Here is a 56558-nt window from a genome sequence, read left to right as displayed (position 1 = left end):
GGGATGACCAGCGCCATGCCCCCGGCGAGCATGTAGAGCGGCACCTCCGCGGGCGGCTCCGCGGCCTCGACGAAGTAGCCGGCGACGCCGCCGCCCACCGCGCCGAGCCCGCCGAACACCAGGTACGGCCAGGCGCGCTCGACCCCGATCGCCCCCATGGTCAGCATCACGACCTCGCCGCCGAGCAACGCGCCGCCGACGATCCCCTTGCCGTCGACGCTCACCGTGTCTCCCCCGCTCGCCTGCTGAGCGCTCGCGCGCCCGGCGGCGCCGGCGAGCACCGCCGCTGCCACGGACGCCCCTGCCAGACAATGCGCTGCCTTACGATTCAAGCGGTTCATCGGCATCGTGTTTTCCCCGTGTCGACTGTCGCGAAGCCTGCGAGGGCTCGAGCCATGGATCACCGCCTGCCTCATCCGAGGCTGGCGTCCGGGCCGGTCGGCTGGCGATCCCGTCTGGGCCGTCGAGCCGTTCTTGATTTGTGAACCGCTGGCGGAGCGAGCGGGTGCTCACGCGCCTGGTCTCTCCTCCAGCGAAGCCGGTGCGCGAGCCTAGCACGGGTCTCCGCGCTTCGAACCGCTGCGTTGCCGGTGCGGAGGATGGGTGGTATGGGTCCACTCGAACCGGGCTGTGGACCGCCGCCACCTGCCGCAGAGAGCGTGGCAGCCTTCAAGGGATCAACGCTATGGGCCGCATCGGACCGCTTGAAATCGCCCTCCTCGTAGGCCTCGCACTGCTCCTCTTCGGCGCGGGGAGGATCGCCGACGTCGGGAAGGGGATCGGCGAGGGCATCCGGAATTTCAAGAAGGGGCTCCGCGACGACGACGAGGAGGCGGCCAAGCAACTCCCGGCGAAGCCCGAAGAAAAGCAAGAGGATACGCACAAGCCCGTGTAGCGCCCGCGCTGGAACGCGGTGCTCGGGCCAGCGAGCATCGACGTCGGTCGACGCTCGCTGGAGCGCGTCTATACTCGATCGCCGTATGCCTCACCGACCCATGGAGCGCATCGCCAAGGCGCTCGTCGTGTCCGCCGCGTTCCCGCTGGCAGCGTACTTCGTCCTTCAGTTCGGCCCTGGCGGGCTTTGGCGCGGGTTCGAGCCCGCGCTCGCGGTCACCGGGCAGGTGGCCAAGGCGCCGTACGACCTCACCCGCCTCGAGGCCGTCAACGAGACGCTCAAGATGATCCGGGACAAGTACGTCGAGCCGGATCGCGTCAAGCCGAAGGAGATGCTGCTCTCGGCGCTCAACGCCGTCCAGCGCGACGTCGCGCAGGTGATCGTCCTCAACGAGGATCCCAACGAGGTCACCGTCCGCGTCGAGACCAGCGAGAAGAAGTTCCGGATCGACAACATCCAGGGCCCCTGGGACGTCTCCGCGCGCCTCCGCGAGGTCTTCACCTTCCTCCAGAAGAACCTCCGCGGCACCGAGGTCGATCTGCGGGACGTCGAGTACGCCGCGTGCAACGGCATGCTGCACACGCTCGACCCGCACTCGACGTTCCTGAGCCCCGAGGCGTACAAGGAGATGAACCTCTCCACGTCGGGCGCGTTCGGCGGGCTCGGCGTCGTGATCTCGATCCGCGACCAGATGCTCACGGTCCTGAACCCGATGCCCGACACGCCCGCGGGCAGGGCGGGCCTCAAGCGGCTCGATCGGATCGTGAAGATCAACAACGAGTCGACGCTCAACATGCCGCTCGACGACGCTGTGCGGAGGCTCCGCGGCGATCCGGGCACCCCGGTCACCGTGTGGCTGACCCGCGAGGGCGAGGGAGGGTGGCAGGGGCCGAAGGCCTTCGAGCTGACCCGCGAGGTGATCAAGGTGAGGTCCGTCGAGTCGCGCGCCCTGGAGGGCGGCGTCGGCTACGTCCGGCTCAAGACGTTCCAGGCCACCTCGACCGCGGAGCTCGACGCGGCGCTCGACGGGCTGCGCAGCAAGGGTCCGCTGAAGGGGCTCGTGCTCGATCTGCGCGGCAACCCGGGCGGCCTGCTCGATCAGGCCGCGCGCATCGCCGACAAGTTCCTCGCCGACGGCGTCATCGTGTCCACGGTCGGCGCCTCCGAGGGGCGCGAGGAGAAGCGCGCCAAGGGGCCGGGGACCGAGCCGCTGTACCCGATCGTGGTGCTCGTGAGCGGCAACAGCGCGAGCGCGAGCGAGATCGTGGCCGGCGCGCTGAAGAACAACGATCGCGCCGTCATCGTCGGCTCGCAGACGTTCGGCAAGGGCAGCGTGCAGCTCGTCTTCCCCGACGTCACGGCCGAGAAGGCGGCCCTCAAGCTCACGATCGCGCAGTACCTGACGCCGGGCGACATCTCGATCCAGGGCGTCGGCGTCACGCCGGACATCGAGCTCGATCCGATGACGGTCGACGAGCTCGAGATGGATCTCACCGTGCAGAAGGATGGGCTCCGGGAGCGCGATCTCTCGGCGCACCTCTCGAACGCGCGCGCGGCGGCCGCGGGCAAGCCGTCCGAGGTCGTCCGTTACCAGCTCACGAGCGCCGAGCGCGAGCAGATGCGGGAGCGCGGCGGCGACATCGACGAGGACTTCTCCGTCGACTTCCCCATCCGCTTCGCGCGGGATCTCGCCGCGCGGATGCCGCCCTCCACGCCGAGGCTCCAGCAGCTCCGGGCGATGCACGACTACATCGATCAGGTCGGCAAGGAGGAGCTTGGCAAGGTCGCGGCCGAGCTGACGAAGCTCGGCGTCGACTGGTCCGACGCGCCCGAGGGGGCCACGCCGGCGGCGAAGTCCGAGCTCGACGTGAAGGTCGAGACCGATCGCCCCAACGCCGAGGTGACCGCGGGCCAGCCGATGGAGCTCCGGGTCACGGTCAAGAACAACGGAAAGCAGCCGGTCTACCGGCTCCGTGGGACGACGGAGAGCGACAACCCGTACTTCGACAGCAAGGAGCTCATCTTCGGCAAGATCGGCCCCGGCCAGACGAAGAGCGCGAAGGCGCCGCTCGGCTGGTGCGAGGTCGAGGGGCGGAAGATCGGCTCGACGAAGCCGAGGAAGGCGAACGAGAAGCGCGTCTGCACGATCCCGATGGACGCCCTCTCCCGGAGCGACGGCCTCAAGGTGAAGTTCGAGGTCGCCGCCGCGGCGGAGCCGCCGGCGGTCGAGATCCGGCCCACGGTGCGCGCGCTCGACCGGCCGCTCTTCCAGTACGCCTATCAGATCGCGGATGACCGCGAGGGCAACGGCGACGGGCTCATCCAGAAGGGAGAGCGGGTCAGCATGTACCTGACCGTCAAGAACGTCGGCAAGGGGCCGTCGTACGAGACGCAGGCGAACATCGCGAACCTCTCGGGCGACGGGCTCATGCTGCACGCGGGGCGCTTCGACATCTCGAACATCAAGCCGGGCGACGTGCGCAAGGTGGTCTTCAGCTTCGACGTGGAGCAGCAGCTGTCGGAGCCCGAGGCGACCCTCACGCTCTCGGTCGGCGATCGCGATCTCCGCGAGTTCGCCAGCGAGAAGGTGAAGATCCCGATCTCGCCGCGCATCCAGCTCAACGGCGGCGGCTCCACCATGAAGGCCGGGGCGGAAGGGGCGACCCTGCTCCCGTCGCCGGAGGCGAGCGCGCGCGGCTTCGGCCGGCTCGCGGCGGGCGCCGTGGTCAAGGTGCTCGGCGAGGCGCCAGGCGGGTTCGTCAAGGTCGACCTCGGCGCCGGGCGCTTCGCGTTCGTCGCCGCGCGCGAGGTGACCCCTGGCGGCGGGCCGGCCCCGGCGGCGGTCGCGTTCGAGGACCTCTACTCGCACGCGCCGCCGACGCTGGACATCGCCGCAGCGGCGCTGGCGACGAGCGCCGGCACCATGAAGATCACGGGGACGGCGTCGGACAGCGAGCGGCTGCTCGACACCTTCATCTTCGTCGGGTCGCGGAAGCTCTACTACAAGTCGAACCGCGACGGCGCCGACCCGAAGAAGGCCGAGTTCTCGTTCGAGGCGCCGCTCCGGCCGGGGGTCAACGTGATCACCGTGGTCGCGCGCGAGACGCCCGACACCACGACGCGGCGCACGCTCGTCGTGCGCAAGGACGGGCCTGACGGCTCGATCCTGAAGACCCCGAAGTCCGACAACCCCGTGGACGATTGGATTGCGGACCGCGGCGGCGAGGAGTAGGCCGCTGGGGAATGGACCAAGGCGACGGCGACATGGACGACCGCGGTGACGGGCGTAAAGGGCGGGTCTCCGCCGGGCTGCCCTGCCCGGCGAGGATCTGGTAGCCTCATCACGTGGGACTCCTCGCCTGGCTCGGCCTGAAGCAGGGGGGCTCGTTCCCTAACCTCGACGCCCTCCTGACGGAGCTCCGCGCGGCGCTCCCGGACGACGAGGCGGTCGTCCTCCGCTACATCGCCACCGTCATCGTCCTGCTCGGCAAGGTCGCGTGCGTCGACGGCCGCTTCTCCGACAAGGAAGACGAGCTGCTCCGTGAGCTGCTCACGCACGTCGATGGGCTCGCGCCGAGCGGCGTCGAGGCGGTGTTCAACGCCCTGCAGGGCAAGCTGCCCGCGCTCCAGGAGGGCGAGGTCGACCGCTGCTACCGCGAGCTCAAGGCGCTCTGCAACGCGAGCGAGCGGGTGGAGGTCGTGCGCCTCTTGATCCGGCTCGCGGCCGCGGATGGCGCGCCCACGCCGGCCGAGCGGGCCGAGATCGAGCGCATCGCCGAGGAGCTCGGCGTCTCGCTCGCTGACATCGAGCCGGACCTCTCCGTCGAGGCCGGCCCTCAGGCCGGCTCTCCGGCGCTGCCGGACGACCGGAGCGATCCCGGCAGCGAGCCCCCAGCGTGACCCGGGCGCGAGCGCCGCTCGGCTGATCCGTCGCGTGTGTCGCGCCGCTGCTGGGCGCCAGCGCCGCTCGGCTGATCTGTTCTGTCGCGCGCGTCGCGCCGCTGCCGGGCGCCGCCGCCGCTCGGCCGATCAGTCGCGCGCGTCGCGCTGCTCGGCGCTGCCCTCGGGGCTCGGAGCGCGGCTCGCGAGGCCGAGCGCCCGTCGCTGCTTCAGCGCCGTGAGCGCCACGAACAGGACGAACAGGACGGCCCCGAGCACCGCCACGAGCACGCCGAAGTTGAAGAGGTAGTGCGCGCCCTGCGCGCCCCCCACCCCCATCAAGAAGATGCCGAGCAGCGCGATGCCCGCGCCGATGACGGGATCGGGGCCGACGTCGTTCTCCGACGTCGCACGCGAGAGCCCGCTCCCCTGGACCCCGGAAGCCTCGTTGCTCATCGGATGGCTCACACGAGGAGCTTAGCAAACTGGTCAACCGCCCGAAACCCGCCAGCGCTGGACCCGGGCTATGCTGCGCGGGTGAGCACGCCCACCCACCCACGAAACGACCGTCCCTCTCCGCCCGCGCCGTCTGACTTCGCCGGGCGCCGCGTCATCTGCTTCGAGAGCCGCCGCGCCTCCGAGATGGCCTCGCTGATCCAGCGGTATGGCGGTGTGCCCGTCACGGCGCCCACGCTCCGCGAGGTGCCCATCGAGAGGAACGAGCGCGCTCTCGACTTCGCGCGGCGCCTCGCGGGCGCCGAGTTCGACGTCGTGATCCTGATGACCGGCGTCGGGACCCGGGCGCTCGTGGCCGAGGCGGCGCCTGCGCTCGAGCCGAGCCAGGGCGGCGGGGCGTCCGACGGTGACGCTGGTGCGGACGCCCAGGGCGTATCTCTCCTGGCGGCGGCGCTCTCGTCCGTGCAGATCGTCGCGCGCGGCCCCAAGCCGGCCTCGGCGCTGCGCGAGCTGGGCCTGACCCGCTTCATCACCGTCCGCGAGCCGAACACCTGGCGGGAGATCGTCGAGGCCGTCAGCGCGCTCGGCGACCTGAGCGGAAAGCGCATCGCCGTCCAGGAGCACGGCGCGCCGAGCCACGAGCTTTACGCGAGCCTCTCGGCGTCCGGCGCGCACGTCACGCCGGTGCCTGTGTACCGCTGGGCGCTCCCGGAGGACACCGCGCCGCTCCGGCAGGCGCTCCGCCTCATGGCGGACGGCGGCGCGGCGATCACGCTCTTCACGAGCCGCGCGCAGGTCGAGCACGCGCTCCTCGTGGCGGCCGAGGAGGGGCTCGTCGAGCGGCTGCGCGCCGCGCTCGCGCGGGGCGTGGTGGCGTCCATCGGGCCGGTCTGCACGGAGGCGCTGCGCGCCGAGGGGATCGAGCCGGATTTCGAGCCCGAGCACCCGAAGATGGGCCACCTGGTCAAAACGGCGGCCGCGCGCGCGCTCGAGATCCTCGTCGCGAAGGGAAATCGGGGCGACGCGCCCCTGCAGACTCAGTCTTCGTAGTCGTCGTACGCCTCGTCTTCGTCGGCGGAGCGCGCCACGGTCGCCGGTCGGGGCGCGGGGCTGGGCTCTGCGCCGGCGGCCGCGCGCTCATCCATGTCCGCGTGGCCCCTGTCGATCAGCTCGGCGCGGTAGAGCACGCGCCCGTCCTCGGCGGTGATCTCACCGCCCACGTCGCCCCAGGCGAAGTCGTCGCTCTGGAGCGTGCGCATCGTCGCCTTCGCCTTGCCGATGCGCACGCGGAAGCTGGTCCGCTGGCACGGGATGGAGGAGCCGCCGACCTCGACGTTCACCGCCTCGCTGCCGAGCACGTCCTCGTTCTCGTCGGCGGCGAGCGCGGTCTTGGCCATCATCGCGTCGTAGGCCGAGAGGGTCGCCGGCCGCTCCGCGCCGTCGTCGATCCACGCCGCGCCGAGGATCTCACCGCGCCTGCTGGGCTCGTCGCTCATGCGGACCCGCAGGGCCTCGGTCTTCTTGCCGTCCTCGAGGGTCACGTCGACCACGAGGACGTCCCCCTCGCGCGCCACGACCCGCTGCGTGAGGAGCAGCGGCGTCTTCCTGAAGCTGCCCGAGAACCGGTAGGCCACATAATCGCCGGGCTTGCGCGCGCCGGACGCCTCGTCGGCGATCGGGCCGCGCTCGTCGAGCGAGCCCTTCGCCCCCTGCGGGACCTCGCGCCGCGCTTGCGCCGCCACCTTGGCGGAGGCGTCCTGCGGGCGACCGGATCGAGCGTTCGTCTCGATCCCGGCGCCGCAGCCGGCAGCCAGGACCGAGGTGAGGGCGGCGAAGAGGAGCGGTCGGTTCATGCCCCTCCGGTACCGGAGAGCGCCCGCCGTGGCCCAATTTCTGTCGTTTCCAGGGCGCACCCGCGCGGCCGCGCGCGCGATGCGTTCAGGGCAGCTTGCCGCTCGGGAGCATATCGTCGAAGGCGGCGTCGAACTCGTCCGCGATCATCTCGGCGCCGACGGCGCGCGCGGCCGGCTTCGGGACGTCGATGCGGCGCAGCCGCTCCGCCACGCTGCCGCGCGGGTCGCTGTAGCTCGGGCTCATCCGGGCGACGCGCTGGAAGTAGTAGAGCGCCTGCTCGGGGACGCCGCGCATCTCGTAGGCGTTCGCGATCTCGTAGGTCAGCGCGAGCTCCTGCTCGACCGTCTTGTGCGAGGCGTGCAGCCCGCGGATGAGCGCGTCGATGCCCGCCTCGATGTTGCCCATCTGGAGGTGGGTGACGCCGATCATGGATTGGCAGACGCACTCTCGCCCGGGGTCGCGGGCGGCGAGTTCGAACTCGCCGATCGCGTCGGCGTAGAGCCCCATCTCCTTGTAGGCGACGCCGAGATCGTAGTGCGTCGACGCGTCGGACTCGGAGATCTGCGCCGCGACGCCCGCCTTGAACTGCTCGAAGACGCTCTCGACGCTGATCTGCCGAGGATCGTCCTGGACGCCCGTCACCGAGCTCGGAACGACCTCGAGCTCGTCGATCATCTTGAGCGACTCGGCGATGTCGAACGCGCGATCCTCGTCCGGCCGCTCGCTGCCGCGCGGGACGGCCCGCGTGCCGCTCTCGTTGTCGGTCGCCGCCCGCACCACCCCCCGCGCGTCCGAGGCCAGCTCCGTGACCTCGCGCAGCCGCTCCATCAGGAGCGGGTGGTTCGGCAGCCGCGCGAGCTGCTCCTCGAGGATGTTCCGCGCCTCGTCGAACATCCCGTGCTGCGCGAAGAACTCGACCTCCTCGAGCGCGTCCTCGTCGAGCGCGTCCGCGCGCCGCAAGGACCCCGGCGGCACGGAGCGGCCCGACGCCGGCCGGACCGACGCCGGTCGGCCCGACACCGGGCTGTACAGGGCAGGCGGCGGCGCCGCGAGCACGGGAGGGGGAGGTATCGAGGACGCCGGGGGCGGAGCCTGGGACGCGGCGACGGCCAGGGGGTGCTCGGGCACACGGCTCGGGTTGACCGAGGCCGTCTCCTCCTCCTCGTCGTCGATGGCCTCGAGCTCCTCGACGTCCTCGACCTCTTCGACGTCCTCGATCGGGAAGCTCGGCAGCGGCGGCTCGTTCGCGAACGGGTCGTCGAGGTGCGTGACGAGCTCGGGCCGCCGGGGGAGCGCCTCGACGACGCCGTCTTCGTCGAGGGTGTACGCGGGCAGCGGCGCGTCGGGGTCGTAGAGGTCCTGGCTCGGCACCTCGGACGCGTACGCGTCGTTCTCGCCGGCCGTCGGCGAGGCTTCCGGCTCGGCGTGCTCCTCGTCGGCGAGCTCGTCCTCCTGCGGGACGGCGTAGCCGAGCAGGTTGAGCATCTCCGTGGCCTGCGCGTTGCCGGGATCGAGCAGCAGCACCTCGTCGAGGAGCCTCGCCGCGTCGTCGACGGCGTCCTCGCTGGCCAGCTGCTGCGCGAACGCGAGCATCTGCTCGACGGCGGCGTCCTGGTCGCCCGCCTCGATCAGGACATCGCAGAGCTTCTCGCGCAGCTCTCGAGCGGCCGGCAGCCGGGCGACGCCGCCCTTGAGCAGGGCGACCGCCTTGTCGTACTGCCGGTCGCGCCGGAGGCTCTCGGCGTGCGCGACGAGCTGCCGCGGGCTCGCGATCGGCGACGTCGAGGGCTGCGACGCGCGGAGCGGGATCGGCACCGCGGACGCGGGCTCGTCGTCCTCGACGTCGAGCTCCTCCGCCTCCTCGTCGTCGCCCTCGCCCTCGTCGAGCTCGACGTCGATCGACGCGCGCGTGCTCCTCGACGAGGGTGCGATCTGGGAGGCGAGCTGGCGCACGCCCTCGTCGTTCGGGGCGCGCGTGATCAGGGCCGAGACGAGCGCGGTGAACTGGTCGACCCGCCCGGCCTCCTTGGCGATGCGCGCCGACTCCTTCTGCACCTCGATCGCCTTGGCCGGCTGCCCGAGCAGATCGAAGGCGCGGGCGAGGAGCGCGAGCGTCTCCAGGTCTCGCGGGTTCTCCTTGAACGCGATCTGCAGCTTGGTCAGGGCCGACATCCCGTCGCTCGGGTCGCCGCGATCGAGGTAGATCTCGGCGGCCATGCGGGCGAACCGGGCGTCCGGGCGGTGCTGCAGCAGGCGCTCGACCACCTTCAGCGCGTCGTCGCGCCGCCCGAGCTTGAGCAGGAGCTCGGCCGCCGTCCCGAAGCGCTGGATCGCGGCGTCGTAGTCGCGGACCCGGATCAGCGCCTCCGCGAGGCGGAGGTAGGCGAGGGGGTTGTTCGTGTCGAGGTCGACGACCCGCTTGAAGATGTCAATCGCGTCGCGGTCGCGCCCCGCGCGGAGGAGGCGCGTCGCGACCTCGTCGTAGGCGGCGAGCGCGTCGCTCGTGAGCCCGAGCTGCGTGTAGATCTCCGCGAGGCGCGGGACGATGTGGCCGAAGCGATCCTCGTACTGCGGGACGTGCTTGTGGATGATCTCGCGGATCTGCTTGTAAACGGCGATCGCTTTGAGCGCGAAGCCCTGAAGGGAGTAGAACTGGCCGACGCGCTCGTAGGTGGTGATCGCCTCGACGTACTCCTCCGTCTTCAGGTAGAGGTCGCCGATCTTGAGCAGCGTGCGGACGTCCTTCGGATCGTCTGCGACCAGCTTCTGGTACTCGGCGATGGCCTTGTCGAAGCGCTTCCGCTCGACAAGCTTCTGCGCGGTCTGGAGTACCTTGTCGCGATCGACCGCCACGGCGATGGGAATCTCCTGCTGAGGGCAGCAAGGCGTTGCTCGGGCGCCTCGTCGGCATCCCTCACCTCGCCTAAAAAACACCTAGCCAATCCCGCCACCACGTACAAGCGCGCGGCACCGGAAGTTCCGGAAGCTACCGCGAAGGTGCTTGTTTGCAGTGTGCGGCCCCCCGGGGCCCCTGTCTGGCGACGCGGCGACCGCCTGGCGCGGTAGCCGCGAGCCCCCGCCCCGGTCGGACGCTGGGCGGTCCGGTCGAGGCGCGTCGAAGAGCGCGCCCTACCCTGTAGGAACGCGCTGAACGGCCGGGGATTCACGAAGATCGCGGGGAAGGTGGCGAGCGCCGCCATTCCCGCGAAGACAGCGTTAAGCCTAGCAGTCGAGCGGCCTTGTTGCACATTTCGTGAGATCTTCCGCGACCCGCGGCCGCTTCGCTGGCGGTCGTGCGACCCCGCGATCACGGCGTGGGCGTCGGGCCTGGTGGGCACGCGGGCGATGTATGCGCGCCGCGCCGGATGAAAGGGCAGGGGGTAGGTCGCGAGCTCGGCCGTCGGCGGGGGCGAGCGCGGGCGTCGGCGGGAGGGCGCTCCGGAGCGCCGCCGTTTCTCGACCGTCCCGGCGAATGGACCTAGAGTTGGGCACCATGTCGCGCAGCCAGGCCTACCGTGCCCCGTTCGCTCCTGGAGAGGAAAATGCCGTCGACGCCGCGCTTTGCGAGCGGCTCCTCTCCGTCGCCCTGTCCAAGGGAGGTGACTACGCTGACCTCTTCTTCGAGTACCGCGCCGGAGGCGGGTTCACCTTCGACGAAGGGATCCTGAAGGCGGCGTCGCGCGGGGTGTCGATGGGGGTCGGCGTCCGCGTCCAGCGAGGAGACGCGACCGGGTACGCGTACACGGAGGACCTCACCTGGGACGCGATGCGGCGCGCGGCCGAGACGGCGGCGCAGATCGCGACGGGCTCCGGCGGCAAGGAGAAGATCGAGCTCAGGCGTCGCGAGCTGCCGACCCGCTACGAGCTGCCCAGCATCTCGCTCGACGCCCCCGGGCTCGCGAAGCGCGCGCTGCTCGAGCGCGCGAGCGCCGCGGCGCTCGCCTACGATCCCAGCATCGTCAAGGCGGAGGCGAGCTTCGTCGAGGAGGTGCGCGAGGTCCTCGTGGCCACGAGCGACGGGCGGATGGCGCACGACGTCCAGCCGCTCATCCGCTTCGGCGTGCGGGCGCTCGCCGAGCGCAGCGGAAAGCGCCAGGAAGGCTCGAGCGGCGGCGGCGGACGCATGACGACGGCCTACTTCGAGGGCAAGTCGCCGGAGTGGCACGCTGAGGAGGCCGCCCGGCAGGCGGTCGCGATGCTCGACGCCCGCGACGCGCCCGCCGGCGAGATGAACGTCGTGCTCGCCCCGGGCGACAGCGGCATCCTGCTCCACGAGGCGGTGGGGCACGGGCTCGAGGCGGACTTCAACCGCAAGGGGACCAGCAACTACGCGGGACAGATCGGCAAGGACGTCGCGAGCCCGCTGTGCACGGTGGTGGACGACGCGACGCTCCTCCAGTCGCGCGGCACGATCAACGTGGACGACGAGGGCCACGAGCCCGAGCGCAGCACGCTCATCGAGAACGGCAAGCTCGTCGGGTACATGCACGACCGGCTCTCGGCCCGGCACTTCGGGCTCACGCCGACCGGCAACGGGCGGCGCGAGAGCTTCGCAGCCGCGCCGATGCCCAGGATGACGAACACCATCCTGCTCGCGGGCCCGCACGATCCCGAGGAGATCGTGAGGTCCGTGAAGCGCGGCGTCTTCGCGAAGAAGTTCGGCGGCGGCCAGGTCGACATCTCGAACGGCGATTTCGTGTTCTCGCTGACCGAGAGCTACCTCATCGAGGACGGCAAGCTGACCGCGCCGCTCAAGGGCGTGAACCTCATCGGCAACGGCCCCGAGGTGCTCCGGCGCGTCACCATGCTCGGCCACGACGTCGCCGTCTCCGACGGCATCTGGACGTGCGGCAAGGACGGACAGAGCGTCCCCGTGGGTGTTGGCTGCCCCACAATCAAGATCGATCTCATCACGGTCGGCGGAACGCGGATCGGCTGATTTTCAAGGCTGGAACGCCGGGCGGAAGGTAAGCACGACAGCGGGATTGGTGGGTTTAGCGCGGTGCGTCTTGCCGGCCCGTCGTGACACCCGTATACGGGGCGTTCATGGCGCGTCGCTCGTTCATAGCCATCGTTGGACACGGACCGGATCTGGAGCGCGACGAAGGTGCCGCATCGGTCTTGCGCTCGCTGGGCGCTGACGTGCGGACCCTGGATCTCTGGGACGATCCACCGCGGCTCTTCCACGACGACGAGAGCAAGGCACGGGCGATCGTCGTCGAGGCGCTCGACAGGCCGGATCTGGCCGCCGCGGCGCTTCGCGCGCTGCGCCGCGAGCCGCGCCTCGAGGAGGTCGGCGCGCTGGTCGCCGTGAGCGTCGCGCAGATCGCGCGGATCGAGCCGTCCAGCGGCTTCGACGACTTCCTGCTCGTGCCGTACGTGCCCGCCGAGCTCTACGCGCGCGTGCGCCTCGTCGAGTGGCGCCGCAGCGAGTTCGCGACCGAGGAGCGGGTGAAGGTGGGCGCGATCGTCATCGACCGTGCGGCCCATGACGTCTCGGTCGGCGGCATGCACGTGCCGCTCACCGCGAAGGAGTTCGCGCTGCTCTCGTACGTGTGCGAGCGCCGCGGAAAAGTTGTGTCGCGGACAGAGCTTCTCCGCCGTGTCTGGGGCAGCCAGTACGAGGGCGGCGCGCGGACCGTCGACATCCACGTGAGGCGCCTCAGGGCGAAGCTCGGCGCGGCGCTGCCGCTCGTCACGCTGCGCGGGGCCGGGTACCGCCTCGAGTCGCCGATCCCCGGCGCCGGTGGCCCCGAGGGCGGCGACGCGAGCAGGGCGCTCCAGCGGAGCGGGGCCGGCGAGGAGGCCCAGGACGAGCGCGGGGAGCTGCGCGACGAGGACGAGGACGAGGAGAGCGACGACGAGGGCGACGAGGACGAGGGCGGCGAGGACGGCGAGGACGAGGAGACCGCGCAAGCCAAGCGGCGAGCGGGGCCGTCTGCGCACGACGCTGCGCCGCCCGGGCGCGAGCGGCGCATCACCCGATGACCTCGCCGGTTCGCCGCAGCGGCGCGCGAACGACCGCCGCTGCGGCGCGCGGCGGAGGCCGCTCGCGCGCTGCAGGGCCGCCGATCGTCGCGATCAGCGTCGGGTGCCCCAGCGGGGTGGGCCCCGAGGTGGCCGTGGCCGGCGCGGCGTCCGTCGAGGGCGCGCGCTGCGTGCTCGTCGGCGATGAGGCGATCCTCCGGCGGGCAGCGCGGCTCGTCCGGGTCGCGGCCCGCCGGCTCGTCGTTGTCGATGGGCGCGCGGCCATCGAGCAGCTCGCGCCCGGCACGATCGGGCTCTGGGCGGGTAGCGCGCGGCTCTCGCGGCCGAGCGCGTTCGGTCGGCCCGAGGCGGAGGACGGCGCGGCGCAGCTCGCGTGGATCGACGCGGCGACGGACCTGGTCAGCGACGGCGTCGCTGCGGCGCTGGTCACGGGGCCCGCGTCGAAGCACGCGATCGCCACGAGCGGCGCGCCGGGGTCCGCGGACTTCCTCGGGCACACAGAGCACCTGGGCCGGCGGCTCCGCGCGCGCGAGGTCACGATGGCCTTCGCCTCGGGCAAGCTCGTGACCGCCCTCGTGACGACGCACATGCCGCTGCGCGAGGTGCCGGAGGCGGTGAGCCCGCGCGAGGTGGCGCGCGCCGCGGTGTGGCTCGCGCGGCTGCTCGGCGACCTCGGCCACGAGAGGCCGCGCGTGGCCGTCGCCGCGCTCAATCCGCACGCTGGCGAAGGCGGCCTCCTCGGCGACGAGGAGCAGGTGCGGATCACGCCGGGGATCCGGCTCGCGGCGCGGCGGCTGGCGCGCTCGGGCCCGGCGGCGGAGCTGACCGGGCCCGTCGGCGCGGAGACGGCGTTCCGGCTCGCGGCGCGCGGCGCGCTCGACGGGGTCGTCGCCATGTACCACGACCAGGCGACGATCCCGAGCAAGCTCCTGGGCTTCGGCGAGGCCGTGAACGTCACGCTCGGCCTGCCGATCGTGCGCACGAGCGTCGATCATGGCACCGCGTACGATCTCGCGGGGACGGGCCGCGCCGACCCGCGCGGCATGCGCGAGGCGATCGTGCTCGCGGCGCAGCTCGCGGCCGCGCGCGCGCGCTGACGCGGCGACACGCCGACCCGCGCCGACGCTGGGCGCGGGCGCAGGAGGGCGCGGCTCAGCGCGCCCCGGGGCGGCCGCCGAGGTGCGCGAGCAGCCGCTCGAGCGCCGGCATGCTCACGCCGCGCTCTCGGCCCATCTCGAGGACGGTGTCGCCCATCGCGAGGTGCTGCGCGTGGAGCTTGGGGCCGAAATGCACGTCGAGGAACCGCAAGAACTCCGGGGCCAGCAGGCGCACGAGCGCGATGCCCGGCTTCAGCGTGAGCGGCCCGATGAACCGGAGGAGGAGCTTCGTCCACGGGGCCACCTTGCCCAGCCGGTCCGCGAGCGCCACGGTCTCCCTGGTGGCCTCGACCACGGTGCCGAGCACGGCGTCGTTCTCGAGGAGGGTGCTCGCCCCGCCGCCCGCGTCGATGGCGGCGATCAGGGGGAAGAACGCGGTCGTGGTGGCCACGTTCTGCGCACCCACGTCCGGCTCGAGCCGCGCCGGGACACCGGCGCTCGTGAGGCGGCGCGCGAGCTCCTCGAGCAGCGGCCGTTCGGCGGGGGCGCCTCCCTCTTCGTCGATGAGCGTGGGCGCGAGCTCGGTGATCCAGGCGCGGACCACGCCGCGCTCGTCCAGGTAGCCCGAGACGCCCGGCATCGCGGGGGTGATGCGGCGCCGGGCGGCCTCCTCGAGGTCGGCGCGCTCCCTGGGCAGGAGCGGCGTGAGCACCACGGCGGGCGCGGCCGGGCCGCCGCGCAGCAGATCCGCCGCCGACCTGCCGCCCGCTCCGCGCTGCGCGGCGCCGCCGAGGTCGGCGCGAGGGACGAGCTGATCGAAGCGCACGGTGATCAGGACGACGTCCGCGTCGGCCGGGATCTCGGCCGCGAGGCGCGGGCGAGCGAGCGTGTCGCGTCGATCGGCGCCGTTCACCTGCTCGATCACGAACGGCCGTGCGTCGTGGACGCGCTCGGGCCGGACCACGAACGTGACGTCGTTTCCCTGGGTGGCGAGGCGCACGCCGTAGATCCGCCCGAGCGCGCCCGCGCCCACGATGCTGATCCGCATGGCTCCCCCGTAGCCTGCGCGGCGCTCGGGGAGAAGGGGGTGGCTGTCGCCGTCGATCGCGGCGGATCCCTCAGAACGTCCGCTTCGAATCGATGAGGATGGTGACCGGGCCGTCGTTCTCGACGAATACGCGCATGTCGGCGCGGAAGCGGCCCGTGGCCACCGTGAGGCCGCGGGCCCGCAAGGCGGCGACGACGCGATCGTACAGCGCCTCGGCGCGCACGGGCTCCATGGCGCCGTCGAAGCTTGGCCTCAGGCCGCGCCGGACGTCCCCGAAGAGCGTGAACTGGCTGATCGCGAGCACGCCGGCGCCGCGCACGTCCGAAAGCGCCCGCGACATCTTGCCGGCGTCGTCGCTGAACACGCGGAGGCCCGCGATCTTGCCGGCGATGTGGTCGGCGTCGGCGTCGTCATCGTCCTTCGCGGCGCCGACGAAGGCCACGAGGCCGCGCTCGATGGCGCCGACCACCTGGCCCTCGACCTCGACGCGCGCGCCGAGCGCGCGTTGAACGACCGCGCGCATCGCTAGCGCTGCGCGGCCGCGCTTCGACTCGGCGCGGCGGCGGCGGGCTCGGCCCCGGTGCCCGCGCTCAGCCCGAGCTCGCGCATCAGCTTGGCCGTGAGCTTGAAGTAGGTGCTGCGATCGTACGGCTGGTTGAGGATGTGGAAGTCCTTCCGGACGAGGCCCACGCAGCCGAAGCAGTAGGTGCAGCCGGTGCAGTCGACCGAGCGCACGAGGTACGACGACTGCGTGCACCGCTCGGACGCGACGCAGTGGCTGCACGCGATGAGATCGCGGCAGCCGCGGCAGTGCGTGCTGTCCGAGGAGCGCTGGGTGTCGACGCAGTAGTGGCACCGCTGCAGCGCCTTCGAGTTGCGGCAGAACGTGCAGTCGACGCAGCGCTCGCACGACACGCACGCGACGCACCGCTCGTTGCCGGTGCCCGTCTCGAACGTCTGGATCAGCTTGCGGAGCTCGGCCTCGAATTCCGCGCGCGTCATTCCGCCTCGCCGCTCGCTTCGGAGATGTCGCCGCCCGCGCCGCGCCGGGGCGCGCCGTCCGCGGCCGGGGCCTCGGGCCTGCCGCTCACCTGGCGGCGCAGCCGCTCGGCGGCCTCGCGCGTCGCGGGCTCCTCCGCGAACTCCTCGATGCGGCGGAGCCGCGACTCGAGCACGGCGCGCCGCTTCGGCAGCTCGCCGACGAGGATGCCCGCGAGCTCGTCGATCGCCTCCTGGATGCGCTGCTCGTCGCTGTGCTCGAGCAGCTGCAGGTACACGTCCTGCTCCGCGGGGAACGCGTGGCCGGCGCGGAGGAACTCGTTCGCGGCCTTGGAGATGTTGGGCCGGCCCGACGCGCAGAGCAGCTTCGACAGGAGCCGCTGGCGCTCGACGGCCTTCGGGTCGCTCTGCGGAGGCGGCGCGAGGACGATCCGCCCCGGCGCCTTGGACGCGGCGTCGCGTCCGGACTTGACGCGCCCGCCCTTGCTGTCCTCTGCCTCCGGCTCCTTGCGCGGAGAGAACAGCGCCTCGAGCGCGGCGCGGTGTTGCTTGGCTGCCCGCCGGTCCTCGCCGGTCTGCGTCGGACGCGGCAGCCCCGCGCTGTTCGGCTGACCACGGCCATAGGCCGTGTGGAGCTCGGGATTGTGCCAGACCTTGGTTGCGTCTCTACGAATTCGGCGCATGTCGTGCCCCTGGTGACCTCGGAGCGATCATGGACGCGCCACCGGGTTCGGCTTCCGCATCCCGCGTGTGGCGCCCCGCTTGCATCGATGGTGTGGTGAATGAGGCTGGTGCGTGTTGGGCCGGGCGCTTCCCCCGCGATCCGCGATGGCCCGGACGATGTTGCGCAAGGGACGCGACGCCTATCTCCGCGCTGATCACGCTGGCCGCGTTGATCCTGAAGGTAGGGCCACGCCGCAGTGCGTGGTGCGCCGGGCGATACCCGACCGCGGACCGCGTGACGAGGGGCTCTGCCCCCATGCACCCCGGAGCCGCGCTCACGACCCGACCGCAGTCGCGAGGCAGCTGGTTCCTACCACAGCCTTTGGTCAGCGCCGCAGAAAATTGGGCTGCCCTCCGCACTTCATGCCATTCCTGTCCTCAGGGTTCGGTCCCTTCTGAGCTTGCCTTCCGAGTCTCCCTTCCGAGGTTGCCTTCCGAGCTTGCGAGCTTCCGCGAGGGGCGTCTCGGAGACGCCGTTTCGAGGTTGCCGGTCTCGTCCCAGGTCGATTCAAGAAGCGGACCGCCGACTACCCTTCCCAATCCCCATCCTGCGGACGGGCGGCGACGCCGTGTCCTGGAGATCTGCTTCGTGGTGGATGGCACTCGCACCCGACCCGACTGGAGCTTTCCATGATGAGCCTTCGATCCGTGAGCAGTGCAGGCGCGGCGCCGCGGGACGCAGGGGGAGCTGTGCGCAGGGGGGAGCCGCGTGCGCGTCTGAGGCGTGCTCGCGCGGCCGCGCTCTCGGTGCTGGTGAGCATCGCGGTGCCGGCGATCCTGGCGGGGCCCGTCCGCGCGGAGCCGCTGCCCGGGGCGCACGCCGCTGCCGAGAGGTCCGGGGAATCCGGGGAAGCGGAGAGCGTGCAGACCCGTCGGGATCGCGCGCCAGCGAGCCCTGCAGGTGCGGAGCGAGCTCCGCGAACGAAGACGCGGGAGAGCTCGCACCATGGCCGTGCGAAGAGCGCGTCGGCCGCGACCGGTGACGAGAAGACGAGCGGGGCGGGGGACCGGAACCGGACGGGGACGGCTCGCTCCCGCGGGAAGGCGCCGCACGCGGCTGCAGACGCGGAGGAGAACGCGGGCGGTTCGGCGAAGGCGGGCGGCGGGAAAAAGGGGGTCGCCAAGAAGAAGGCAGGCGGCGAGAAGAAGAAGGAGAAGAGGCGGGCGGCGCGCACTGTCGAGAGCAAGCGGCGCGGGGCGAAGAAGGGGATGGAGCGGGAGGCGCCTCCGAAGCCGTGCCACGGGCCGGTGCTCTCGATGGATCGCAGCGGGCTGGAGCCCGAGCACCTCGAGCTTGTCGACTGCAAGGGGAAGCCGCGCGAGGAGGCCCGGCGCGCCCTCTCGTTGCTTGCGCGCCCGTGGGGCACGCCGCGGCCGATCCTGCCCGACGAGGGCGCACCCGCGCGGAGGCCGGAAGCGGCGAGCCGCAAGGGGCGGCGCGCTGGCGATGAGCCGCGAGCCGCGGGGAGCAGGGCGAGCGGGGTGCACGCGGGGGAGGTCGCGCCCGGCGTGCGGCTGCTCGATCCCGGGCTGCTTTCCCGCATCGACGCGCTGGCGCGGCGGTACCCGGGCCGGCTCGTGTCGCTCGTGAGCGGGTACCGGCCGCAGAGCCAGGGCAGCCTGCATCAGACGGGGCGGGCGCTCGATCTGCGCATCGCCGGGGTGAGGAACGACGAGCTCGCAGCCGCCTGCCGCGCGCTCGCCGACACGGGCTGTGGGTACTATCCGAACAGCTCGTTCGTGCACGTCGACGTGCGCGCGCCAGGGACGGGGAGCGTCTCGTGGATCGATGCGTCCGGACCCGGCGAGGCACCCCGCTATGTGACCGCGTGGCCGCCGCCGCAGGATGAGGGGCGAGGGGCGACCGAGGGGATGCCCGGCGAGGACGCGGAGGAGGTGCTCCGGCGGGAACGCCGCGACAGGTCTGCGAGCACGGCGCCGGAGAAGATGGCGGGCCCTGTGTCGGACAAGGCGAGCGCGGCGCCGGAGAAGGCGAGCTCCGCTTTGGAGACGGCGGGAGCGGCGCCGGAGAAGGCGGCGAGTGCGGCGCCGGAGAAGGCGAGCACCGTGCCGGAGAAGACGGGAGCGGCGCCGGAGAAGGCGGGCGCCGCGCCGGAGACGGCGGCGAGGAGCACGCCGTAGTAGTGAGGCGGGATGGGTATCACGATTCCTCGCCGGCACGCCTCGGCGCTCGCCGGTACGTTCGGTCCGCTCGCGATCCATCGCCACGAAGTCATGGCCGCAGGCGCGTCTTATCCCGCCTTCACGCTGGAGCTCGCCGACTGGATCTCGGTGGCCGCGATCACGGATGAAGGCCAGTTCGTCCTGGTGCGGCAGTACCGGCACGGGGTCGACGCGGTGACCATCGAGACGGCAGGTGGCCTTGTCGATCCAGGGGAAGAGCCGGCGGCCGCTGCGCCGCGCGAGCTCCTGGAGGAGACGGGGTATGCTGTGGAGTCGCTCGAGACCCTCGGGTGGGTACACCCGAATCCCGCGCTCCAGGCGAATCGCTGCTTCCTCTACCTGGCGCGCGGCGCGCGGCGGGTCGGCGAGCCCGAGGGCGACGAGCACGAGAGCACGGAAGCGGTCGTGATGAGCGCAGACGACGTGATGGCAGCGATGCAGGACGGCCGGATCAGCCACTCGATCGCCGTGATCACCCTGCTGCGAGCGCTCGCCGTCGCGACGGCGGCGCCGCGCTGACCGCGTGATTCGTGGGAACGGCCTGTCCGCCGGCTCACGCGATAAGCTGCGCTATCGACGTCCAGCGTGGGCGAGAGCACTCGCGCCTGCGCGGGCGGGTTGACACGGTCGGACCCGTCGCGTCTTGATGCGCGCCCTTCGCGGGGCCGCCCCGGGAGATCGGGAGCGGCGCCGCGGAGCGCAGCAGTGGACCTCACGGGGAGGCCATGGAGACCCGATCGATGAGCCGTGTTCTTCGGCCGACCGCTTTCTTCTCTTGCATCGGCGTTGTCCTGCTCGCGGGGTGCATGAGCTCCTCGCCTGCTCCGCTCGACATGGTGGCCACCACGGACGACGACGGCGGTGCGAGCGTCGGGGTCGGCAGCGCCGCCGCTGGACCCGGCGGCTCAGACGGTACGCCGGGCGCTGGCTGCGACGAGCTCTCGCTGGAGCTCCAGAGAGCGCTCGACGCGGCCGTGGAAGCGCAGCGGCTCCCCGGCGCGGCCGCCGCCGTGCACCTCGGTGGGTGCAGCTGGCTCGGCGCCGCGGGGGTCGCGGACACCGAGGCCGACGTGGCCATCCAGCCCGGCGATCTCTTCCGCGCAGGGAGCATCACGAAGACCTTCGTCTCCACGCTGGCGCTGATGCTCCGCGCAGAAGGCCGGCTGTCGCTCGACGACACCGTCTCTGCGTACGTCGGCGGTGTCCCCCACGGAGAGCAGATCTCCGTGCGCCAGGTCCTGAACCACACGAGCGGCGTCTTCGACTACACGGCGCTCGACGGCTTCTGGACCGCGGCCATCGACGATCCGACGCGCACGTGGACACCCGCGGAGCTCATCGAGCTCGCGGCGTCGAAGCCGCCATATTTCGAGCCAGGGCGCGGCTTCGCCTACTCCAACACGAACTACATCATCGCCGGCCTGATCGTCGAAGCGGCCTCGGGAGAGCCGATCGGCGAGCTGCTTCGCAGCCGCGTCCTCGAGCCGGCGGGGCTCGCGCACACGTACCTCGACGGCGCCGAGGAGGCCGTGCCCGGCCTCGTGCACGGTTACGGGCGGAGCCGAGGGGAGCTCGTCGAGATGACCTCCGCGATCGACGCGTCCGCGGCGGGCGCGGCGGGCGCGCTGGTCTCGACCACGGGTGACCTCACGAGCTTCTACCGCAAGGTGCTCGACGGCGCGCTGCTCGGCCCCGCCGAGCTCGAAGAGATGACCGCGTGGGTCGACGCGCCCCTCGGCGAGGTCACCGGGTACGGCCTCGGGCTGTCGCGCCGGGAATCTCCGCTCGGCGTCCTGGTCGGTCACGACGGTGGTATCTGGGGCTTCACGTCGTCGTCTTATTACGCGGTCGACAAGGATGCTTCTATCACCGTGCTCGTCAATCTCGAGGGCGGCGATGTCGGCAGGATCGTCGATGATCTGGCGAATGTCCTGATCTCGCCCTGAGCCGGGCAGGGGCGTTGCGTCGATAGCGACGCGCTCGCGCTCAGGCCGGTGCCGGTCGCTGCCCACCGTGCGCACACGCGACGCCCCGCGGCGTGCGAGGCGCGCGCGCGGCGCCGAGCCGCGGTTATCAGGAACCCGCGCCGCCGCGCGCGACACCAGCGGTCCGCCGCGAACGGGCCTCACGCTTGCATCGCCATGGACGCAGCCTGCACGGGATGACGCCCGGCAAGGCGCTCGCATCGTGAAAGGATTCCGTGATGAAGCTGGTGAAAGCGCTCGGGGCCCTGGCGCTGTCCGGAATGGCGCTCGGCACCGCGCAGATCGCTGCTGCGGAGAGCACGACGCCCATCCAAGATCTCGTGCTCGTCGAGGAGACAACGAGCTCGGACTTTCCCGACGCCAGGATTCCCCCCGATGATGCCCCTTATCATGGGCATTTCCGGCCGTTCAGGCCATTCTGGCCCTACAGGCCGTATGGGTACTTCCGGCCGCACAGGCCGTACAGGCCGTATGGGAGCTTCCGGCCGTTCAGACCGGTCCGGCCCTACGGGGACTTCCATCCCTACGGGCGGCCCCATGACCACGGGCGATCGGAGGCAGCGCCGGCAGAGGACCCTTCCGGGCCGATCATGAGCCTCGGAGAGCCTCGCTGACCTCGATCCAGGAGCGGCGCCTGGGCGCGGCGGACCCCCGTTCGTCGCGTCGCGCTGTGTGGAAACCGTAGGATCGGTCCAGCCGGAGAACCGATGACTCTGCGCGCACCGCGGGGGGAGGTGCCGGTCCTCGAGCGCGGGGGCCGGCGGAGGGAGCCTCATGGGTGGAAGACAAGGACGTCGGCGCCTCGCCCCGTTGGCCATGGCCGCGGCGGCAGCGCACCTCGGCTTCGTCGTGCTCGGGGCGCTCCAGGTCGATCTGCACAAGGCGGGGCGGCTCGGCCAGGCAGTCGCGTATTACAGCGCGCTCTCCGGGGCTGACAGCGGCTACAACTTCTTCGCTCCCTCGGTCAGCGCGCTGCCCTGGGCGAGGTTTCAGGTGACGGACGCGCGAGGGAGGGTGATCTCCGACGTCCTGGAGTCCGGGGCGAACCACGAGGCGGATCTCCGGGTCAGGAGCATCGTGGCGCTCTTCATGACCGAAGAGGACGAGTCGCTGCGACGCTCGCTCGCGGCCTCGTGGGCAGGCAAGGTGCTCGCGAGGTACCCAGGAGCCGCGAGCGTGATCGTCCGGCTGGACGTCTGCGATCTCCCGTCGATGCAAGAATACAGCGAGGGCAAGCGGCCGACGTGGGGCCTGATCTACCAGGCGAAGCTCGTCCCCCTGCGCAGGTTCCAGGCCGCCTCGCGCGCGAAGGGCGGCGCGCCGTGACCGTGAGCAGCGAGCCGAGCGGCGCCTCGGGCAGGGCCGGGCTCTCCCCGGTCTCCGCGCTCGGCTCGGCGGCCTCGGCGATAGAACGCTTCGCGCTCGCCCCGGCGTCCGCCATGCCCCTCGCGGCGCTCCGCATCGGGCTCGCCGCCGTGCTCCTCACCCAGGCGGCGCTCGTCGCTCCGCTGCTCTTCGATCTCTACGGCCCCGCGGGCATCCTGCAGGACCCGCTCCGGGACGCGTTCACCCCGCGCGAGCTGCCCGGCATCGGCTGGCTGACCGAGCTCCTCGCACCGCTCGGGATCGGCGAAGCCCCGGTCCTCGTGGGCACCGGAGCCGTCTACGCGCTCTCCCTGGCCGCGCTGCTCTGTGGCCTCAGGACGAGGGCCGCTGCGCTGCTCGCCTGGAGCACCCACAGGATGCTGATGGTGACGGCGGATCCTACCGTCTACGGAGCGGACGTGTTCGCCAACATCTTTCTTTTCTATCTCGTCTGGGTGCCCTCCGGCGCGGCGCTGTCCTTCGATCGGCGGGGGCACGGGTCACGCCGCGCCCTCGCCTGCGCGCCCGACGAGCCGACGCCTGCCGCGCGGCTCGGGCTGCGCGTCGTCCAGCTGCACCTCTGCGTCGCCTACCTGGCGAGCGGACTGGAAAAGGCGGCAGGCCAAGCCTGGTGGAACGGTGAGGCGATCTGGCGCTCGGTGATGCTCCCGGAGTATCGCCAGCTCGATTTCTCCTGGCTGGCGAGTCACCCGTGGGTCGCGCAGGCCGCAGGGTGGTCCGTGCTCGCCGTGGAGCTCGGGTACGCCTTCCTGATCTGGCCACGGCTCACCCGGCGCGTCTTCGTCGTGGCCACCTCCCTGCTGCACCTCGGGATCGCGGCCTTCATGGGGCTCGGCGTGTTTGGCGCCATCATGCCGGTGCTCACGCTGGCTGCCTTCGGGGTGCCGGCGGAGCCCCGCTTGCCCTCGCCGCGGCCCGCGCTCCCGCGCGCGGGAGGCGGCTGAGCTCCACGCGCGGTCGGGCGGCGGGGCGCGGCGCGCTCGGCCCGATGGCGTATGCTGCGCCCGATGCGCTCTCACGACGCGGCCCGCCCCGGCGCGCCGCAAGCCGCCCCCTCGCCCGCCGAGCTCTTCCATCGCATCTTCGAGCTGCTCGCCGACATGGAGGGAGCGCAGAGGGCCAAGGTCATCGACCTCGCGCGGCGCCTCATCCCCACGCTCACGGCCGAGGACATCCGCAATCCGCACGACTTCCCCGGCCTCGACGACCCCGACTGGCACTTCGAGGACGGGCAGCTCGCCGGCATCGAAGCCGTCCGGTTTGCACTCCGCGGCCTCGCGAGCGATGTTCTGGGGGATGGCGAAGGGCGCGAAGCGCGAGAGAGACCCGAAATCGGCGGCCAGCCCGGCGCGAGCCGCGAAGGCGGCGGCGCGCAAGGCGGATGAGGCGTTCTATCAGCCGTTCGCCACGCTCCGGCAGCTGAACAAGCCCAAGGCCAAGCCGGCGCCCGAGGCGAAGACCAAGGCGACGGCGTCCTCGCCCGAGGCGAAGACCAAGGCGACGGCGTCCGCGCCCGAGGCGAAGACCAAGGCGAGATCGACCGCGCCTCTGGGCGCCGGCGCGGCGCCGCGGGCAGGCGCCGAGCAGGCGCCGCGCCCCGTCGACCCCGAGACCTTCGCCATCTACATGGCCGGCGTCCGCGTGCTGGAGGATCGCGCGACCCGGATCCCGGTCACCGCCAGCCGCGTCGAGCGGGCCGCGCTCCCGACGATCGCGTTCGACCCGGACGAGGACGCGCGCTCGCGCATGCGCTCGCTCGTCATCGAGGGGATCAAGTTCGAGACCACGGACGACAGCGAGCGCATCGAGGGCCGGCGCCTCGACGTCGATCCGCGCGAGCTCAGGCGGCTCCGCCGCGCCCGCTACGCCGTCGACGGCACCCTCGATCTGCACGGCCTGAGGCTCGAGGCGGCGCGCGAGGCCGTCGAGGCGTTCGTCTGCAAGCGGCAGCGCGACGGAGACCGCGTCGTCGCCATCGTCCACGGCAAGGGCAACCACTCGCCCGGCGGTCACGCCGTGCTCCGCGGCGAGATCGCCGCCTGGCTCAGCAACGGCCGCGTCGCCCGCCACGTCGCCGCCTTCGCGACGGCCCCGGACGTGGAGGGCGGCGCAGGCGCGTTGCTCGTGCTGCTCACGCGATGAGGTCCGCGTCGCGCGCCGAGCCCGGCGGAGCGCCGGAGCACGGGTCGCAGCCGAAGGCGCGCGCGCCGCGCCGCGCCCTCGCGCCGGCTGCCGCGCTGCTCGCCCTGGTGCCCGCGTGCGCGCCGGCGCCGGCCGCGCCGCCCGAGCCGCCGAGGCCCGCGCCGCCCGCGCAGGCGGCGTCGACTCTCGGCGACGGCGAGCTCGGCGAATACCGGTCGGATCGCTTCGATCTCCGGCTCCCGCTGCCCGACGCGCGCGCCTTCCGCGTCGAGGACGGCGAGGGCCCCTGGCTCGTCGCGACCCACGCCGCGTCGTCGACGTCGCTGCTCGTGCGCACCTGGCGCGAGGACGGCCGCGCGAGCCGCGCGGCGTGCGAGGCGCGCGCGCGGCTCTGGCGCGACCTGCCGAGCCCCGGCGAGGGCCTCACCGCCGCCGAGCGCCGGATCGACGTGCCGGAGGGGTTCGACACCGTCGTGGCGATCGGCGTCGCCGACACCCCGCCGGGAGCGCCGATCGACGGCTTCGCGGTCGCCTTCGGCGGCTCCGGCCGGCGCTGCTTCGCCTTCATCGCGGAGACGCGCGCCGCGGGGCCCTCGGCGGAGCAGCTCGTGGCGGAGCGGCTCGCCGCGGTGGTCGAGATCTCGCTCGGCGGCCTCCGCCTCATGCGCGAGACCGCGCCCGCCGTGCCGCGCGAGCCGCCGCGGTGAGCCGCCTGCAGCCGCTGCTGTGAGCCGCCTGCAGCCGCCGCTGTGAGCCGCCGGCTCAGCGGTAGACGCCGCTCCGCGCGCGCGACTCGAGCGCCGCAGCGAGCTCCTCCTCGCCGATCGACCAGGCCTCGGCCGACAGCGCGCGCGCCTCGACGGGCTGGAGCGCCTCCACCGCGTGCGGCGCGAGGCGCAGCCGCGACAGCGACAGGAGGCGCTCGAGCGCCTCGGACGCCACGCCGCCCTGGAGCTCCTGCCGCCACGCGCGATCGATCGCCTCGAGCCGCGCGGGGCTCTTCCACGCGTCGGCGATCACCACGCGGCCGAGCCGCGCGTCGATGGCGTCGATCCCCGTGGGCAGCGCGACGATCGCCTGCTGCGCCGCGCGCGCCGGGTCGCCGAGGCCCAGGGAGAGCAGCGCGCGGGCCGCTTCGAGCAGCCGCGCCTCGTCGGGCCGGAGCGCGGCCCGATCGACCGACGGGAGCCGCTCCAGCGCGGCCGCGTAGCGCTCGCGGCGCGTGGCGTCGATCACGGCGGCCAGCGCGCGCAGGACCCTCGCCGTCGGCGGAGAGAACCACGGATCCGCGCCGGCGCGCGGGCGCTGCGCCGGGTCCTCGAGGTCGAGCGCGGCGGCGCGCCACAGCGACGCGCGCGCGTCGAGGACGGCGCGCGTCGCCTGCACCGCGAGCACGAAGAATGTGACGGCGGGGAGCAGGCCCTTCACGCCCCAGATCTCGCTGAGGAAGTAGCTCGCGGCGACGATCGTCGAGAGCGCGAGGAACAGCACCAGCCGCCGCCGGCGCCTCGCGTCATCGCCCGCGGCGCCGATAGCCCCGTCCGTCGCGCCGACGAGCTCGGCGCACCACTCGAGCAGCCACGTGAAGGCGGATCCCACCTCTGCGGGATCAGGATGCCCTCCGCTAGGCCTCCGCGCGAGGCTTTTCGATCTCCGCGCAGAGCGCCCGGGTGAAGTCGCCTGTGCTCGCGGCGCCGCCAAGGTCGCGCGTGCGCACCTGGCCGGCCCGGTAGAGCGTCGTCAGCGCCCGCTCGATCCGATCGCCCGCGTCGTGCTCGCCGAGGTGCCGCAGCATCATCACGGCGCTCTGCACGAGCGCCGTCGGGTTCGCGTAGCCCTTGCCCGCGATGTCCGGCGCCGACCCGTGCACCGCCTCGAAGACCGCCGCGTCGTCGCCGATGTTCGCGCCGGGCACGATCCCGAGCCCGCCGACCAGGCCGGCCCCGAGGTCCGAGAGGATGTCGCCGTAGAGGTTCTCCGTCACGATCACGCCGAGCCGGTTCGGATCGCGGACCATCGTCATGGCCGCCGCGTCGACGATCATCTCGCCGAGCTGGATCTCGGGGTGCCCCACGGCCACCCGCCGCGCGCAGTCGAGCGCGAGGCCGTCGGAGATCTTCATGATGTTCGCCTTGTGGACGATCGTCACCTTGCTCCGGCCGTGCTTCTTCGCGTACCGGAACGCGAACTCCGCGATGCGCGTCGAGCCCCGCTCGGTCGTGAGCTTGATGCTCTGGGCCACGCCGGGCAGGATCATGAGCTCGAGCCCGGCGTAGAGCCCCTCGGTGTTCTCGCGCACGATGACCATGTCGACGTCGAACCGCGTGTCGACGCCCGGCAGGCTGCGGATCGGCCGGACGTTCGCATAGAGATCGAGCGTCTGCCGGAGCGTCACGTTGACCGAGCGGAACCCGCCCCCGATCGGCGTCGTCACCGGGCCTTTCAGGGCGATCCGGTTCTTCCGCACGGCGTCGATCACGGGGAGGGGGAGCGGCGATCCGGTCAGCTTCGCGACCTCGATGCCCGCGTGGTGGATCTCCCAGTCGACGGCGACGCCGGCGGCGGAGACCACATCCTGAGTCGCCGTCACCACCTCCGGGCCGATGCCGTCGCCCGGGATCAGCGTGATGCGATAGGCCATGGGCCGTCCCAATAGCAGGTGCGCAGGCGGGAACAATGGACAAGCGCACCCGTGTTGCGATGGCGCATACACGCGCCGCGTCAGCGCGCCGCGCCTGGCTGACGCGGTGATGGGACGCGGCGACGGAGAGAGGCGCACGAGGCAGCGGGTCGGGCGGCTCGATACGGGCTTTTACAATCGCGCGCGACCTCGGTAGGGTACGCCTCCGCACGGCCTGACAGGCCGCTGTCACCTGGAACCGGGCGCGGGCCGGGCGATCGGCCCCAGCTCATGTTCACCAACTAGAGTGAAGGAGCGTGCTCATGCACCCTCGTGTCTTGAAAGGTCGCAGAACCGCTTTCGCGGCCTTCCTGCCTGCCGTGATCGCGTCGTCCTCGCTGGGGTGCGGCTACTCCGAGGAGGAGTGGAAGGCCCAGCTCGACAAGTACAACCGCCTTCAGAGCCAGCACCAGACCACGGAGGGCCGCCTCGCCCAGACGCAGAAGGAGCTCGAGGCGGCCCAGGCGAAGGTCGCGGAGCTGACGAAGCAGCTCGAGGCGGCCGGGGTCGACATCAGCAAGCTGAACGAGAACCTCCAGGCGACGAGCACGCAGGTGTCGCAGCTGAGCTCGACGCTGGAGGAGCGCGAGAAGGCGCTCGCCGAGTTCAAGGCCCGCGCCCGCCAGCTGGAGGCGATCAAGGCGCGGTTCGAGACGCTCAAGAAGAAGCTGGACGAGCTCACGAAGCTCGGCCTCGCCGTGAACATCCGGAACAACCGGATGGTCATCTCGCTGCCGGGCGACGTCCTCTTCGACTCCGGGCGCGAGACGCTGAAGAAGGAGGGCAAGGAGATCCTTCTCAAGGTGGCGACGGTCGTCAAGAACGACAAGTCGCTGCTCCAGCGCGACTACCAGGTCGCCGGCCACACGGACAACAGGCCGCTCGCGGGCGGCCAGTTCCGGGACAACTGGGGCCTGTCGCTGATGCGCGCCCGCGAGGTGCTCGTGTTCCTCGTCAGCCCGGCCGACGTCAAGGGCGGCGGGGGCGCGCTCCCCGTCGCGAACTGGAGCGCGGCGGGCTTCGCGGACACCGATCCGGTCGCGACCAACGACACCGACGAGGGCCGGCAGAAGAACCGCCGCTGCGACCTCATCGTGGTCCCGAGCGTCGAGGAGATGCTCGACCTCCGGGCGATCACGCAGTAACCCGCGACCTCGCTGCGCGCGCCGCCGCCCGCGGCGCGCTCTTCGACGGTCGCGTCCGCGCCGTCAGGTCGGCTCGGGTCAGCTCTTGTGTCCGCCGCCCGGCGATGGCCGGGCGGTCCTGCGAAACTCGCTCGGCGTCTGGCCGGTGACGGCGCGGAACGCGGCGGCGAACGCGCCGAGGCTCTGAAAGCCGACGTCCAGCGCGACCTGCGTCACGCTGGCGTTCGGGCTGGAGAGCAGATCGATCGCCCGGAGCACGCGCGCGCGCGTGACGAAGCCGCGCCACGTGACGCCGGTCTCCTCGCGGAACCGCCGCCGCAGCGTGCGCTCGGTCGCCCCTGCGAACGCCGCGGCCCGCTGGAGATCGGCGCTGGAGACGTCGCGCAGCGCGCACTCGATCGCGCGCTGCACCGGCCGCGTCCTGCCGCGGGGCAGCCGGTACGTGGCGCCGCGATCGAGGAGCGGGCCGATGATGTCCGCCATCGCCGCGAAGAACGTGTTGGCCGCGGCGTCGTCCGGACGCCGCGCGACCGGCCAGCGGCGCGCGTAGATCACCATCTCGCGCAGGAGCGCGGGGATCTCGAAGATCCTCACCGCCGCGAGGGGGGAGGGGAACGCGGCGGGCTCGAAATAGATCGAGACGATGGACGCGTCGCCGCAGGTGGTGGCGTGCCGCTCGCCCGCGGGGATGAGCGCGGCGAGCTGCGGGGGGAGCAGGAAGGACGCGTCCTCGACCTCGAGGCGCGCCGTGCCGGCCAGCGGGCAGAGCAGCTGGTGCCGCGCGTGCGTGTGCCAGCTGTAGGCGGCTCCCGGCAGCTCGTCTTCGTAGGAGAACGCGCGCGCGCCGGCATGATCGAGCCCGAGGCGCGCGAGGTGCTCGGTGGTCTCCGTCGGGGTCAGGACGCGGGCTTGCAAGGCGTGGCCTCTCGGCGGCGATCTTTGTCCGTTCGCCGGCAGCCGTAAAGCCGAAGAGCGTCCACCCTCGAACGCCATGAAGCAAGCCACTCCCACGGCGCACGATGCGTTGATACAGGAACAGTTCACCCGCCAGGCCAGGCCGTTCGCCGAGGTCCAGGCCCACTCGGCGGAGTCCGCCATGGGGCTGCTGCTCGACGCGCTCGCCCCGGCGCCGAGCGACGCGGCCCTCGACGTGGCCTGCGGGCCGGGGATCGTCGCCTGCGCGCTGGCCCAGCGGGTGGCGAGCGTGCGGGGGCTCGACATCGTCCCGGCGATGCTGGACGAGGCGCGGAAGAGGCAGGCGAGCCTCGGCCTCTCCAACGTCACCTGGGAGCTCGGCGACGCGAGCCGGCTGCCCTATCCGGACGAGAGCTATCGCCTGGTCACGACGCGCTACAGCTTCCACCACCTGCTGGAGCCGCTCGTGACGCTGCGCGAGATGGCCCGCGTGTGCCAGAGGAGCGGGCGAGTCGCCGTGATCGACGTGGCGCCCGCCGAGGACAAGCAGGCAGCGTACGATGCGGCGGAGAAGATCCGCGATCCGTCGCACGCGAGCGCCCTCACCGAGCGCGAGCTCGGCGCCCTGTTCGACGCGGCGGGGCTGGAGATCGAGACGACGACGCGGTACCGGCTCGAGGTGGAGCTCGAGGCCGCGCTCCGGGCCTCCTTCCCGGAGCCCGGCGGAGCGGACCGGCTCCGGGCCCTCTACCGCGCCGACGTCGGCGTCGATGCGCTCGGCGTGGGCGCAGAGCTCCGGGGGGACGAGGTCCACTTCGCGTATCCGATCGTCATCCTGGTGGGCCGGAAGCGCGGCTGAGCCGAGAGGCACCTTCTGCCCAGCGACTGGAGCGATGCGCCAGGACTCCGCGGCTCAGGGGAGCGGCGCGGCTGGGCAGGAGGGGTCGGTCGTCGCCTCGACGTCGTCCACGTGCAAGGCCTCGTCGTCGAGCGGCGCGTCGCAGGTCCCGCTGGCCCTTATCTTGAATGAGAGCTGCTGGGGCCTGCCCGCCGTGCGCGGATCCAAGCAGATCGTCTGTTGCGTCCAGCGCTCGCTGGCCGCCAGGGCGCCCCCTGGCGTCGAGGAGGCGGTCGCCTCGAGGAGGCGGCTCGTGCGGTACCAGAACTTCAGCGCCGGACCGGCCGTCCCCTGGGGCTCGGGGACGGTGAACACGGTGGAGGCCGAGGGCTCGCGGCACGGCTTCCGCACCGACAGCGAGAGCGAGACGTCGCCGGCGTGCGCGGCCGCCGAGTCGACGGCGAGCCTGGCGCTGCCGCGCGCCGGATCCTCCGCGTTGAGGACCCATGTCGGCGAGAGGCCGGCGTCGGCGCCGTCGTTCTCGAAGCCGGGGTCGAAGAGCGGCGCGTCTTCGGGGCAGCGGTCGTCAGAGACGATGGCGAGATCATCCACCGTGAAGTCCCGCTTGTTCTCGTTCATGCAAGGCTGGCTGTGCCGGTTCCGGAAGGCGAACGCGAGGCGGTGCGCCATGCCGAGCGCCCACCGGGGCAAGCAGGCATGCGAGACCCGCGCCTCGCCCGTGCCCGTCAGGGCCGTCAGCCGGTGCGCGCTCAGCATCACGTCGACGATCGCCCCGGGGCTGCCGCGGCTCCAGATGCGGAGCGCCGGGCTCGGCAGCGCGGCCGACGGCAAGGGCGCCGAGAGCGTGCCCTCAAGCGAGGGAGCCTGGCAGAACCGCGTGGTGGCGAGATGTCCACCCTTGCCGCCGCCCTGGCCCAGGCCGCCCCCGATCTCGGAGACGCCGCCCTCGGGGGTCGCCTTCCAGCCGGCGGCGCCTGCTTCGAAGTCGCCGTTCAACACCTGGCCAGGCTGCGGGCACTCGTTCATTTCATCAGGCTGAAGGGCGACGTCATCGAACGTCAGCGTGAAGTCCTGTCCGAGGCCCTCATCGCACAGGGGAGAACGCCGGGCGGGCCCGAGGAGCAGCTCGATCGGCCTGCCGTAGGCGCGCTCTCCCAGGCACACGCGTTGCGGGGCAAAGGACGAAGAGGGCATGAGATCGAGGTCGGTGAACCCTCCGTCGATCCGGACCCCGACCCCCGGAGGGCCGAGGCAGTCCATGGCGAGCTCGCAGCCGATGCGCGCGGCGAACGTGAGGAGGAGCGGGCCGACGCACGCGAGGTCCGGCAGCGAGAGGCGCTGATAGAAGCCGGCCATCTGGCACACCGCTTCTCTCCCGATGACGCCGGCCCCCGGGTTGCCGTTGCCCTCGATCTCGGGGGAGACGAGCGCTTCCCCTGTGGTGAACCACGTATCCGAGCGCTGGAACGACGGGTCCTGCAGGCCTCCCTGCCAGTCGCAGTCGCCGTGGACCGTCGCGTCATCATCGGCGCTGTCACACTCCGAAATACATTCGCTGCCTGCGCAGCAGAGCCCGTCGTCACACCGACCCAGAGGCCCGCACGGACAGCCTTCCTCACCAGGAGGGCAGTCGGCGCCCCCGCCCGCGTTCTCGACGTCTGCGCTCTCGGCGCCGCCCGCGCCCTCGGCGCTGCCGTCGCCTCCCGCCCCGTCTGTGCCCGCCACGCCTGCGGCTGCGCCGGCGGGGCCCTGCTCCGTCCCGGAGCAAGCGCTCGCGAATGCGCCAAGCACGGCAGCGACACAGCAGGTCAACGGGCGTGACCATCCCATCATCAATTCAAGCTAGCGGCCGAATCCCGCGATCGCAAGGTAGATAGGATGTTTCCTTTTTTTGGGCGAGACATCGAGATAAGGAGAACTCTCAAGTCGTATCGGGCGAAGCCGGAGACGCGGACGTCCGCACGCTGAACTCGAGCCCATCGTGACGCGGGCAAACATGGGTTGAGGAAGCGCAGCGAGCGCGAGCGTCCGAGAGGCGGGCGCGCCCGGCGGCTCGTCGTGCGAGCGCAGGAGTGTCCGCGAGAGCTTTGCAGCGCGAGCCGGGCGACGACGCACCGCGTACCTGGCCCCGCGCCGAGCGCGTCAGCCGCCGGAGGCGGCGCCGAGCGCCGTGGAGGGCACGAGGCTCGAGACGGGGCTCCCCCCGGCATCCGCGCCGAGGAAGGCCTGCAGCTCCGCGAGCAGCGGACCCGACTCGCCGACGAAGGGCAGGTGATCGTCGCCCGGCAGCTCGACGTAGCGCGCGCCGCGGATGCGGTCGGCGAGGTCGCGCCCGGCCGCCGCCGGGACGGCCCGATCGCCGGTCCGGTGCAGCACGAGCGTGGGGACGCTCACACGGCTCAGCGCGGCCCGGACGTCGGCCGCCGCGTGTGCCCGGAGCATGCGCGCCGCGCCGCCCGGGCTCGCGCCGTGGCGCAGGTACGCGGCCCAGAAGCGCCGGAACGCGCCGTCATCCGCCGCGGACGGGGCAAGGCGATCGAGGAAGAGCGGCTCGCCCCAGCCGCTCCGCAGCGCGCGCTCGGCCTCCTCGGCGTCCTCGCCGGCGAGCCCGAAGAGGCACCCCGGCCAGGCAGACATCTGCGCCGCGCTCCCGAGCGCGATCAGGGCGCGCGCCCGCGCCGGATGCGCCGCCGCGAGCAGCGCGCACGGCGCGAACCCGGCGCCGACGCCGAGGAGCGCGGCGCGCGCCACGCCGGCCGCGTCCAGCACCGCCAGCAGATCCTCCGCCTGCTGCTCGGCCGGAACGCCCACGCCGTCGCGCTCGCTCATCCCGGTGCCGCGCTGGTCGAGCACGATGAGCCGCGCCCACGCGCCGAGCTCGGCGAAGAACCGCGAGATGAGCGCGCCCTCCCACGCGGCCTCCACGTGCGTCACCCACCCCTGGACCAGCACCAGATCGATCGGCCCGCCGCCCGTGGTCTTGTAGGCAAGGCTCGCGTCGGCGCTCGTGGCGAAGCGGGTCTCCGCCGCGTGCAGCCGCGCGGGCGCCCGCGTGGAGGAGACCGTCCCCTCCCGCGCGGCCTCGAGCCCGCGCCGCATCGCCTCGGCGACCTGCGCGTACGCGCCCGCCCACGCCCGCGCGGTGGTGGGCGCCCACGCGTCCCCTTCGAGCTCCTCGAGCGCCTCGAGCAACGCGCGGCCCACGGCGTCGAAATGCTCGGGCAACGCGGCGTACGCGGCGTGGCGGCGCCCGAGCGCCTCGAGCATCTCGACCAGCTTGTCCGGCGCGCGCAGGTTGTCGATCACGAGCTGCAGCGCCGCGGCGAGCTTGAGCCGCTGCTCGCGCATGTCCGGCGGGAACAGCGCCCGGAGCGCCGGCTCGCGGGCGAAGAGCCGCTCGTAGAAGCGCGTCACGAGCGCCTCGGCGCGCGGGGCGAGGCGCTCGAACGAGGCGCGCACGACGTCCGCGCCAGCGTCCTGCGCGCTCGCGGGGGACGACGCGGGGCGCACGATCTGGAACGCCCGGCAGAGCGCCTCGGTCTCCTCGAGCGCGGCCTGCACCTCCTCGGCCGACGCGAAGCGCGCCTCCGGCTCGCGCAGGACGCAGCGATCGATGACGGCCGCGAGCATCTCCGGGACGTCGGGGCAGATCGAGCGCAGCGGCGGGAGCGCCCGCGCCGTCACCCAGCTGGCGATCGCGTGCACCTCGAGCCCCGCGTGAGGCAGCCGGCCCGCGCACAGCTCGTAGAAGACCAGCCCGAGCGCGTAGACGTCGGAGCGGGGCGTGCCGGCGGTGCCCGCCCAGAGCTCGGGCGCGAGGTAGAGCGGCGTGCCCATCATCATGCCGCCGTCGGTCAGGCTCGCGGTCCCGAGCGGGCCGACCGCGTCGAGCGCGACCGGGATCGCGGTCGTCAGGGCGGACATGTCCGCGAGCGCCCACGGCGCGGGCGCGACGGAGGCCTTCGGCGCGGCGCGAGGGCCCGCGTCGAGGGCGGGGGCGCCGGGCCGGTCGGCGAGCTTGGCGAGGCCGAAGTCGAGCAGCTTCACCTCGCCGCTCGCGTCGAGCATCACGTTCGCCGGCTTGATGTCGCGGTGGAGGACGCCCCGCCGGTGCGCCGCGGCGAGCCCGCGGGCGAGGCCGAGCGCGAGGCGCAGCGCGGCGGGCCACGGGATCGGCTTCGGGAGCAGCTCGAGCGGCTCACCCTCGACGAACTCGTAGGCGATGTACGGCCGCCCGCGCACCTCGCCGATCCGGTAGACGGCGACGACGTTGGGGTGCTGGAGGCGCGCGATCGCGCGGGCCTCGACGCGCAGCCGCTCGATGGTCCTGGGATCCGGGCTGTCCGCCGCGACGAACTTGAGCGCGACGGGCCGGTCGAGGACCTCGTCGTGGGCGAGGTACACCTGCCCCATGCCCCCGCGGCCGAGCGGCCGCACCACGCGGTAGTCGTCGAAGGCCGAGGGCGGCGTCCAGGAGAGCGGGGGCGGCGGCGGCAGCTCGCTCTCGCCGAAGCGCTGGTGCGTCGCGTGGAGGAAGAGCGGCGCCCCGAGGTCGCTGTCGCTCGGGCGCGCCGAGATCCGCGCGCGGCAGCTGTTGCAGCCGGCCACGTGCCCGCGGATGCTCGCCGCGTCGTCGTGCGGGAAGTTGCCCGCGAGCCAGGTGGCCAGGGCGTCGTCGGACGGGCACGGGGTCATGCGCTGCTGTTCTCCGGAGCGGCATTCTCCGTGCGCGCTGTGGGCAGCGCAATGGCCGCGCGGGCTCTGCCGCGCTGCGCTGCCCCGCCGTCGTGAGAGTCAGCACCTGTGCGCCTGTCCTGCCCACGCCGTGCTGGAGAGCGGCGCGAGCGCGCTCGCGCGAGCCGCGGGCGCGCTCGCGCGCTGGACCGGCGCCGCCGCGGTGTCACGCTCGCGGAGAGCGATGAGCGACCCGAAGCCACCGCCGAGCCCAGCGCCCCGGTCGGAGACGGTGCGGCAGGCGCTCCTGGAGGAGCTCCGCAGGGGAGCGGCGACCGCGTGGGAGCTCTCCACCCGCCTCGGGATGCGGGAGCGCGACGTGGCGCCGCACCTCGAGCACCTCGCGCGCTCGTTGCGCGCGCGCGGCGAGCGGCTCTCGGTCGCGCCGGCGCGCTGCCTGCGCTGCGGCTACGCGTTCGACGAGCGGCGGTCGCTCGCGAAGCCGAGCCGCTGCCCCGCGTGCCGTGGAGAGCGCATCGAGGCGCCGCGGTTCCGGATCGACGCAGGCGAAGGGTGAGGCTCCCGGGCGGCGGCGCTCCTCACAGGGTCGGCCGGTCGGGCGGCTCCGGGCGCCCGCGCCGCGCGGCGCGGGCCTTCACCTCGCCGAGCAGCCGCGGGCCCGCGCGCTCGCCCGCGCCCGCAAAGAAGGCGCGGGCCTGGGTGAGGTCGCCGTGCGCCGCGTAGAGCTCGACGAGCTCTCGCTCCGCGGCCTCGTCGATCGTCGCTTCCAGCGAGCCGGCGCGCCCGGGGCCGAGCTGCACGATCGCGCGCAGCGCCCGCATGGCCCCCTCGGTGGCGCCGTGGCCGCCGATGCCCCGCAGGCTCCACGACTTCACGTAGAGCGCGCGCTTGCGCAGCGGCGCCCCCGCGGCGCCGCGGAGCGCGCCGTCGCAGGCGCTCACCGCCTCGTCGAGGCGCCCCGCGGCGAACGCCAGGTCGGCCAGCGCGAGGTAGGCCTCGGCCGCCTCGCTGGACGCCGGGTGCTCGAGGGCGAGCTGGCGCAGCCGCGCCTCGGCGCCGCGCGCGTCCCCGCCGTCCTGGAGCGCCCGCGCGAGCGCGAGGAGCGCCCGAGGCCGCTGCTCCGCTGCGCGCAGCGCCGGCGCGTCGACGAGCGCGGCGTAGGCCGCCGCGACGCCCGCCCGCAGCCGCGCGGCCTCTGCTTCGAGCGCCGCCCGCCGCGCCGCGCCGCGCGCGCCGTCCGCGCCCGCCTCCGCGGCCTCGTCGAGCACGAAGAGCTGTACGCCGATCACGCGGTAGCGCCCCGCGAGCGACTCCGCCTCACGGAAGAGCGGCTCGGCCGCCGCGCTCGCGCCGGGGTCGGCGCCGCCGCGCGCGGCGGGCGCCGGAGCTCCCGCGCTCGCGCCGGGGTCGGCGCCGCCGCGCGCGGCGCGCGGCGGCGCTCCCTGCGCGGCGCACCCCGCCGAGGCGAGGGTGAGCACCATGAGCGCGGCGACCCGCCGCGCCGCGGCCCTGCGCCGCTCCGTGATACTGCTGGCGGCCTTCGCTGCGCGCTCCACGACCCGTGACACTTCCTCTCCTCGTGACTCGCCGCCGGCAGAGAGGGCGAAACGCCGCGCGCCTCGTGCCGAACGGCCCGGGAAGATAACCGCGGGCGCCGCAGGGACCAGGGCAATCCACGGCGGACGCGCCGATTCTCTCCCTGAACCGCGCGGAGAACAGCGCCTTTCGAGCGCTCTGCGCGGCGGCACACACGCGGCGCGCGGGTCGGCGCGACGCGCCGCAGAGCACGCACCTCCAGCACGCTCCGCCTCGGCCCATCCGTTGCGTCTCGGCCTTCATCGTCCCGCGCACGGACCGGCGCTTCACACCGGGCGGGGGCGTACCCGGATGGAGAGTCACGACATGGCGACAAAGGTGAACTGCCTCCCGTTCACGATCCCCACGATGCCGCGCCTCGGGCTCGCCGACCTGGAGGCGCGCTTCCGACGCCTCTCGCTCCTCATGTACGACACGAAGGTTCCGATCGCGACGCTGGAGAAGGAGGTCTATCCCTACCTCGCCCGCGGCATCGAGTTCGTCAATCCATGGCGGCGCGTGCGCGGGATCGAGACGTACCAGGTCGGCCTCTCGGGATCTCGCGTCGGCGTCCGTTTCGACCTCGACATCTCCCAGCTGGACGTCCAGCTCTCCGAGCCGCGCGACGCGGGCCGTACCCTGGTCGACAGCACCTTGTACCTGAGGCTGTTCCCGCGCTGCGCGTATCCCGTGCGGGTGATCCTGACCTACGATTTCTGCATGATCGACGGCGGCGAGAGCTTCGAGATCACGCGCATCGAGGAGATGTGGCGCATCGGGGACATTCTTCGGTGCGCTCCGCTGCTCGGCCGCTCCTACGATGTCTTCCGGTCCTGCTCGGGCTACCTCTTCACCGGCGCGCTGCTCCTGTCCCGCGCGGTCGCTGTCCGTCCCTGAACCTGAACCTGAACCTGAACCTGAACCGTGAAGACGAACGTCCGGGTTGACGAGATCCGGACGCCGCGATACACCTGTCCACGTGAGCGCCGGCTTCACCGCGACCACGACGACCACGACCCGCACCGGCGGGATTGGTCTCGTGTGCGTGCGGTGAGCTGACGAGCATACGAGGAACCAAGCCCCGCCGGGATCCGGACGGGGCACGTCGCTTTGCAGCGCTCCGTCTGGCCGGCCACCGCCGACGGAGACTGACATGCTCGACGAAGACGATCATCGGTATCTAGGCCAGCGCCTCGACCTGTTCCACATCCAGGAGGAGGCGCCAGGCATGGTGTTCTGGCACGCGCGCGGGTTCACGCTCTATCGCCTCCTCGAGGAGGCGGTCCGGCGCCAGATGATGCGTGACAGCTATCGAGAGGTCCGGACGCCGCTCATCCTGCGACAGGCGATCTGGAAGGCCAGCGGCCACTGGGACAATTTCTCCTCGAACATGTTCCGGCTGAACGAGGAGGATCAAGCCGCCGCGATCAAGCCGGTGAACTGCCCGGGTCACATGCAGATCGTGGCGCGCATGGCGCCGTCGTACCGGGATCTCCCGCTGCGGATCGGCGAGCTCGGCATGGTGCACAGGGACGAGCCGAGCGGCACGCTCCACGGCCTCTTTCGCCTGCGCCAGTTCACCCAGGACGACGGCCACATCTTCTGTGTCGAGGACCAGGTCGAGGCCGAGGTCGTGCGCTTCGCGAGCGCGCTGCGCGACTTCTATGCTGGCTTCGGCTTCCGCGACATGGTGGTCGGCTTCTCGACCCGCCCCGCCGAGCGCTCCGGGAGCGACGCCGTGTGGGACAGGGCGGAGGCGGCGCTGTCCGGCGCGGCGAGGAGCGCGGGGCTCGAGTACAGGCTGCAGCCCGGGGAAGGGGCCTTCTACGGGCCCAAGCTCGAGTTCGTGCTGCGCGACCGGCTCGGGCGGAGCTGGCAATGCGGCACGATCCAGCTCGATCTCGTGCTGCCGGAGCGCTTCGACATCACCTATGTCGACGCGTCCGGCGCGCGCCGGAGACCCGCCATCCTGCACCGCGCGCTGTTCGGCAGCGTGGAGCGCTTCCTGGGCATCCTGCTGGAGCATTATCGGGGCGCGCTGCCGCTCTGGCTGTCTCCCGAGCAGCTCGTCGTCGCTCCTGTGACGGACGCGCAGCGCGCCTATGCCGACGAGGTCCTCCTCGACTTCCAGCGGAAGGGGGTGCGCGCGATCCTCGATGCAGGGGACGACACGCTCTCGCGGAAGATCGCCGTCGCGCACGCGGCGGCGATCCCGCTCGTCGCGGTGATCGGAAGACGCGAAGCCGAGCGCCGCTCCGTGACGATCCGTGAGCGGGAGGGCGGGCAGCAGCGCGAGCTTCTGCTCGAGGAGGCCGTTGTCGAGGTGGCGCAGCGGTGCGCGCCGCTCGCCTGAGCGCGGGCCGGCGATCGCTCGGAATCGACGGAATCGGCGGAACTGAATGCCGGTCCGCGTGTCGGAATGTCCCCGGCGTCCTGGTCTCCTCCGGCCGGGGACATCCCGATAACCCTCGTTCACTCACGGAGCAGCTCGATGGGAACTCTGCCGCCCGGGCCGAAGTCGCTCAGCCTCGTGGATTTCATTCGCTCAGGATTCATCTCATCCGAGCCCGTCTTCAGGCGTTACGCCGCCGAGTACGGCCCCACGTTCCGTCTGAGGTCGCCGAACGGGATACTGACCATCACGGGCGATCCGGAGGCGATCCGCGCGGTCTACACGGCGGATCCCGACGAGTTCGAGGTCTGGGGTGTCCAGCTGACGGAGCCGGTCTTCGGGACGTCGTCGGTGGTCGTGACGGCGGGCGCGCGGCACCGGCGCGATCGGCGGCTGCTCGCCCCGCCGTTCAGCGCCGGCGCGATGCGGGGTTATGGCGGCGCGATCGCGGACATCGGCCTGGACGTGGCGTCGCGGTGGCGGCCGGGCCGCTCGTTCTCGATGCTCGCGGCGACCCAGGCGATCGCGCTCGACGTGATCGTCCGCGTGGTCTTCGGCGTGCGGGGCGAGGCGCGCGTCGGCAGGACCCGCGAGGCCGTGCTCGGGCTCATCGAGTCGCTGAGCCCGAGCTTCATGATCGTCCCTGCGCTCCGCCGCGATTTCGCCGGCTTCGGCCCCTACGCGCGCCACAAGCGCGCGGCCAGGGCGCTCGACGCGCTGCTCTTCGAGGAGATCCGGGCAAGGCGCGCGGAGGGGGACGCTTCGCAGGACATCCTGGGCCTGATGATGAGCGCCCGCTACGACGACGGCGCGAGCATGAGCGACGTCGAGATCGCGGACCAGCTCCGGGCGCTCCTGTTCGCCGGCCACGAGACGACGGCCATGTCGCTCGGGTGGGCGATGTACTGGCTGCACCGCGAGCCGGCCGTGCTCGCGCGCCTCTGCGAGGAGCTCGACGCGCTCGGCCCCGCGCCCGAGCCGGACGCGCTCGCGTCGCTGCCGTACCTGGAGGCGGTGTGCCTGGAGGCGCTCCGCATCCACCCGCCGGTGGTGGACGTGGCCCGCGTCGTGAAGAGGCCGTTCCAGCTCAAGGGCTATACCGTCCCGGCCGGCGAGGCGATCGCCGCCTCGCCGCTGCTCCTGCACGGCCGCGAGGACCTCTACCCGTCGCCTCAGCGATTCCGCCCTTCGCGGTTCCTCGAGCGGAAGTTCACTCCCTTCGAGTTCATCGCCTTCGGCGGCGGCGCCCGCCGGTGCCTTGGCGCGGCGTTCGCGATGTACGAGATGAAGGTCGTCCTCGGCACGATCCTCGGGAGATACAGGCTCCGGCTCGAGAGCCAGGCGCCCCTTCAGCACGTGCGCCGCGGGCTCACCATGGGGCCGAGCGGGGATGTGGCGATGATCCTGGAAGGGGAGCGCGAGCGAGCGCGCGCGGAAGGCCGCTCGGCTGCGGTCCAGGGCAGCCCGGCGGAGCCGGCGCTCCGGCCCGCCGCGCCGCAGCCTGCAGGGCGGTGCCCGATGGGCTCCTCCTGAGCGCTTTTCACCGGGGCTCCGACCGGCATGGCGGCGAGCTCGCCCGCTCATGGACGGATCGCGACCGTCCTTGGCGACGGGATCGCGCGCGGCGCCGCGAGCGCGCTCGATCCGTCCGAGCGTCGCGGCGGCGATGGCGAAGCGCCGCGCGGAATCGCGGGCGCGCTGCACGGAATCGCGGGCGCGGCGCGCGGGAGCGGGCGAGCGGCGCCGGGGAATTCGCGTGCGAGGAGGTCTGATCACCCTCTACGCTGAGCGCCTCCTCGAACCGCGAAGGTTGCCATGAACGATGACATCGTCGAGCTGACCACGAAGCACACGTACGGCACCTGGCGCGCTCAGCGCGGCTGGAAGCCGATCCATGTCACCCGCGCGGAGGGCTGCGCGTTCTGGGATGCGTCCGGCAAGCGCTACCTGGACCTGTCCTCGCAGCTCATCTGCTCGAACCTCGGCCACCAGAACGAGGCCGTGATCGAGGCCATCTGCGCGCAGGCGAGGCAGCTCGCCTACATCAGCCCGGCGCACACGTGCGAGGTGCGGGCCAGGGTGGCGCAGAAGCTCCTGGAGGTGATGCCCAAGGGGCTGGACAAGTTCTTCTTCGCGACGTCGGGCACGGAGGCGAACGAGGCGGCGTTCAAGATGGCCCGGCTCTACACGGGCAAGCACAAGATCATCGCGCGCTACACGTCGTACCACGGGTCGACCGCGGGCTCGGTCGCGGCGACCGGCGACTTTCGCCGCTGGTTCATCGAGCCGGCCGGAAAGATCCCGGGCGTGGTGTTCGGCCCGGAGGTGAACTGCTACCGCTGCCCGCTCGGCCGGAGCCACCCCGAGTGCGGCGTCGCGTGCGCCGACTACCTGGCTTACATGATCGACCACGAGGAGAACGTCGCGGCGGTGATCGTCGAGCCGGTCGTGGGCACGAACGGCGTCCTCATCCCGCCGGCCGACTACCTGCCGAAGATCGCCGAGGTCGCGCGGAAGCGCGGCGTGCTCCTCATCGCGGACGAGGTGATGAGCGGCTGGGGCAGGACCGGAAAGTGGTTTGCGGTCGATCACTGGGGGGTGGTGCCGGATATCCTGACGACCGCGAAGGGCGTGACCAACGCGGCCGCGCCGCTCGGGGTCGTCGCGACCTCCCGCGCGATCGCGGACTACTTCGACGACAACATGTTCGCGCACGGCCACACCTACGAGGCCCACCCCCTCACGCTGGCCCCGGTGATCGCCGCGATCGACGAGTATCGCCGGTTGGACCTCCTCGAGCGCGCGACGAAGATGGGAGACGTCGTGGGCGCGAAGCTCCGCGCCCTCAAGGAGAAGCACCCCTCGATCGGCGACGTGCGCGGGATCGGCCTGTTCTGGGCGGTGGAGCTCGTGAAGGACCGCGCGACCAAGGAGCCGTTCAACGTGCCGCAGGACAAGGCGGCTCGGCGGCCCCTGGTGGTCGACGCGGTGGTCGCCGAGGCGGCGAAGCGCGGGGTGTCCGTCATGGGGTGGGTGAGCCACCTGCTCGTGGCGCCGCCGCTCATCATCAGCGAGGCGGAGATCGACGAGGGCATCGCGGCGCTCGACGCGGCGCTCGACGTGGCGGACCAGCGGCTCTCGGCCTGAGGACCTCGGGCGCGACGCGGCCCTTCACGGGCCGCCGGAAGAGCACGTCTGTGGCTGCGGCGAGCGCGCCCGGCGAGGGGGCGCGGCGACGTGCTAGGATCGTGGGCATGACTGCACGCACGAACGGCCTGCCGACCCGTCCGCCCCGGAACACGGGGCCGATCGAGCTGCGCGATTTCGGCCCGACCGGCCGCCGTCTGGGCACGCCCGACGACTGTTACGACGGCAGCCCGTGGGAGCTGCACCGCGGGGAGCTGATCGAGCAGATGGGGAGCAAGGATATCCACGGGATCGTGATGGCGCTCCTCGCGGCCCTCTTCCGCACGCACGCGCGCGAGGGCTTCACGGTGATGACCGACGTGTACTGCGATCTCAGCGACCCGGGGGGGCCGTCGCTCCGGGCGCCGGACGTGGTGGTGGTGGGCGATCTCTCGTCGCCGCGGAACGACGCCTACCGCGGCACGCCGCTGCTGGCCGTGGAGATCCGGGGCACGCAGTCGAGGCGCTATCTCGAGGAGAAGGTGAAGCTCTACCTGGAGCACGAGTGGCCGTGGGTGTGGATCGCGCACGCGGAGCGCCGGGAGCTCGAGGTCGTGCGGCCGAGGACGGCGTCGATCACCTACCGTCCGGGCGCGGAGGTGCCCCTCCTGCCGGAGCTGGGCAAGCACGGCCTCGGCGCCGTGCCGGTCGCGGCGCTGTTCGAGGAGCGCGACGCGGCGCGGTTCACGGACGAGTGGGTCGAGGCGCGCACCCAGGCGCGCGCGATCCTCGCGGTGCTCTCGGCGCGGGGGCTCGCGGTGCCGGAGGCGGTGCAGGCGCGGGTGCTCGCGTGCGACGAGCCTGCGGCGCTGGAGCGATGGCTGGCTAGCGCGGCGACGGCGGCGAGCGGGGCGGTGTTCGCGGCGGCCGTGGATCGAGGGTGAGCCGACGGCTGTCCGCCGCTCGGTAGGGGGCGCCGCCCCCGCCGTGATCACCGCGACGGCGGCGCCGAGCCGCCCGCGCACGCGGCGGCGCGCGCGAGGAGCAGGTCGCGCTCGCGCGTGTTGCGCGTGAGCGACGCCGCGCGCTCGAGCTCCACGCGTGCCTCGTCGAGGCGGCCGAGCTTCGCGAGGAGGTCGCCGCGCACGCTCGGCAAGAGGTGGTAGCCCTCGAGGGAGCGCTCCGAGGTGAGCGCGTCGACGACGGCGAGGCCCGCCGCCGGGCCGAACGCCATCGAGAGGGCGACGGCGCGGTTCAGCTCGACGACGGGCGACGGCGTGACCTGGGCGAGCGCCGCGTAGAGCGCCGCGATGCGCGCCCAGTCCGTCTCCGCCGCGGTGCGCGCGCGCGCGTGGCAGGCGGCGATCGCGGCCTGGAGCGCGTAAGGACCGCGCGCGCCGCCGAGCGCCTCGGCGCGCTCGAGCGCCGCGAGGCCGCGGCGGATCAGCAGGTGATCCCAGCGCGCGCGGTTCTGATCCAGGAGCAGGATGGGCTCTCCCGACGGGCCGACCCGCGCCCTGGAGCGCGACGCCTGGATCTCCAGGAGCGCGACGAGGCCGTGGACCTCCGGCTCCTTCGGCACGAGCTCGGCCAGGATGCGGCCGAGGCGGAGCGCATCCTCGCAGAGGGCAGGCCGCATCCAGTCGCCGCCGGCCGTCGCGGAGTAGCCCTCGTTGAAGACGAGGTAGATGACCTGGAACACCGACGAGAGGCGGGGCGCGAGCTCGGCCCCGCGGGGGACCTCGAAGGGGACGCGCGCCTCGGCGAGCGTCCGCTTGGCGCGGACGATCCGCTGGGCGACGGTCGGCTCCGGGACGAGGAACGCGCGCGCGATCTCCTCGGTCGTCAGGCCTCCGAGCAGGCGGAGCGTGAGCGCGACCTGCGCCTCGGTCGAGAGGACCGGATGGCAGGCCGTGAAGACGAGGCGCAGGAGGTCGTCGCCGACGTCATCGTCGAGCGCGGCGTCCAGATCCGGCGCGGCCAGCGCGTGCTGGGCCTCGATCTCGTGGCCGAGCTCCTCGTGCTTGCGCTCGAGCCGCTTGCTCCGGCGGAGCTCGTCGATCGCGCGGCGCTTCGCGGTGGCCATGAGCCACGCGCCCGGCTTGTCCGGGACGCCCGACTCCGGCCACCGCTCCAGCGCGGCGACGAGCGCGTCCTGCGCGAGCTCCTCGGCGAGGCCGACGTCGCGCACCATCCGCGCGAGGCCGGCGATGAGCCTGGCCGACTCGATCCGGAAGACCGCGTGGATGGTGCGATGCACATCGGGGGCCGTCACGGCGCCCGATCAGAACACCTTCCGCCGCCGGCGCAAGCCCCCCGCCGCCTGCGCACGCCGTCGAGGCGCGCGCGGCTACTTCTTCCCCGCCGTCTGCGCGCGCAGGCGCTCCTCCTGCTCCCTGAGCTCGGGCGTGAGCGCAGGACCGAAGTCATCCGCCGTGAACACCTGACGGATCTCGATCTCGGAGTCCTCGTACATGGGGTTGGGACATCGCTTCACCCACTCGATCGCCTCTTCCTTCGACTTCACGTCCCAGATCCAGAAGCCCGCGATCAGCTCCTTCGTCTCGGTGAAGGGCCCGTCGACGACGGTCCTCTTCTCGCCCGAGAACCGGATGCGCGCGCCCTTCGCGCTCGGGTGGAGCCCCTCGCCCGCGACCATCACGCCGGCCTTGACGAGCTCTTCGTTGAACTTCCCCATCTCGGTGAGGAGCTGCTCGCTCGGCATGACGCCCGCTTCGCTGTCCTTGGTGGCCTTGATCAGGATCATGAATCGCATGGTCGTGTCTCCTTGCTTCCGTGGTGGAGCTGGGCTCCGGAGGGTCTCTTGCCCGGGGCGAACCGTGGCTTCATCGTCACGACGAACGGCGGTGCGCGGGATCGACACGCCGGGCGATCTTTTTTAAGAATGCTGTCAAGTATTTGTAATTATTAGTGATTATGGAATTGGCCCGCCGGCGGCGCCGGTCCGGGCCCTCAGAAGCGGCTGCGCAGCAGCGCGCCGCAGCCGCCCGGCAGGATCGCGGGCGCGAGGGCGACCGAGCTGCGCTCCTCCGGCGCCGTCAGGAGCAGCACCAGGCCAGCGCCGATCCCGGCGAGGCCGACGGCGCCGAGCACGGTGCTCGTGGTGGTGAGCGTCTGGCCCCGCGAGCTGAGGGACATGCCGTCGTCGCTGCACCGCGAGGGATCTGGGCATTCCTTCTCGAGGTCGCCCTTCGTGCCGAGCGCGAGCCCGCCCGTGATGAGGCTCCCGCCCAGGGCCGCGACGCCGACGCCGCCGATGGTGAAAGCGAGGGTGCGCCTGAAGCTCGAGGGAGGGGGCGACGGGGGAGGGGAAATGGCGGGCGAGCCCGGGGAGATCGCGGGGGCCTGCGGCGCGTCGGGTACGGGGACCGGAGGCGGCGCGGCGGCCGGCGGCGGCTCGAGGCGCACGACGTTGCGCGCACCCTCCGCGAGGGTCACGGCCGCGTCGGTCTGCCGGCCGCCGGGCCATCGCGCGACGACGGTATGGTTCCCGGGGTCGAGCGGGAGCTCGCCGCCGATGCTGGCCTGCGGCAGCGGCGCTTGGTCGAGGAGCAGCTCCGTCGGCGCCGGTGCGCCCGCCGCGAGCTCGATGACCAGCTTGGGCAGGCGCGGCTCCAGCTCCCGGATGCGTTGCTCGGTGATGGGCAGACGGGAATCGCCCGGTGTCAGCTGTGTGAGCAGCTCCTTGAAGTGCTGCCATGCGCTCGCCACGCGCCCGAGGTCCGCTTCACACTGGGCCAGGTTGAGCAGCGTGCCGCGCGACGGATAGGTCGCCTGGCTCCGGCGGAAGAGCGGAATCGCGCGCGCGCAGTCTCGCGCTTCCACCGCTGCGCGGCCCTGCTCGAAGAGATCCTGTGCTTGTGCCTTCGAATCCTTGGGCTGCGCGGAAGCCGGGCTGCTCATCGCGCAGAGGACGGCGTACAGGGCGGCGCAGCGCAGCGCGCGAGTACCTCTTGTTCGTCTCAGTCCCATTTTTTCCAAGGATCCTCGGGCTTGTTCTGCGTCCTGACCTGTGAAGACGACGGCGGTCTGGTCGTGCTCACGGCGGTCGCGCTCGCCTTCACCGGCGGTGTCGCTGCTGTCGAAGCGGTCGCCGCTGTCGAAGATGCCGCTGCCTTCGCGCCGGCGTCCGGGGAGGCGCTCGCGACCGGCGCTGCGCTGGCCTCGAGCGCAGCGCTCGCGGTCTCCATCGCGGCGACGGTGGGGGTCGCCGTCACAGCGCCGGCCACGCCGGGGGACACAGGCTCGCGCTCCGGCACAGCGCTCGATGAGGCCACCGGCGAGTCGCTGTCAGGGGACACGCTCGCCGTCAGCCGCCACGCAAGGAAGAACCCGGTCATCAGGACGAGCGCGGCGGCGGCGCCCGCCAGCAGCGCCACGCGGCTGCGCGGCCCCCGGGTCCGCGTCGTGTTGCCCCAGGAAGCGTGCGGCAGCGTCGCGTGCGCTGCTCCCGCCACCTCGCTCCCGGGCGACGACGGCATGTCCGGGCGGTGCGGCATGGGCGCCGTCGCGGCCTCGGCCGCTCCGGGCGCTCTACCCCACGCGGGCGAGGACATGCCGAGCGCGCCGGGGGCCGCGGGGGGAGCGCCCACCGGCGGGTACCCGGCGCGGGAAGCACGCTCCGGCAGGATCCGGTCGATGCTCTCGAACGAGAGCCGCCCGCGCTGCGTCCCGAATGGCGCGAGCACGCGGCCGATCTCCGCGACGCTCTGGACGCGGGCGCCCGGGTCCTTCGCGAGGCACCGGCTCACGAGCTCCCCGACGGCGGGCGGCAGGTCCGGCCGCAGGGCGAGGACTGAGGTGGGCGTGTCCATGATGATGGCCGCCGTGACCGCGGTGATGCTGTCTCCCTCGAACGGGTGCCGCCCGGTGAGCATGCGATACAGGATCACGCCGAGTGCCCAGATGTCCGTGCGGATATCTGCGTACTTCAAGCTGCGAATCTGCTCCGGCGACATGTAATGGATGGAGCCCATGATGAGGCCCGTCGCGGTCAGGCTCGCCTCCTTGACGGAGTCGCCCGTGGCGATGAATTTCGACAGGCCGAAGTCGAGGACCTTGAGGAGGGGAGTCCCGTCGGGGCGGCGGGTGAGGAAGAGGTTCTTCGGCTTGAGATCGCGGTGGATGATGCCGCGCGCGTGCGCCTCGGCGATCGCCTCGCAGGCCTGGAGCAGGTAGTCGGTGGCGTCGGCGAGCGGGAGGTGGCCGCGGGTCTGGAGCACGTGGCCGAGATCGTCGCCGGTCAGGTACTCCAGCACCATGTAGGCGGCGCCGGTGCTCAGCGCGCCCATGTCGAGGACACGCGCGATGTGCTGTCCGTCGAGGGCCGCGGCGGCGCGGGCCTCGCGGAGGAAGCGGGCGCCGGCGTCGGGGAGCGCAGCGGCCTCGGGAAGGAGGAACTTGACGGCGACGCGGCGCTCCAGGACGACGTCCCAGGCCGCCAGGACGACCCCCATGCCCCCTGCGCCGAGGACGCGCTCGATGCGGTACTTGCCCGCGAGGACGTCGCCGGGAACGGGGACGCCGGAGGGGACAGCGGGCTGCTGCGCCATGGTGGGAGGAGAGCGTAGCGGGGAGGTGGTGCCGAGTACAAGAGGCGGACAGCCTCCTGGGGCTCTCGAGAGCGCACGACCCGGGAGGGCTCGCGCGATGACGTACTCGACGCGATCCGCTCGCGACGTCCGTCGGACTACGCTTACGGCTCGGCCCCGATCCGCGCGGCGTCCTTCTTCTGCTGGAGCCTGTGCTTGATCGCCCCGAAGAGGACCGGCGCCACGGAGACGAAGATGATCAGGTAGACGACCCGCTCGATCTGCTTGGCGTCGAAGACCTTGCCAAGGAAGTAGCCGAGGAAGGTCATCGAGAAGACCCAGAGCACGCCGCCCACCACGTTGAACATCGCGAAGCGCCGGTACTGCATCTGCCCCACGCCCGCCACGACGGGCGCGAATGTCCGGGCGAACGGCATGAAGCGCGCGAGGATGATCGTCTTGCCGCCGTGCTTCTCGTAGAACTTCTGCGTCGCGATCAGGTGATCCTTGCGGAACAGGAGCGACTGCTCGCGCGTGAAGATCTTCGGGCCGGCGCGCCGCCCGATCGTGAAGCCCACCGCGTCGCCGATGATCGCCATCGCCATCAGCGTGACGTTCATCAGGAGCAGGTTCTGGAAGTTCGGTAGACCGAGCGGGTTGATGAGCCCCGCGTTGACCAGCACCCCGGCGGTGACGAGCAGCGAGTCCCCGGGAAGGAAGAACCCGATGAGCAACCCCGTCTCGGCAAAGATGATGATCATCAGGACGGGGTAGCCGCCCCACTGGAGCAGCGACTCGAGCTCCCTCAGCCTGCTGAAAAATTCACGGAGGAGATCCACGGCCGCTCGATAGCTCACCTCGACGGCCGCGTCGAACCCCGCGTGCGCCCTGGCCGCCAGCGCGCCGCCGGCGTCCGGCGTGGGAGCCGCCGGCGGCAAGGCGCCCCGCGCTGCTCACGGCCTGCCGGGCTGCTCCCGGGGTGAGCTCCCCGGCTCCACCTCCCCGAGCGCCGAGGGCGAGCCCCCCGCGTTCCGCCCGCGCCGTCAGTGGCCGCGCGCGCTATCGCGCATAGCGCGCCAGGTACTCCTTGAGGTGCAGCTTCCGGGCCGTGTTCTCTGACGACATGTAACGTATCGTCCCGAAGATCTCCCGCTCTGGACCCCAGGCCCGATCGTAGCGGCCGAGCACCCAGAAGATGCCGGAGGTCGAGTTCGGGTCGCGGCCGTCGAGCGCATAGCGGTCGTTGAGCTCGATCATGATCTCGAGCGCCTCGCGCGGCGTCCGCGACCATTCCAGGATCTTCTTGCCCCACAGCATCCGCAGGTAATTGTGGATTCGCCCCTCGCGGAGGAGCTCGACCTGCGACGCGTTCCAGATCCGGTCGTAGGTCGCCCCCGCCGCGAGCGCCTCGAGCGGGTAGACGCGCGGGCGCCTGTCGCGCGCGTGCTTCTCGAGCGTCGCGAGCGCCCAGTCCGGGAGAGACGCGTAATCGGTCGGATCGCGCTTCCACGAGGGGCGCGGTCCGTCTCCCTCGCTCGCCCCGAGCGCGAAGGCGTTGAAGCCGAGCTCCCGCCAGGTGACGAGCTGCTCGAGGAACGCCTCGGCGGAGGCGCTCATCCCCCAGAACCCCTCGCGGCTGCCGCTCGGCCGCTTCACGCCGTCCCCGGGGAGGCCGAGCCGTTCGACGCGGAAGGCCTCGCGCCGGGCAACGGCGGCGAAGACCTCGTGCGCCGCGACGTGGCCGAAGTGCAGGTACGGCGACAGGCCGCTCGTCGCGCCGGCGTCGGGGTGATCGCGCTCCTCCAGGTAGCGCGGCAGCCGCTCCGAGACGAAGCGCGCGAGCGCCTTGCCAGCCGCCTCCGGGCCGCCCCGGCAGGGCGCCGGCGGGACGGTGTGATCGATGGGGAGCGCGGAGAGCGCCGCAGGGTCGCCCCCGAGGAGCGCCTGTGAGGCCGCCGGCCACCTGCGCGCGATCGCGCGGGGGAGGGGAGCCGCAGGCCGGAGCTTCGCCCGCTTCAGCGGATCGGCCGCCGGCTGCGCGCCGAGGTGCTCGCCGATCACCCGCTGCCAGAAGATGCGGAACGAGCGCGCGGTCGTGAACACCCGATCGGCCGCGCGCATCGGCAAGAGGCCGTTCGAGTCCACCTGCTCGAGGCGGACCGGCGCCTGCCGCGCGGCCGAGGCGACCATCCGCGGGAGAAAAAAGCAGGGGTAGTCGTCCGTCACCACCACGCACGCCCGCGCCGCGAGCGCGCCGAGCAGGCCCTTGCCGGCCCCCTCGGCGGGCTCGACGTAGGGGTGGTGCGCGACGCCGGCCGCCGCGAGGCGGCGCGCGTTGTCGGCCATGCCGTCGATCACGAAGCGATGGATCCTGTCGCTCGCCCAGCGGTAGCCGCACCGGAGCGCCTCCAGCACGACGAGCGGTCGATCGAGCGCCATGGACCAGGCGATCGCGCGCTCCAGACCGAAATTGTACCGTGTCCGGCGACTCGCGATCATCCAGTAAAGGACGTAGTCGCCGCCCTCGCGGACAGGCATCGCGTTGCGGGTGCGGAGCCGGAGCTCGGGGACGCTGCTGGAGATCACGACACCTCCTCCACGACCGGCCCGCCAGCGCGCCGCGGCGGCCCCGGCGCTCTGCTCTCTCTTCAGGACGAGCGGTGCTCTAGAGCGACAAACGGGTTGAAATTGCCTGAAAAGCGCGGAATTTCGAACCGCCAAGACACCAAGAGCACCAAGAAGAGAATCTTATCTTGGCGTCCTTGGCGTCCTTGGCGGTTTATTTCTCGCTTGATCAACGTGACCGCTCTTCTAGCACAGCGCAGACGCGGGCGCGCACACGCGTCTGGCGGATTCATGCGGGAAAGGCCGGCGCGCGGACCCGGCCTCTCGGGATAAACCCACGCTTGCGCCCTCGTGAAGGCGGCTTCAGGTATCGCCGCAGCGGTCGTTCATCGGCGCACCAGCACGGCGTACGAGCGCGACGCGCGAGGAGGGGCAACATGGCTCTTGATCTCCTGAGAGAGCGGGGGACACCGCTCGACCGCCAGTCGTTCAACTGGCGTGATCTCGTCCAGGTGCCGTTCAGCAAGCTCGACGACGACGCGTTCACACGCGTGCGCGTCATCCTGATGAACGGCATCGAGCTCGAGAGCGTGCGGTTCCTGCACAGCTTCGCGCGCATGAACCGGGATCTGCGGCGCGTGCTCGCCCAGGTGCGGCGCGTCGATCACCACCAGGCCACGCTGGTGAACTGGCTCAACCCGCCGGATCAGTCGCCGCTGGAGACCACCATCGGATACGAGCAGGTCGCGATCGAGATCACCGCGCACGTGGCGCTCGCCGAGCCTGACCCGTACCTCGCGCAGGTCTATCGCTTCGGCATGCTCGAGGACTACGATCACCTGTATCGCTACTCGGCGCTCCTGGACCGCCTGGAAGGCAAGGACGCGAACAACCTCCTGCAATCGTACACCGACGTGACGCCGGGGCGCCCGACCGCGGTGGAGCACCGCGCCCCCGAGGACGACGTGCGCGCGCCGTACGACCGGCGGACCGCGAGCGGGATCACGAAGCTCAACGCGCTCACCATCATGGCGGCCGAGCAGCAGACGCACAACTACTACGTCAACGTCGGGCCGTTCTTCACGGACCCGGTGGCGCGGCTGCTCTACGCCGAGATCGCCTCGATCGAGGAGCAGCACGTCACGCAGTACGAGGCGATCATCGACCCCGAGGAGACCTGGCTGGAGAAGTGGGTCCTCCATGAGGCCACCGAGGTCTACAACTACTGGAGCTGCCTCCAGCAGGAGCAGAACGCCCGCGTGAAGCGGATCTGGGAGCGGTTCCTCGACTACGAGCTCGGGCAGCTCCACGTGGCCATCGACCACCTCAACCGGATCGAGGGGCGCGACGCGGCCGAGATCCTCCCCGCCTCGCTCCCGGACCCGATCTCCCACGAGAGCCACCGCCAGTTCGTGCGCGACGTGCTGTCCAGGGAGGTGCATCTCCGCGCCGTCGGCGAGGACATCGTCGATCCGAGGGTCGTCCCGGAGAGCGCCGCGACGATCGCCTACCGGCAGCAGATGAACTCCGCCGGCTCCCCCTCCGAGATCGTGGCCGCGGGCTACCGGTTCACGCCGGGCACCGAGCTCTCGCGGCGCGCCGAGAAGATCGACGGACAGAAGGAGGCGACGCCATGAAACAGATCAAGATGGGGACCAACACCACGGGCATCGCGACCTCTCCCATCGACAGCAAGGAGCTCATCGAGTTTGCGCAGGTGATCCCGCCGAGCTCCCCCGGGAGCGAGGCCGACGCCGCGGCGGTCAGGAGCGAGTACGCGAGGGAGTCGGGCACGGTCGGGAGCGTGCCGCCGCCGGCGAGCGTCAAGGGGGTCGTCAAGGCAGCCGGAGAGCTCATCCACGGCAGGCCCCCCGCGCTCCTCATCGACAAGCTCGGCGAGCGCCTCCAGTTCGAGCGCTCGGGCACGCGCCTCTACGAGGCGATGATCGCCAAGCACGACGCGGAGGGGAGCTTCGAGGGAGGCCCGACGCGCGCTGACCTCGAGGCGATCCGCGACGAGGAGCTCCTGCACTTCGCGCTGCTGAAGCGCGCGATCGAGCGGCTCGGGGCCGATCCGACCGCGATGACCCCCGGCGCCGACGTCATCGGCCTGGCGTCGACCGGCGTCCTCGCGGTCGCCGTCGAGCCGAGGATCAACCTCGGGCAGAGCCTGCAGGCGCTGCTCGTCGCCGAGCTCACGGACAACGACGGCTGGCGGATGCTCATCGACCTGGCGATCGCCTACGGCCAGGAAGAGATGGCCGCCGAGTTCCGCGTGGCCGAGCAGCACGAGGCGCTCCACCTCGAGCGCGTGCGAGCGTGGCTGTCGAGCAAGCTCGCGCTCGACGCGCGCGGCGCGCCCACCAGCACGACCCCGCAGCAAGCCGCCTGACGCGGAGCTGGCACACCGCCGGCTCGGGCGATCCGAGCTGGGCGGATCGCAGGCGCCTTACGCGCGGCGCCGTAGACCGGCCTCCGGGATCTCGGTTATGACGCTCGGCGCGCGGGCCCGGCGCATGCGGGGTGCCGCCGGCGGCTCCGCGCCCCGGGTGAACCCATGGACTTGCCCCAGAAGCTCCGATCCCTGTTCCTGCTGCCCTTGGTCGCGCCGCTTGCCTGCGGCGGCGCTCCGGCGTCCGCGCCGCCGCCTCCCCGACAGGCCGCAGCGCCGGCCCCGGCTGCGCCCGCGGCCCCACCGGCCGCGGCCCCGGCGGCCGCGGCCCCGGCCGCGCCGACGAAGGCCGGGCCGCGCGCCGACGCGACGCTCATGCCCCGGCGCATGCTCTTCGGCAACCCGGATCGCATGTCCCCCCAGATCAGCCCGGACGGCCAGCGGCTCGGGTTCCTCGCCCCCTCCGACGGCGTGCTCAACGTGTGGGTCGGCCCGGCCCAGGCGCCCGCGTCGGCCAAGCCTGTCACGAAGGAGCAGAGCCGCGGGGTGCGCACCTTCCTGTTCCCTTACGCGAACGACTACGTCCTCTATCGCCAGGACAAGGCCGGCGACGAGAACTGGCACATCTACGCCGTCGAGCTCAAGACCGGGCAGATCAAGGATCTCACCCCCTTCGACGGCATCTCCGCGATGTTCGAGGGGATGAGCCCCAAGATCCCGAACGAGATCCTGATCGGCATGAACGATCGGGACAAGAAGGTCCACGACCTCTACCGCGTCGACGTGCGCACCGGCGAGCGCAAGCTCGTGCGGCAGAACGACGGGTTCGTGGGGTTCGTCATCGACCATGACTTCAAGGTGCGGTTCGCGTCGAGGATGACGCGCGACGGAGGCCAGGAGTACCTCGACCTCACCGGCAAGGAGTCGAAGCCCTTCGTCGCGTTCGGGCCCGAGGACGCCGTGACGAGCGAGGCGATCGGCTTCGACGCGGCCGACAAGGCGCTCTATTTCCGGGACAGCCGCGGCCGCGACACCTCCGCGCTCGTCACCCTCGATCTGCGGAACGCGAAGCCCGCGGTGCTCGCCGAGGACGCGAAGGCCGACGTCAGCGACGTGATCGTCCACCCGAAGACGGGCAAGGTCCAGGCGGCGGCCTCCGAGCGCGAGCGCAAGCGCTGGCAGGTGCTCGACAAGAGCATCCAGCCGGATCTCGACGCCCTCCGCGCTGTCGCCGACGGCGAGCTCGACGTGCTGAGCCGGTCGCTCGACGACAAGCGCTGGACCGTCGGATACACGGTCTCGGACGGCCCAGTCCGATACTACCTCTACGATCGTGACGCGAAGAAGGCGACGTTCCTTTTCACGAACCGCGCCGCGCTCGAGTCGCAGCCGCTCGTGAAGCTGCGGCCCGTGGTCATCAAGGCGCGCGACGGCCTCGAGCTCGTGAGCTACCTGTCGCTGCCGCGCGGCGCCGACCCCGACGGCGACGGCAAGCCGGACAGGCCGCTCTCGATGGTGCTCCTCGTCCACGGCGGCCCCTGGGCGCGCAGCTCCTTCCGCCTCGATCCGATGCACCAGTGGCTCGCGAACCGCGGCTACGCCGTGCTGAGCGTCAACTTCCGGGGATCGACGGGCTTCGGGAAGAAGTTCGTCAACGCGGGCGACCTCGAGTGGGCGGGCAAGATGCACAACGACCTGCTCGACGCGGTGGACTGGTCCGTCGCGCAGGGCATCGCCGACAGGGCCCGCGTGGCGATCATGGGCGGCAGCTACGGCGGCTACGCGACGCTCGTCGGCCTGACCTTCACGCCGGAGACCTTCGCCTGCGGCGTCGACATCGTCGGCCCGTCGAACCTCGTGACCCTTCTCCAGTCCATCCCGCCCTACTGGGCGCCGATGCTCGAGCTCTTCGCGAAGCGGGTCGGCGACCCCCGCACAGAGGACGGCCGCGATCTCCTGCGCACGCGCTCGCCGCTCTACCGCGCCGACCAGATCAAGCGGCCCCTCCTCATCGGCCAGGGCGCCAACGATCCGCGCGTGAAGCAGGCCGAGAGCGATCAGATCGTCAAGGCGATGACGAGCAAGGGGATCCCGGTCACGTACGTGCTGTACCCCGACGAGGGACACGGCTTCGCCCGCCCGGAGAACTCCATGTCGTTCAACGCGATCGCGGAGACGTTCCTAGCGCAGTGCCTCGACGGCTCCTACGAGCCGGTCGGCGGCGACTTCAAGGGGTCGAGCGTCACCGTCCCCGTGGGCGCCGAGGCCGTCCACGGGCTCTCCGCGGCGCTCCCCCGGCCCTGAGCGCTCCGCGCGACCACGGCGCGCAGGCGCGGCGGCCCCTGAGCGGGGCGCCGCGCCGGCCTCGTGCGCAGGCGCGCCCCGCCCACGGCGCGCCTGCGCATGACGCGCGCGTCTGACGCCGCTACGTCCGCTGCGTCGACGCGGTCCGCGTGCGCCGCCGCGCCTCTGGCGCGCTCACCGGGGGCGCGCTCGTGAGGTCGTCGAGCGTCTCCAGCAGCTGCTCCAGGTCGAACGGCTTGTTGATGATCCTCGTCGCGTCCGGGTGGTTCGGATCGATGCAGAAGCCGGGATCGCTGAGCGCGGTCACGAGCACGACGGGCGCCGCTCTCCCCTCGGCCGCGAGCGTCTCGATGAGGCGCGGCCCGTCCAGGAACGGCATCACGCAGTCGATGACGATGGCGTCGGGCGGCGCCTGGGAGCGCAGCCGCTCCAGGGCCTCGAGGGGGTCGGTGTACCCCTCGACCTCGTACCCTTCGGCCAGCAGCACCTCCGCCAGCGTCTCGACGATCGCGTCGTCGTCGTCGACGACGACGATGCGCCGCCGCTTTCCCCGCTCTGAGTCTCCTTGGTCGTCTCGCTCGTCGCTCACACTCACCTCGGTGGAGAACCCCGGTGTCACTTCTGGGACCGGCCGCTCTCGCCGTCTACCCTCGGAGACCACCTCTGTGCGAATTGTTTACAGGCTCTCCCGGTGCTCGCTCCAAGAGCCCCGGTCTCCGCCGCCTCTCCGGCTCTTCCGCGGAGATCCCCGCGTGGCCTCAGCTCCCCGGAGGAGCCTGCTCGGGCGCAGGCGAGAGGTCTGGAGAGCTCCCCATCCTCGTGCGCAGCTGGACGGGCCGCTGGCGCGCCCGGAGGCGCATGTTGATGAGCTCGACGCCGAGCGAGAAGGCCATCGCGAAGTAGATATACCCCTTGCTGATGTGCTGGCCCATGCCGTCGGCCACCAGCACCACGCCGATGAGGAGCAGGAAGCTCAGCGCGAGGATCTTCATGCTCGGGTGGCGCTGGATGAACGCGCCGATGCTGCCGGCGAAGACGAGCATCACGCCCACCGCGATGAACATGGCCACCATCATGATCGAGATGTGCTGCGCCATGCCGACGGCGGTGATGACCGAGTCGAGCGAAAAGACGATGTCGAGCAGCACGATCTGCGTGATGACGGAGACGAACGACCCCTTCGCCTTCGGCTGCTCTTCCTTGGGATCGTCGACCTCGAGTTTGTCGAACATCTCGTGGGTCGCCTTGCCAATCAAGAACACACCGCCGCCGAGCAGGATCAGATCACGCCCGCTGAAGTCCTGTCCGAGCAGGCTGAACAGGGTGGCCTTGAGTCCCATCACCCACGAGATCGCGAGCAGGAGGAGCAGCCGCATCCCGAGGGCGAGCAGGAGGCCGATGCGGCGGGCGAGCGGCTGTTGCTCCCGCGGCAGCTTCGCCGTCATGATGGAGAGGAAGACGATGTTGTCGATCCCGAGCACGATCTCCAGCGCGCTGAGGGTCGCCAGCGTGATCCAGCCGTCGGCGTGCAGAAAGGCGCTCAAGTCGGGCATCGGGGTGGCGCTTTGTAGCACGGACAGCCGTGACCGCCTGCCGCGTCCGGACCATCGCCCCGCTCTCCCGTGGATCCATCGCGATCTTGCTCCCGTGTTCAGGGCGCGGGGCGACCGCGATTACGACGGACGCGTGAACGCAAAGGTACGTGGCGCACGTGGCGCCATC

At 72.1% G+C, this 56558-nt stretch carries 49 protein-coding genes (1 of these 49 running past the window's edge); 27 read left to right on the top strand and 22 right to left on the bottom strand.

Annotated features, from left to right (window positions below):
• A protein-coding gene (locus WMF19_RS36150) for a hypothetical protein (RefSeq protein ID WP_437324324.1) crosses the window boundary here: on the bottom strand, positions 1 to 293 show its beginning. 319 nt of this gene lie to the left of the window's left edge; the window shows 293 of its 612 coding nt (coding positions 1–293); it begins with the start codon at positions 291 to 293; its stop codon lies beyond the left edge, outside the window.
• 392 nt (positions 294 to 685) lie between these two features.
• Here WMF19_RS36150 and WMF19_RS36145 point away from each other — a divergent pair, with 392 nt between their 5' ends.
• The 3 genes from WMF19_RS36145 (at position 686) to WMF19_RS36135 (ending at position 4795) form a co-directional block, all read left to right on the top strand.
• The gene (locus WMF19_RS36145) at positions 686 to 895 is read left to right on the top strand and encodes a twin-arginine translocase TatA/TatE family subunit (RefSeq protein ID WP_272095380.1); all 210 of its coding nucleotides are present in this window, start codon (positions 686 to 688) and stop codon (positions 893 to 895) included.
• A gap of 85 nt (positions 896 to 980) precedes the next feature.
• Positions 981 to 4127, top strand: coding sequence for an MXAN_5808 family serine peptidase (locus WMF19_RS36140; RefSeq protein WP_437894528.1), 3147 nt, complete (start codon positions 981 to 983; stop codon positions 4125 to 4127).
• Positions 4128 to 4240: 113 nt separating this feature from the next.
• On the top strand, positions 4241 to 4795 hold the full coding sequence (locus tag WMF19_RS36135) for a TerB family tellurite resistance protein (protein ID WP_437894526.1): 555 nt from the start codon (positions 4241 to 4243) through the stop codon (positions 4793 to 4795).
• A gap of 129 nt (positions 4796 to 4924) precedes the next feature.
• Here WMF19_RS36135 and WMF19_RS36130 read toward each other — a convergent pair whose 3' ends face one another.
• On the bottom strand, positions 4925 to 5230 hold the full coding sequence (locus WMF19_RS36130) for a hypothetical protein (protein ID WP_044966374.1): 306 nt from the start codon (positions 5228 to 5230) through the stop codon (positions 4925 to 4927).
• A gap of 81 nt (positions 5231 to 5311) precedes the next feature.
• On the opposite strand from WMF19_RS36130, the gene WMF19_RS36125 reads away from it, so the two are divergent.
• Positions 5312 to 6280: a uroporphyrinogen-III synthase gene (locus WMF19_RS36125; RefSeq protein ID WP_437894525.1), complete on the top strand. Its 969-nt coding sequence runs from the start codon at positions 5312 to 5314 to the stop codon at positions 6278 to 6280.
• Here the strand turns inward: WMF19_RS36125 and WMF19_RS36120 are convergent.
• Entirely contained in the window at positions 6268 to 7083 is an 816-nt protein-coding gene (locus WMF19_RS36120) for a hypothetical protein (protein ID WP_437894524.1), read from the bottom strand. The two genes, WMF19_RS36125 and WMF19_RS36120, sit on opposite strands and share 13 nt — an antisense overlap.
• Positions 7084 to 7168: 85 nt before the next feature.
• On the bottom strand, positions 7169 to 9937 hold the full coding sequence (locus WMF19_RS36115) for a tetratricopeptide repeat protein (RefSeq protein WP_437894523.1): 2769 nt from the start codon (positions 9935 to 9937) through the stop codon (positions 7169 to 7171).
• 640 nt (positions 9938 to 10577) lie between these two features.
• Here WMF19_RS36115 and WMF19_RS36110 point away from each other — a divergent pair.
• From WMF19_RS36110 to pdxA, 3 genes are all read left to right on the top strand, one after another.
• The gene (locus WMF19_RS36110) at positions 10578 to 12023 is read left to right on the top strand and encodes a TldD/PmbA family protein (protein ID WP_437324318.1); all 1446 of its coding nucleotides are present in this window, start codon (positions 10578 to 10580) and stop codon (positions 12021 to 12023) included.
• A 182-nt stretch (positions 12024 to 12205) separates the two neighbouring features.
• On the top strand, positions 12206 to 13072 hold the full coding sequence (locus tag WMF19_RS36105) for a winged helix-turn-helix domain-containing protein (protein ID WP_437894522.1): 867 nt from the start codon (positions 12206 to 12208) through the stop codon (positions 13070 to 13072).
• Positions 13069 to 14169 (top strand): 4-hydroxythreonine-4-phosphate dehydrogenase PdxA, encoded by a 1101-nt coding sequence (pdxA, locus tag WMF19_RS36100; RefSeq protein ID WP_437894521.1) that lies wholly within the window; start codon positions 13069 to 13071, stop codon positions 14167 to 14169. Before WMF19_RS36105 ends, pdxA begins: the two co-directional genes overlap by 4 nt.
• Before the next feature lie 55 nt (positions 14170 to 14224).
• On the opposite strand, the gene WMF19_RS36095 is transcribed toward pdxA, so the two are convergent.
• The 4 genes from WMF19_RS36095 to WMF19_RS36080 form a co-directional block, all read right to left on the bottom strand.
• Positions 14225 to 15217: a ketopantoate reductase family protein gene (locus WMF19_RS36095; RefSeq protein WP_437894520.1), complete on the bottom strand. Its 993-nt coding sequence runs from the start codon at positions 15215 to 15217 to the stop codon at positions 14225 to 14227.
• A gap of 70 nt (positions 15218 to 15287) precedes the next feature.
• The gene (gene dtd / locus WMF19_RS36090; protein WP_437894519.1) at positions 15288 to 15740 is read right to left on the bottom strand and encodes a D-aminoacyl-tRNA deacylase; all 453 of its coding nucleotides are present in this window, start codon (positions 15738 to 15740) and stop codon (positions 15288 to 15290) included.
• Between the two features lie 2 nt (positions 15741 to 15742).
• Entirely contained in the window at positions 15743 to 16219 is a 477-nt protein-coding gene (locus tag WMF19_RS36085; protein WP_437894518.1) for a hypothetical protein, read from the bottom strand.
• Positions 16216 to 16899 carry a hypothetical protein gene (locus WMF19_RS36080; RefSeq protein ID WP_437894517.1) on the bottom strand — a complete coding sequence of 228 codons (684 nt, stop codon included), beginning with the start codon at positions 16897 to 16899 and terminating at the stop codon, positions 16216 to 16218. Before WMF19_RS36080 ends, WMF19_RS36085 begins: the two co-directional genes overlap by 4 nt.
• Before the next feature lie 901 nt (positions 16900 to 17800).
• On the opposite strand from WMF19_RS36080, the gene WMF19_RS36075 reads away from it, so the two are divergent.
• The 9 genes from WMF19_RS36075 to WMF19_RS36035 all read left to right on the top strand — a co-directional run bounded on the left by WMF19_RS36075 (position 17801) and on the right by WMF19_RS36035 (position 25343).
• Complete coding sequence (locus WMF19_RS36075; protein WP_437894516.1) at positions 17801 to 19081, top strand: YcbK family protein; 1281 nt, start codon at positions 17801 to 17803, stop codon at positions 19079 to 19081.
• Between the two features lie 12 nt (positions 19082 to 19093).
• A complete protein-coding gene (locus WMF19_RS36070; RefSeq protein ID WP_437894515.1) occupies positions 19094 to 19642 on the top strand; it encodes an NUDIX hydrolase in 549 nt (182 codons plus the stop codon).
• A 221-nt stretch (positions 19643 to 19863) separates the two neighbouring features.
• On the top strand, positions 19864 to 21069 hold the full coding sequence (locus tag WMF19_RS36065) for a serine hydrolase domain-containing protein (protein WP_437894514.1): 1206 nt from the start codon (positions 19864 to 19866) through the stop codon (positions 21067 to 21069).
• Positions 21070 to 21326: 257 nt separating this feature from the next.
• Entirely contained in the window at positions 21327 to 21722 is a 396-nt protein-coding gene (locus tag WMF19_RS36060; RefSeq protein ID WP_437894513.1) for a hypothetical protein, read from the top strand.
• A 160-nt stretch (positions 21723 to 21882) separates the two neighbouring features.
• Positions 21883 to 22434, top strand: a complete 552-nt coding sequence (locus WMF19_RS36055; RefSeq protein WP_437894512.1) for a hypothetical protein — start codon at positions 21883 to 21885, stop codon at positions 22432 to 22434.
• Positions 22431 to 23438, top strand: coding sequence for a hypothetical protein (locus WMF19_RS36050; protein ID WP_437894511.1), 1008 nt, complete (start codon positions 22431 to 22433; stop codon positions 23436 to 23438). The genes WMF19_RS36055 and WMF19_RS36050 overlap by 4 nt, the downstream gene beginning before the upstream one ends.
• Before the next feature lie 63 nt (positions 23439 to 23501).
• Positions 23502 to 23879: a hypothetical protein gene (locus WMF19_RS36045; RefSeq protein WP_437324306.1), complete on the top strand. Its 378-nt coding sequence runs from the start codon at positions 23502 to 23504 to the stop codon at positions 23877 to 23879.
• Positions 23791 to 24636 (top strand): Smr/MutS family protein, encoded by an 846-nt coding sequence (locus WMF19_RS36040; RefSeq protein WP_437894510.1) that lies wholly within the window; start codon positions 23791 to 23793, stop codon positions 24634 to 24636. The genes WMF19_RS36045 and WMF19_RS36040 overlap by 89 nt, the downstream gene beginning before the upstream one ends.
• Positions 24633 to 25343, top strand: a complete 711-nt coding sequence (locus WMF19_RS36035; RefSeq protein WP_437894509.1) for a hypothetical protein — start codon at positions 24633 to 24635, stop codon at positions 25341 to 25343. The genes WMF19_RS36040 and WMF19_RS36035 overlap by 4 nt, the downstream gene beginning before the upstream one ends.
• A 55-nt stretch (positions 25344 to 25398) precedes the next feature.
• On the opposite strand, the gene WMF19_RS36030 is transcribed toward WMF19_RS36035, so the two are convergent.
• Together WMF19_RS36030 and WMF19_RS36025 are read right to left on the bottom strand one after the other, a co-directional pair.
• Entirely contained in the window at positions 25399 to 26235 is an 837-nt protein-coding gene (locus WMF19_RS36030; protein WP_437324303.1) for a hypothetical protein, read from the bottom strand.
• A 25-nt stretch (positions 26236 to 26260) separates the two neighbouring features.
• The gene (locus WMF19_RS36025) at positions 26261 to 27277 is read right to left on the bottom strand and encodes an isocitrate/isopropylmalate dehydrogenase family protein (protein ID WP_437894508.1); all 1017 of its coding nucleotides are present in this window, start codon (positions 27275 to 27277) and stop codon (positions 26261 to 26263) included.
• Positions 27278 to 27579: 302 nt separating this feature from the next.
• Between WMF19_RS36025 and WMF19_RS36020 the strand changes: the two genes are divergently transcribed.
• Entirely contained in the window at positions 27580 to 28461 is an 882-nt protein-coding gene (locus tag WMF19_RS36020) for an OmpA family protein (RefSeq protein ID WP_437894506.1), read from the top strand.
• Positions 28462 to 28539: 78 nt separating this feature from the next.
• Here the strand turns inward: WMF19_RS36020 and WMF19_RS36015 are convergent, their stop codons facing one another.
• Complete coding sequence (locus tag WMF19_RS36015; protein ID WP_437894505.1) at positions 28540 to 29376, bottom strand: helix-turn-helix domain-containing protein; 837 nt, start codon at positions 29374 to 29376, stop codon at positions 28540 to 28542.
• A gap of 76 nt (positions 29377 to 29452) precedes the next feature.
• Between WMF19_RS36015 and WMF19_RS36010 the strand changes: the two genes are divergently transcribed.
• A complete protein-coding gene (locus WMF19_RS36010; protein WP_437894504.1) occupies positions 29453 to 30235 on the top strand; it encodes a class I SAM-dependent methyltransferase in 783 nt (260 codons plus the stop codon).
• A 54-nt stretch (positions 30236 to 30289) separates the two neighbouring features.
• Here the strand turns inward: WMF19_RS36010 and WMF19_RS36005 are convergent, their stop codons facing one another.
• Together WMF19_RS36005 and WMF19_RS36000 are read right to left on the bottom strand one after the other, a co-directional pair.
• Positions 30290 to 31960, bottom strand: a complete 1671-nt coding sequence (locus tag WMF19_RS36005) for a hypothetical protein (RefSeq protein ID WP_437894503.1) — start codon at positions 31958 to 31960, stop codon at positions 30290 to 30292.
• A gap of 417 nt (positions 31961 to 32377) precedes the next feature.
• A complete protein-coding gene (locus WMF19_RS36000; protein WP_437894502.1) occupies positions 32378 to 34930 on the bottom strand; it encodes an alpha/beta fold hydrolase in 2553 nt (850 codons plus the stop codon).
• A 223-nt stretch (positions 34931 to 35153) separates the two neighbouring features.
• Here WMF19_RS36000 and WMF19_RS35995 point away from each other — a divergent pair, with 223 nt between their 5' ends.
• A complete protein-coding gene (locus WMF19_RS35995; RefSeq protein ID WP_437324296.1) occupies positions 35154 to 35486 on the top strand; it encodes a transcriptional regulator in 333 nt (110 codons plus the stop codon).
• Between the two features lie 22 nt (positions 35487 to 35508).
• Here WMF19_RS35995 and WMF19_RS35990 read toward each other — a convergent pair whose 3' ends face one another.
• The gene (locus tag WMF19_RS35990; RefSeq protein WP_437894500.1) at positions 35509 to 36498 is read right to left on the bottom strand and encodes a hypothetical protein; all 990 of its coding nucleotides are present in this window, start codon (positions 36496 to 36498) and stop codon (positions 35509 to 35511) included.
• Between the two features lie 334 nt (positions 36499 to 36832).
• Here WMF19_RS35990 and WMF19_RS35985 point away from each other — a divergent pair, with 334 nt between their 5' ends.
• The 5 genes from WMF19_RS35985 (at position 36833) to WMF19_RS35965 (ending at position 42967) form a co-directional block, all read left to right on the top strand.
• Positions 36833 to 37402: a hypothetical protein gene (locus tag WMF19_RS35985; RefSeq protein ID WP_437894499.1), complete on the top strand. Its 570-nt coding sequence runs from the start codon at positions 36833 to 36835 to the stop codon at positions 37400 to 37402.
• A gap of 256 nt (positions 37403 to 37658) precedes the next feature.
• Complete coding sequence (gene thrS / locus WMF19_RS35980; RefSeq protein WP_437894498.1) at positions 37659 to 38858, top strand: threonine--tRNA ligase; 1200 nt, start codon at positions 37659 to 37661, stop codon at positions 38856 to 38858.
• A 138-nt stretch (positions 38859 to 38996) separates the two neighbouring features.
• Positions 38997 to 40430, top strand: coding sequence for a cytochrome P450 (locus WMF19_RS35975; RefSeq protein ID WP_437894497.1), 1434 nt, complete (start codon positions 38997 to 38999; stop codon positions 40428 to 40430).
• Between the two features lie 282 nt (positions 40431 to 40712).
• Positions 40713 to 42044 carry an aminotransferase family protein gene (locus WMF19_RS35970; protein WP_437324291.1) on the top strand — a complete coding sequence of 444 codons (1332 nt, stop codon included), beginning with the start codon at positions 40713 to 40715 and terminating at the stop codon, positions 42042 to 42044.
• A gap of 107 nt (positions 42045 to 42151) precedes the next feature.
• Complete coding sequence (locus tag WMF19_RS35965) at positions 42152 to 42967, top strand: Uma2 family endonuclease (RefSeq protein WP_437894496.1); 816 nt, start codon at positions 42152 to 42154, stop codon at positions 42965 to 42967.
• Between the two features lie 47 nt (positions 42968 to 43014).
• On the opposite strand, the gene WMF19_RS35960 is transcribed toward WMF19_RS35965, so the two are convergent.
• From WMF19_RS35960 to WMF19_RS35935, 6 genes are all read right to left on the bottom strand, one after another.
• Positions 43015 to 44298, bottom strand: a complete 1284-nt coding sequence (locus WMF19_RS35960; RefSeq protein WP_437894495.1) for an RNA polymerase sigma factor — start codon at positions 44296 to 44298, stop codon at positions 43015 to 43017.
• 75 nt (positions 44299 to 44373) lie between these two features.
• The gene (locus WMF19_RS35955; RefSeq protein ID WP_437894494.1) at positions 44374 to 44799 is read right to left on the bottom strand and encodes a YciI family protein; all 426 of its coding nucleotides are present in this window, start codon (positions 44797 to 44799) and stop codon (positions 44374 to 44376) included.
• 197 nt (positions 44800 to 44996) lie between these two features.
• Positions 44997 to 45869, bottom strand: coding sequence for a tetratricopeptide repeat protein (locus tag WMF19_RS35950; RefSeq protein ID WP_437894493.1), 873 nt, complete (start codon positions 45867 to 45869; stop codon positions 44997 to 44999).
• A 137-nt stretch (positions 45870 to 46006) separates the two neighbouring features.
• Positions 46007 to 47596 carry a serine/threonine-protein kinase gene (locus tag WMF19_RS35945; RefSeq protein WP_437894492.1) on the bottom strand — a complete coding sequence of 530 codons (1590 nt, stop codon included), beginning with the start codon at positions 47594 to 47596 and terminating at the stop codon, positions 46007 to 46009.
• A gap of 143 nt (positions 47597 to 47739) precedes the next feature.
• On the bottom strand, positions 47740 to 48432 hold the full coding sequence (locus WMF19_RS35940) for a VTT domain-containing protein (RefSeq protein WP_437793179.1): 693 nt from the start codon (positions 48430 to 48432) through the stop codon (positions 47740 to 47742).
• 202 nt (positions 48433 to 48634) lie between these two features.
• Positions 48635 to 50161: a deoxyribodipyrimidine photolyase gene (locus tag WMF19_RS35935; RefSeq protein WP_437894491.1), complete on the bottom strand. Its 1527-nt coding sequence runs from the start codon at positions 50159 to 50161 to the stop codon at positions 48635 to 48637.
• 416 nt (positions 50162 to 50577) lie between these two features.
• Between WMF19_RS35935 and WMF19_RS35930 the strand changes: the two genes are divergently transcribed.
• From WMF19_RS35930 to WMF19_RS35920, 3 genes are all read left to right on the top strand, one after another.
• The gene (locus WMF19_RS35930; protein WP_437894490.1) at positions 50578 to 51777 is read left to right on the top strand and encodes a hypothetical protein; all 1200 of its coding nucleotides are present in this window, start codon (positions 50578 to 50580) and stop codon (positions 51775 to 51777) included.
• Positions 51774 to 52532 (top strand): ferritin-like domain-containing protein, encoded by a 759-nt coding sequence (locus WMF19_RS35925; RefSeq protein WP_437324282.1) that lies wholly within the window; start codon positions 51774 to 51776, stop codon positions 52530 to 52532. Before WMF19_RS35930 ends, WMF19_RS35925 begins: the two co-directional genes overlap by 4 nt.
• Before the next feature lie 165 nt (positions 52533 to 52697).
• Positions 52698 to 54836 carry a S9 family peptidase gene (locus WMF19_RS35920; RefSeq protein WP_437894489.1) on the top strand — a complete coding sequence of 713 codons (2139 nt, stop codon included), beginning with the start codon at positions 52698 to 52700 and terminating at the stop codon, positions 54834 to 54836.
• 121 nt (positions 54837 to 54957) lie between these two features.
• Here WMF19_RS35920 and WMF19_RS35915 read toward each other — a convergent pair whose 3' ends face one another.
• Entirely contained in the window at positions 54958 to 55425 is a 468-nt protein-coding gene (locus WMF19_RS35915) for a response regulator (RefSeq protein ID WP_437793170.1), read from the bottom strand.
• 169 nt (positions 55426 to 55594) lie between these two features.
• On the bottom strand, positions 55595 to 56389 hold the full coding sequence (locus tag WMF19_RS35910) for a TerC family protein (RefSeq protein WP_437894488.1): 795 nt from the start codon (positions 56387 to 56389) through the stop codon (positions 55595 to 55597).
• Between the last annotated feature and the right edge of the window lie 169 nt (positions 56390 to 56558).

Origin of the sequence: Sorangium sp. So ce124 (genome assembly GCF_051525235.1) — a bacterium.
Lineage (GTDB): Bacteria > Myxococcota_A > Polyangia > Polyangiales > Polyangiaceae > Sorangium > Sorangium atrum.
Note: the sequence above shows the minus strand (reverse complement) of the source record. Positions and strands in the feature narration are given on the sequence as shown.

Excerpts from the sequence above, each read along its gene's own strand:
- WMF19_RS36145 (WP_272095380.1), top strand. The coding sequence starts at position 686 with ATGGGCCGCATCGGACCGCTTGAAATCGCCCTCCTCGTAGGCCTCGCA.
- WMF19_RS36140 (WP_437894528.1), top strand. The coding sequence starts at position 981 with ATGCCTCACCGACCCATGGAGCGCATCGCCAAGGCGCTCGTCGTGTCC.
- WMF19_RS36130 (WP_044966374.1), bottom strand. The coding sequence starts at position 5,230 with ATGAGCAACGAGGCTTCCGGGGTCCAGGGGAGCGGGCTCTCGCGTGCG.
- WMF19_RS36120 (WP_437894524.1), bottom strand. The coding sequence starts at position 7,083 with ATGAACCGACCGCTCCTCTTCGCCGCCCTCACCTCGGTCCTGGCTGCC.
- WMF19_RS36110 (WP_437324318.1), top strand. The coding sequence starts at position 10,578 with ATGTCGCGCAGCCAGGCCTACCGTGCCCCGTTCGCTCCTGGAGAGGAA.
- pdxA (WP_437894521.1), top strand. The coding sequence starts at position 13,069 with ATGACCTCGCCGGTTCGCCGCAGCGGCGCGCGAACGACCGCCGCTGCG.
- WMF19_RS36095 (WP_437894520.1), bottom strand. The coding sequence starts at position 15,217 with ATGCGGATCAGCATCGTGGGCGCGGGCGCGCTCGGGCGGATCTACGGC.
- dtd (WP_437894519.1), bottom strand. The coding sequence starts at position 15,740 with ATGCGCGCGGTCGTTCAACGCGCGCTCGGCGCGCGCGTCGAGGTCGAG.
- WMF19_RS36085 (WP_437894518.1), bottom strand. The coding sequence starts at position 16,219 with ATGACGCGCGCGGAATTCGAGGCCGAGCTCCGCAAGCTGATCCAGACG.
- WMF19_RS36080 (WP_437894517.1), bottom strand. The coding sequence starts at position 16,899 with ATGCGCCGAATTCGTAGAGACGCAACCAAGGTCTGGCACAATCCCGAG.
- WMF19_RS36070 (WP_437894515.1), top strand. The coding sequence starts at position 19,094 with ATGGGTATCACGATTCCTCGCCGGCACGCCTCGGCGCTCGCCGGTACG.
- WMF19_RS36065 (WP_437894514.1), top strand. The coding sequence starts at position 19,864 with ATGAGCCGTGTTCTTCGGCCGACCGCTTTCTTCTCTTGCATCGGCGTT.
- WMF19_RS36060 (WP_437894513.1), top strand. The coding sequence starts at position 21,327 with ATGAAGCTGGTGAAAGCGCTCGGGGCCCTGGCGCTGTCCGGAATGGCG.
- WMF19_RS36055 (WP_437894512.1), top strand. The coding sequence starts at position 21,883 with ATGGGTGGAAGACAAGGACGTCGGCGCCTCGCCCCGTTGGCCATGGCC.
- WMF19_RS36045 (WP_437324306.1), top strand. The coding sequence starts at position 23,502 with ATGCGCTCTCACGACGCGGCCCGCCCCGGCGCGCCGCAAGCCGCCCCC.
- WMF19_RS36040 (WP_437894510.1), top strand. The coding sequence starts at position 23,791 with ATGGCGAAGGGCGCGAAGCGCGAGAGAGACCCGAAATCGGCGGCCAGC.
- WMF19_RS36035 (WP_437894509.1), top strand. The coding sequence starts at position 24,633 with ATGAGGTCCGCGTCGCGCGCCGAGCCCGGCGGAGCGCCGGAGCACGGG.
- WMF19_RS36025 (WP_437894508.1), bottom strand. The coding sequence starts at position 27,277 with ATGGCCTATCGCATCACGCTGATCCCGGGCGACGGCATCGGCCCGGAG.
- WMF19_RS36020 (WP_437894506.1), top strand. The coding sequence starts at position 27,580 with ATGCACCCTCGTGTCTTGAAAGGTCGCAGAACCGCTTTCGCGGCCTTC.
- WMF19_RS36010 (WP_437894504.1), top strand. The coding sequence starts at position 29,453 with ATGAAGCAAGCCACTCCCACGGCGCACGATGCGTTGATACAGGAACAG.
- WMF19_RS36000 (WP_437894502.1), bottom strand. The coding sequence starts at position 34,930 with ATGACCCCGTGCCCGTCCGACGACGCCCTGGCCACCTGGCTCGCGGGC.
- WMF19_RS35995 (WP_437324296.1), top strand. The coding sequence starts at position 35,154 with ATGAGCGACCCGAAGCCACCGCCGAGCCCAGCGCCCCGGTCGGAGACG.
- WMF19_RS35985 (WP_437894499.1), top strand. The coding sequence starts at position 36,833 with ATGGCGACAAAGGTGAACTGCCTCCCGTTCACGATCCCCACGATGCCG.
- thrS (WP_437894498.1), top strand. The coding sequence starts at position 37,659 with ATGCTCGACGAAGACGATCATCGGTATCTAGGCCAGCGCCTCGACCTG.
- WMF19_RS35975 (WP_437894497.1), top strand. The coding sequence starts at position 38,997 with ATGGGAACTCTGCCGCCCGGGCCGAAGTCGCTCAGCCTCGTGGATTTC.
- WMF19_RS35970 (WP_437324291.1), top strand. The coding sequence starts at position 40,713 with ATGAACGATGACATCGTCGAGCTGACCACGAAGCACACGTACGGCACC.
- WMF19_RS35965 (WP_437894496.1), top strand. The coding sequence starts at position 42,152 with ATGACTGCACGCACGAACGGCCTGCCGACCCGTCCGCCCCGGAACACG.
- WMF19_RS35955 (WP_437894494.1), bottom strand. The coding sequence starts at position 44,799 with ATGCGATTCATGATCCTGATCAAGGCCACCAAGGACAGCGAAGCGGGC.
- WMF19_RS35945 (WP_437894492.1), bottom strand. The coding sequence starts at position 47,596 with ATGGCGCAGCAGCCCGCTGTCCCCTCCGGCGTCCCCGTTCCCGGCGAC.
- WMF19_RS35930 (WP_437894490.1), top strand. The coding sequence starts at position 50,578 with ATGGCTCTTGATCTCCTGAGAGAGCGGGGGACACCGCTCGACCGCCAG.
- WMF19_RS35925 (WP_437324282.1), top strand. The coding sequence starts at position 51,774 with ATGAAACAGATCAAGATGGGGACCAACACCACGGGCATCGCGACCTCT.
- WMF19_RS35920 (WP_437894489.1), top strand. The coding sequence starts at position 52,698 with ATGGACTTGCCCCAGAAGCTCCGATCCCTGTTCCTGCTGCCCTTGGTC.
- WMF19_RS35910 (WP_437894488.1), bottom strand. The coding sequence starts at position 56,389 with ATGCCCGACTTGAGCGCCTTTCTGCACGCCGACGGCTGGATCACGCTG.